Genomic DNA, 56815 nt, shown 5'->3' with positions numbered 1-56815 from the left:
CGTATCGTGGGCGACGCTTGAGCAACCGGAGCATGGCCTGCCGGCCGACCGTCTGGCGCAAACCGATGTCCTCGTGTGGTGGGGACACAAGGACCATGGCGCCGTCGCCGACGAAGTCGTCGAGCGCGTGGCGCGCCGCGTCTGGCAAGGCATGGGGCTGATCGTGCTTCATTCCGGCCATTTCTCGAAGATCTTCAAGCTGCTGATGGGCACGCCCTGCACGCTGAAATGGCGCGAGGCCGGCGAGCGCGAGCGGCTCTGGGTAACCAGCCCCAACCACCCGATCGCTGCGGGGATCGGCGAGTATTTCGAGCTTGAGAACGAGGAGATGTATGGCGAGCAGTTCGCCGTGCCGGAACCGCTGGAAACGGTGTTCATCTCCTGGTTCCAGGGCGGCGAAGTGTTCCGGTCGGGGCTGACCTGGCGCCGCGGCGCCGGCAACATCTTCTATTTCAGGCCCGGCCACGAGACCTATCCGACCTATCACGACGCGAATGTCCAAAAGGTGCTGCGCAATGCGGTGAAGTGGGCGCACAACCCGCAGGGCTCAAATCCAGCCATCCTCGATGCGCCGAACGTGCCGGTGGAAAAGGCGCTTGAGCCGGTCGTCGAGCGCGGCGGAAAGCTCCATGCCGCGGGCGAAACCGGGTTTCGCTAGACCGCTATCGCGAAGCTTCGGTTCTGAAAAATCCATGATCAAACAAGAAGATAAGGCCTCATCCTAAGGATAAGAATCATGCGTCTCCTGATACTCGGCACCGGCTGGATGGCGGAGGAACACGCCAGGCAGTTCAGCAGGATCGAAGGCGTCGAACTGGTCGGCGCCGTCGATCTCGACCGCGCGCGTGTCGAAAAGTTTTCGGACAGCTACGCAATCCCCAACAGGTTCGCGTCGCTGGAAGACGCGCTCGCATGGGACAAGTTCGACGCGGTGGCGAACGTGACGCCAGACCGCATCCACCATCCGACCACCATGATGCTGATCGCGGCGGGCAAGCCGGTGCTGTGCGAAAAACCGCTGGCCGAAAATTACCAGCGGGCCAGTGAAATGGCCGATGCCGCCGAGCAAGCCGGCATCATCAACATGGTCAACCTGACCTATCGCAACGTCGCCCCGCTGCAGCGGGCACGCGCCATGGTGCTTGCCGGCGAGATCGGCCAGGTGAGGCATGTCGAAGCATCCTATCTGCAGAGCTGGCTGGTCTCCAAGTTCTGGGGCGACTGGCGCACTGATCCGAAATGGCTATGGCGGCTGTCGCGCGGCCACGGCTCCAATGGCGTGCTGGGCGATGTCGGCATCCACATACTCGATTTCGCCAGCTATGGCGCGGCGCTCGACATCGACCATGTGTTCTGCCGCCTCAGGTCCTTCGACAAGGCGCCCGGCAACCGGATCGGCGAGTACGAGCTCGACGCCAATGACAGTTTCACCATGGCGCTGGATTTCAGCAACGGCGCCTTCGGCGTCGTCCATGCCAGCCGCTGGGCAACCGGCCATCTCAACGAATTGCGGCTGCGCATCTATGGCGACAAGGGTGGGATTGAGGTCGTGCACAATCTGACCAACTCGGAACTGAAAGCGTGCATGGGCGAGGACATCGAGAACGCAAAATGGCAGGTTCTCGATGCCGGAACGGTGCCGACCAACTACCAGCGCTTCGTCGATGCGGTGCGCAACCGCGTCCAGGCCGAGCCGTCGTTCCGCCACGCGGCCGAATTGCAGAAGGTGCTCGACCTTGCCGTCGTCTCCGACGAGAAGAGGGCTGAGCTCAGGACCCATGCCGAAACCCATTGATGTTCGCTGAAAGGGGCCAGCCATGGTCACGCGCCGCGCCCAATGTTCCTGCGGTCAGCTGTCAGCCACCTGTTCGGGCGAGCCTGTACGCGTCTCTGTCTGCCATTGCCTGGCTTGCAAGCAGCGCACCGGCAGCGCGTTCAGCTTCAATGCGCGGTTTGCGGAGAATGATGTGTCGATCCAGGGACGAGCGGCGGAGTTCACGCGCGTTGGCGACGAAGGCGGCCGTGTCATCTACAGTTTCTGCCCGGATTGCGGCACCACTGTCCATTACCGGATCGATGTCCAGCCCGGTCTGATCGCCATTCCGGTGGGGGCTTTCGCCGACCCATCGTTCCCGCCGCCCTTCCTGTCCTTCTATCACGATAGCCGGCGCTGCGAGTGGGTCGAGGTCCGCACTGAGCCTCTGGCGACGTTCGGCTGAAGCCGTCGGCCACCTTCGGCTGACGTTTTTGGACGGTTCAGCCTGCTGATCCAGGGCGAGCCAACGATCGCTTGTTCGATGAACTGGAACCGTCCACACTCTCCACGCATTCGATGGACTGTGAACACGATGACTTCCAACAATGATCCGGGCAACAATGATCCGGGTGGATCACCGGCAGGCTGGACGATCAAGCTCGGAGAGTCGCCTATAGTCGGTACAGCTATCCACAGCGGCACCGACGTTGGCAGGGCTTGTCGATCGCTCATGTGTCTCTCCGATCCCGACCGGCGTCGAGAAGAGGACCCGTTCACCGAGCGTTTCATCGCCGATTTTCCTACCCAGATCATCGTTCATCGGTCACGCTTCCAAGTGGATCTGAACCGTGCGCGAGACGCTGCGGTCTACCGGTCGCCGGACCAGTCCTGGGGCCTGAAAGTCTGGCGAGAGCAGCCGGACGAGGACATCGTTACGGAGTCTCTCTCCTTTCACGACGCCTTCTACAGTGAGCTGAACCGTGTCCTTGCCGGTATCGAGAAGCGCCATGGCAGGTTCGTTCTCATCGACGTCCATAGTTATAATCACCGGCGCGACGGACGGGAGGCTATGCCTACGTCCCGTGACGTCGCGCCCGACATCAACATCGGTACGTCTTCCATGGACCGCGAGCGCTGGGCACCGGTCGTCGACGCTTTCATCGAGACGCTTCGCGGCCAGCGTCTCAACGGCGAGCCGATCGATGTGCGCGAGAATGTGTCCTTCCAGGGCAAGGGCGAACAAACCCGTTTCGTCCATGCCAATTTTCCGGAAACCGGGTGTGCCATCGCCGTCGAGTTCAAGAAGATTTTCATGGACGAATGGAGTGGCGAACCCGACTGGGGAACAATCGAGCGGCTGCGCGCCATGCTGGCGTCTACGGTGCCCGTCCTGGAGTCGGCGCTGCGGGCCATGCGATGAAGCCCAAGCTCGTTGAGCCCGCGCCTCCATTGGCGCAAATCGAATCGGACCTGGACGCGCTTTTGCGGGACGGCAAACCAATCCGCCGCGATTTCGGCAATGGCAACCGTTTGCACATGGATCGGCCGCTGCCCTTTCTGTGTGTCCATGTTGGGTCGCATCAGGATGCGGCATTCCATGCTGTCTCCGCCAACGCGTCCTATCTGATCGCGGCCGACATCGGACTCGCCCGCGAGGCCGCGCGGCTGGTGGTGCGAAGGCTGCGCGATCACTGCGGCGCCTTCCTCATGCTGGACATCGGAGAGTTGGCCGAAGACCGGTTCCTGACCGAAGATGTTCCGTTTTTGCCGCCCTTCGAGATTGCGCTGGCCTGCGGTGACACGGCGGCGGAGAAGGCGGCACTGAAGCGCTTCGCCACCGCTGCGTCCGCACGCGAAGCAAAATACCGCACGCCCCGCGTCGACGAACTCAACCCCACGACACGCGCCGAAGCACGGCTTCTGGATGATCTCGGCGATGCGGCGTGCTTGACGGTACGTTTCGCACCGATTTACCGGGTGCCTGGCACCAAGCGCGTCTACCCCGAACTCCACGACCTTGTCGTCGCCAACATGGTCGATTCCGCGCTTCAGGCCGTCAGCGCCTTCCTGAAGGCATCAAGGCTGGAACAGCCGGCAACCCATCGTTCGCTGGGGCGGCGCGCCTACATCGACGCAGTGGTGCGCGCTGATCGGGCGATCGACAACGTCGCGTCGACATTCGATTTCCTGCTTGCCGTCACACCGATCAATGCCGAACCAGCCTGGCTGGAATTCCAGGCAGGCGCCTTCGAGCGTGTGCCCGTACTGCTCTACAGGCCGCTCGAGTTCGAGGTCGCCGGCCAGAAACGGAAGCTCTATTCGGTCTCGCTCGATCATCTGGAAGATCCGCTGCTGACCACGCTGCTCTCGCAAAAGCAGCAGGAACTCGATCTCCAGCTGTCGATGCTCGCGGCGCGCGAAACGCCTCGCTTCGTCGAACTCGGACGAGCTCTCTATGGTAGCGTCGAGCCGAGCCTGGCGGCGCGAGCACGCGCCATTCTCGAAAAGGCGCCTAGCGTTGCGTCGGCCACCCGGCAGAAGGGCCTGGGCGCCGACGCTGTCGCCGCGGCCGCGCGAGACATGATCGCCGGCTACCGGGCAGCCTATCCCGAATTCGATGCCTCCGTGGAGATCCGCGGCGACCTGCCGGCCGGCCTCCTAGTCTCTCGAAACCGGCTGCTGGTTTCACGCGATACCAACCTTCCACCGGAGCGTCTGACTGCGCTGCTCAGTCACGAGATCGGTGTCCATCTGCTGACCTATTTCAACGGCGATGCGCAGGGGCTCGCCATTTTCCGCAACGGACTCGCCGGCTATGAGGGCATGCAGGAGGGACTGGCCGTGCTGGCGGAATATCTGGTCGGCGGCATGACCGCAGCGCGGTTGAGGCTGATCGCGGCCAGGGTTATCGCCTGTCAGGCGATGCTCGACGGAGCAACATTCGAGGAGACCTTCCGCATCCTCCACAGGGATTTCGGTCTCGATGATCGCGGCGCCTTCAACGTCGTTCTGCGTGTCTATCGAGGCGGGGGCCTTGTAAAGGACGCCATCTATCTGCGGGGCATGGTGCAGATCCTCGATCATCTGAAGGACGGCGGCAGCCTCACGCCGTTCTGGATCGGCAAGATCTCCGCCGCGCATTTCGGAGCGATCCAGGAACTCAACGCGCGCGGCTTGCTGCGGGCGCCGCGCCTCGAGCCCGCGTTCCTCTCTTCCGACGCGGCGCGTCCGCGTCTCAAGAAAGCGATGGCGGGAATCGGTCCGATCGATATGGTTGAAACTTGAGCGGAGTCTCCTCGATGCGCATTGCGTTCTTTGTCAATTCCATTGAGAGCGAGACGCCCGCCTACACGACGACAGCGTTGGCGCTGGCCGCCGTCCAGCGCGGCCATTCCGTTGTCTATGTTGAACCAGGCGACTTCATACTGCGTCCGGATGACGGTCTGGCTGTCAGCGTAGCGGTTCTGCCGGATGCTTCCTACAAGACGTCCGACAGACTGCATGCTGCCCTGAAGGATGCAGCGAAGCAGAAAAAGACTTTGGCGATAAGCGATATCGACATTGTGTTTCTGCGCAACGATCCATCGCTGGACGCCACCGATCGGCCATGGGCCGCCAACGCAGGCGTTATGTTCGGGCGGCTCGCGGCGGCTCGCGGCGCGATTGTCGTCAACGATCCGGATGGCCTGGGACAGGCGCAGAGCAAGCTCTACCTTCAGTCTTTTCCCGAGGCGGTCAGGCCGGCTACCCTGATATCGCGCAGCATTACCGAGATCCGCGCATTTATCGACAAACACTCGAAGGGCTGCATCGTCAAGCCACTCCAAGGATCGGGTGGCAAGAACGTCTTCCATATTGCAACGCCCACCGATTCCAACCTCAACCAGATTTTCGAAGCGGCCAGCGGTGACGGCTATCTCATCGCGCAGGTCTACATTCCGGAGGCCAAGGCTGGTGACGTGCGTCTTTTCCTGATGAACGGTCTGCCGCTGGTGCGGGACGGCAATTACGCAGCCTTTCGCCGCCTTCCAGCCAAGGGCGACGTCCGGTCCAATATCCATGCCGCCGGAACAGCCCGCAAAGTCAAGGTAACAGGCACGATGTTGGGCATTGCCGAGATGGTGCGCCCCAAATTGATCAATGACGGCATGTTTCTGGTTGGGCTCGACATCGTCGGGGACAAGCTTCTGGAGATCAACGTCTTCACGCCAGGCGGGCTGACACGGCTCGCCGTCATGTACAAGACGGATTTTGCCACAAGCGTCATCATTGCGCTGGAGGAGAAGCGGACGCTGCGGCAAGCCTATGGAACGGCCATGACAAATTCGCGGCTGGCGACGCTCTGAGGGATGCAGGCAGGCCGGCTAGCAGGCCAACTAGGACGGCAAGTGGGTTGAGGTTCGCACTGAGCCTCTGGCGACATTCGGCTGAAGACGCCGGCCGGGTCTTTCCAGACCAGGGCAGAATCCAATCACTCTGAACGACCGAGTTCAATCCTTGTCTGCCCTTCGTTCGGAGAACTTTTAAGAAGCCGAGTCATGATTCTTGCAAGGGTGAAGCGATCAAAGCCCGACCCGCGCGCTGGCACGCTAGGTTGCCCGGTTTGCCGGAAGGAATAATCACTTGCGGCCGAGGAGTATGAAACGTGCGCTGCCCCCCGCCGCAGCGACAGCCTTCGCTATTCCTTCTTGTCGACCAGCGCCCGTAGTGCCGAGACGTCATGCAGCAATAACCTGCTGCCGCGCTTTTCGATCAGGCCTCTCTTGGCGAGGTCGCTCATTTCGCGCGAGACCGCTTCCCTGTGCGTGCTCATCGTTGCCGCCAGCTCGGAATGCGTCGGTGCCGGGCTTATGGACACCTCGCCGTCCACGAGTGCGGCTTTCTCCGCCCGATGCAGGAGCTCGACGATCAGCCGTTTTCGCACGACCAGAGTGCTGTATTCGAATACCCGCTCGGTCATGCGCCGGAGCTGGGCAGACAGATGCTCAAGCAGCATCCAGGCAAAAGTCGGGTGGGTCATCACGATATCCCGGAATGCTGTGCCGGACAGCCGTGCAGCGCGGGTTGCCTCCAGCGCGACTACGCTGGCAGAGCGTGCAATCCCGTCAATGCCTCCGAGCTCCCCGAAAATGTCACCCGGTTCGACATCGCGATACGCTATCTCCCTGCCGTCCGCTGAAACCAGTGTCACGCGAGCCCGTCCTTCCAGCAGGAAGAAAACATCGCGACCAGTGTCGCCGTGGGAAATGATCAGCTCGTTGTGTCGATAGCTGCGCTCGTGCCACCGTTTGGTCAGCGCGGCGAGGTCGGCATCGCAAAGTCTTGAGATGAAGGCCAGAGAGCTTGTCACAACGGTCTCTTGTTCAATCAAGTGTACTTCACCTTACTCCCTATCCAAGGAAATTTGATGGCCGCAGGCCCGCTTTCCGGGATGCAAACTGGGAGCGGATTTCGCCAATGTTTTCCCCGGTGTGGGAATTCCCACAGCCGAGCCTGGTTCGACTGTCATATCCTTGTTGCAACGTCAGGCCCGCCGGTTCGTGCGCAAGCCGGCGAAAGGAAAGGGAACAGTCATGAAATTCTTGGCTCCCGTCACAAAACTTGCTGCGGGGTTTCGCAAATTCGTCGCGCCGCGCTACCGCCCGGAGCTTTATTACATGCGTGGCCCGGGGCCAGCCACCGCCCGCCGTATGGGCACGCCGCGGCAAAACCAATCCATCGACCACTACGCCTAACTTGCCTCGCGGACGGCTGAAGCTCTCGCCCGGAGTGCCGTTCGCGCCGTTCCGTACCGGTCAATTCAGATCAATGAAGGTATGATCTGATCATGGTTATAATTCATGCTGCCGCCATCGGTCCATTTCGCAGGTGGTTACGCCTCCGCGCCGAGCGAAAAGCTCTCTTGTCGGCAACGGACCAGTTGAGCCGTTTACCCTATGACGTTCTTGGCGACATCGGCATCTCACGTGACGAAATCATGTGCGCTTTGCGAAGCCGCGCCATCCGTCATGCGGAGGCAGGCGCGGCCGGCACGATGATCGAGCGCACCAGGATCGCTTCGGCCTCGATCCCGAAACGGTTGGCCGCCGGCAGTAGCTACGCCTCGGCCGAGATCCCCTTTGGCTGGTCCACGAGCGCGCGATCGAGCCTTACATCGCGGCTTCGACAAGCAGCGGCGCGCGGACGGGACCTTAGAACGGCACTACACCTGCGACCCCAAGGACTGAATGTTGACCGACGGGAACTGGGGAGGATCTCAAAATGATCGTGTCAGTTGTTAAGTCCCTCGCGCTCGCTCACGCTGACATGCCAATCAATCAGCTGAAAGACGTCTATTTGGATTGCGAACGGGGAGGCGTCCCCTGCCGGTCAATTATAGCGTTGCCGGAAGGGCCGCTCAAATTCGGAGCGGCGGCCTACCGCCGCTTCATCGCAGGGGGTCACGCCGTTCCCTACATCTACCATCAGGCATGGTCCGCAGGTCGCCCCCTACCGATGAGCTAACGTCCGCTCTGGAGAAGCACCGCGAATGTCTGAACATGGCGCTAATTGCTCGTTCCCATCGACGAGACGAATGGCAGCATCCCACCCGTCTCGGCCATTGGCGACAGCCAGCTGGTTGAGTTTTGACTCTAATGCCGCAGAATCTTGCTCAGGAAGGCGCGGCTGCGGTCGGTCTTGGGGTGCGAGAAGAATTCATCCGGCGTGCCGCTCTCGACGATCGCGCCGGCATCCATGAACACCACGCGCTGGGCGACCTTGCGGGCAAAGCCCATTTCGTGGGTCACCACCATCATGGTCATGCCCTCCTCGGCGACAGCGACCATGACGTCGAGCACTTCCGAGATCATCTCTGGATCGAGCGCCGAGGTCGGCTCGTCGAACAGCATGATCTTGGGGCGCATACCGAGGCAGCGGGCGATCGCGACGCGCTGCTGCTGGCCGCCGGAGAGTTGTGCGGGATAGGCATTGACCTTGTCGGCAAGGCCGACCTTGGCAAGCAGCTCGCGCCCGGCCTTCTCGGCCTCGGCGCGCGGGATCTTGCGGACATGGATCGGCGCCAGCGTCACGTTCTCGAGCGCTGTCTTGTGCGGGTAGAGGTTGAAGGACTGGAAGACGAAGCCGATCTCGGTGCGCAGCCGCGTCATGTTGGTGGCGGGGTCGCCGAGGCGCTGGCCGTCGACCACCAGGTCGCCGTCGCGGATCGTCTCCAGCCCGTTAATGCAGCGGATCAGCGTGCTCTTGCCCGAGCCGCTCGGGCCGCAGACAACGACCACTTCGCGTGGCTCGACGCTGAGCGTGATGTCTTTCAGCACATTGAGCGTGCCGAACCATTTGTTGACGCCGCGAAACTCGATCATGCCGGTACCATTTTTGCTGAGGTTCAACGTCACAACTGCACCTCGCCATGGGCCGCACCCATGCGCTGCTCAAGCCGGCGCGCCAGCAGGATCAGCGGATAACAGACGATGAAATAGCCGAGGCCGACGAGGAAGAAGACCAGCAGGCCGTTCGGCACGCGTTGCACCACCAGCCAGCCGACGCGGGTGAGGTCGGTGAGCCCGATAGCCGAAACGACAGAGGAATCCTTGATCAGCAGCACATATTGCCCGACCAGCGGCGGCAGCACGATGCGCATCGCCTGCGGCAGCACCACCTGGCGCATGCGCTGCCAGCGCGACAGGCCGGACGCCAGCGCCGCCTCGACCTGGCCGGTCGGCACCGAGCGGATGCCGGCGACGACGATCTCGCAGATGAAGCAGGCGGCCAGATTGGTCAGCGCGATGATGCCGGCGGTGAAGGCGTCGAGCTCGATGCCGAGTTCAGGCAAGATGAAGAAGATCAGGAAGATCTGCACCAGGAACGGCGTGCCGCGGATCAGGTCGACCCAGGCGCCGATCACGCCGCTGATCAGCCGGTTGCCGCCGGTCCGCAGGATGCCGAGGCCAAAGCCGATCAGCGTGCCCAGCACCAGGCTGACCAGCGACAGCATCACGGTCATGCCGAGGCCGCGCAGGGCGAGGGGATAGCTGCCGGCGAGGCTTTGCAGCTGCTGCCAGATCATGTCCGTGCCCCCGCGAGGCCGAGCCAGCGCCCGGACAGTGCCGCCAGTCCCTTTAGCCCGTAATAGAGCAGCAGGTAGAAGGCGGCAATGGTGATGAAACCTTCCGCCGGCATGAAGCGGTCGGAGGCGAGCAATTGCCCGGCGCGCGTCAGTTCGGCGACCGCGATCAGCGACAGCAGAGCGGAATCCTTGACCAGCACGATCGCCTGGCCGAGTAGCGGCGGGATCGTCACCTTGAACGCCTGCGGCAGGATGACCAGACGCATGCGCTGGACATAGGTCATCCCCGACGCGACGCCGGCCTCGACCTGGCCGCGCGGGATCGACAGAATGCCGGCGCGGATGATCTCGGCGACATAGGCGCCGCTGTTCAGCGACAAAGCAAGGATGCCGACGACGAGCTCAGGCAGGATGATGCCGAGCCGCGGCAGGCCGAAATAGAGGAAATAAAGCTGCGCCAGCAAGGGCGTGGCGCGCACCGCGTCGATATAGGCCTTGGCCGGAATGCGGAACAGCCAGCCGCGCTGAAGGTTCATGGCGGCGAGCACGATGCCGACGGCGAGCGCCCCGGCAAAGGCGAGGACAGACAGCCACACGGTCGTGACGAGGCCCTGCCCGAACAGGGGCAGATATTCGACAATGGTGCGGAAGTTGAAATTTTCGAGCATGGGTGGGGCGGTGAATGGTGAATAGTGAATGGTGAATAGGGATTAGTGAATGGTGAATAGGGATTAGCGAATAGCGAGTAGCGATTTACTACTCACTATTCACTATTCACTATGCTCAGTGATCCTTCTTCCAGTCGTCTGAATTAACCCAGTAGTCGAGGTTCTTCTGCAGGCGGCCGTCGAGGCTGACCTGATCGAGGAACAGGTTCATCCAGGTCAGCAGGTCCTGCTCGTCATAGCGCGTGGCGAAGGCCAGCGGCTCCTTCGACAGCATGTCCGGCATGATGGTGAAGCTGCCGGCCGGGTAGGCGGTCGACTGGCCCTTGACCGCCGAGACGTCGTTGACGCCGCAATCCGCCTGGCCGTTGTTGACGGCGTCAAGCAGCAGCGGGCCGCCGCCCTTGTAGCTCTTGATGTCGGCGTCCGGGAAAGCCTTCTTGGCCTCCTTCTCGCCAGTGGCGCCGAGCAGCACGGCGATCTTGGTGCCCTTGGCCTTGCAATCCTCGGTGGATTTGAACTTGCTGTCGGCCTTGGTGAAGACGGTGCTGCCGGTATACATGTAAGGCTTGGTGAAGGCGACCTTCATCGCCCGCGCCAGCGTCGGCGTCATGTCGGCGACCAGAAGATCGGCCTTGCCCGACAAAAGGGCCGGGATCAGGCCGTCCCAATCGAAATCCAAAAAGGTGATCTTGACGCCCATTTCCTTGGCCATCAGTTCGGCAAGCTCGACCGAACTGCCGGTGCGCTCGCCGGCAGCGCCGACCAGCGAGAAGGGCGGTCCCTGCGTCTGCACGGCAACGCGCAATTCGCCGCGCTTGGTGATCTCGTCGAGCGTTCCGGCACTGGCCGCGGCAGTGAGACCGGCGAGCGCAAGGCCGGCGATGAAAAGCTTGGCAATAGTCATTGGGCATTCCTCCTTGTTGTCGTTTGTTATTTTCACTTTGTTGTTCCACCCCTTTGGGGTGCTTTTTGAGCGGCAGCGCCGTTGCCGGCGGCGACCACCGTTCGAAAATCCTTCAGTCCCAGTCGATCGTTTCGGATACCCGTATACCGCGTCTGGCCAGTTCATCGAGAAAGCGGCCGTCCGGCACATGCAACAGCGGGTTGAGCAGGCCGGGCTCGGCAATTTCGCCCCGCGCCAGCATCTGCGCCACGATGCTGGCGGGATAGCCGACGCCGAGGCTCATGCCGAACAGGCCGGAGGCGAGGTCGCGTTCGATGACCAGGTCCGACATCATCGTCTTGCGGCGGCCATCTTGGGTGCCGGTAAAGACATTACGCATCACGCAAAGGTCCTTCTCGCCGGCGCCGTATTGCAGTTGCGGGCCGAGCAGCCGGCCGAGAAATTCGCGTGGGCTGGCGCCAACGCCGGGCACCTTGTCTTCGGAAAGGAAGCCAAGCTCCTTCAGCGGCGCCCAGAACGCCGACCAACCCGGCCAGCGCAACGAATAGCGGCCGGAGCGCTGCAACCCCTTGGCGGCGGCAAGCATGCCGGCATAATGCGGCGCGTCGCCATTGGGGAAGGCTTCCAGCCTGCCGAGCCCCGCGATCTCGATCTCGTGGATAAAGCGATTTTCATGTTGCTGGCCGGCCGGCACATCGACCCGCTTGCCGTTCTCGACCAGCACGCTGTCGCGGTTCTGGCTCATCAGAACCATGTCAAAATTCCAGCTCACCTTGTAGCACAGCGGCTTGGCCATCGCCTTCGGCTCGGGGATACCGCCGCAATAGGAATCGATCGCGGTGATGGCGTCGAACTGCCTTGCGGCGCGCGCGTAGAGCACAAGGTCGATGCCGGGGTCGAGCCCGCATTCGGTCATGATCGAAACGCCGGCCGCTTCCGCTGCGGGGGCAAGGTCGGCGATCGTCTTGCCGTAATTGGTGGTGACCAGCGGCGTGCGCGTCGTGATCGCGGCCTGCACCGCCTCGCGCATCAGCGGCTGCGGCAACAGATCGATGGCGGCGTCGACACCCGCCAGCACATTCGCCAACACAGGGGCGATCGCGCCTTCGGGCACGACGAAACGCACGCGGGCAAGGTCGGTCAGGCCGCCAAGCCGGGCTGCCCCATTCGGCGCAGTATCGACGCAGACGACCTCTTCGACATCGGCGCTGGCGACGAGATCGGCGATCGCCGCCCGGCCTTGCAGGCCGAGGCCGCCGAGAACCGCGATCTTCATGGTATTTCCTTTCGCCCAGTTTCGTCGCGCCCAGTTTCGTCGCGCCCAATTTCGTCGCGCTTGCTCTCGTCCGACCAGCAGCCTTCCGGCAGGCTGACCCATTTGTTGCAGGAGGCCATGACGACGAACGTCTCGCTGCGCACGACTTCCCCCGGCTCGCCGGCGCCGGGGATCAGCTCGCTGGTGACGCGATAGAGATCGGCGACATCGCCGGCCACCGTCACGTCGACGATAATGTCGAAGCGTCCGGTGACCACGGAGGCCGAGTTCACGAAAGGCAGTTCGGCAATGCGCTGCGCCAGTTCCCGGGCGCGGCCGCGCCCCTGCGCATTGATGCCGACGATCGCCGAGATCAATTCTGGGCGCTCGGTCAGGTTGAGCAGCCCGACGATCTTGAGCAGGTTGCGGTCAAGCAGGTTGCGCAGCCGCATGCGCACCGTGGGCACCGAGACGGCCATCTTCTCGGCGAGGCGATTGACGCCAAGCTGCGCATCCTGCGACAGCAGCTTGACCAGTCGCCGGTCGGTCTGATCGAGATGTTCCCGCAAAAACTCAGGCTTTCATAAATGGAAAGAATTTATCGAATTTTCTTTCTGATATGAAAACAGCTTAGGGTGTATCTTTTTACATCGCAAGAGCGTTCGGCGCCGTCAACAAGGCCGCATCCTGGAAGACAGAAGGGTTTTGCCAGCCGCAGCCGACCGAGGGCATGCCGACTAACGCGGTTTCTCGATCCCTGGAATGCCGCCGATCCGCTCGGCGAGAAAATCGACCAGCAGCCGGACCCTGGCAATGCCGGCGCGCTCCGGGACGATCAGCATGCTCAGCGGAATGGGAGGCGGGGCGTAGTCCGGCAGGATCACTTCCAGCCGGCCGGCGGCGAGGAGATCGTCGACAAGCCAGTGATGGGCAGGTGCAATACCGCGCCCGGCGACGAGGGCTTCGCGCACGGCAAGCCCATGGTCGACCCGAAACCGGCCGCCAAAAGGCACCGCGTGGCGTTCGCCGCCCGGCCCCTCCAGGGCGAGCGTGTCGCTTCCCGCGATGTTCGACATCCGGATGCCTTCGTGGCCAGGCAGGTCCTGTGGGACGGCCGGTCTGCCCCGCGCCGCCAGATAGGCGGGCGCCGCCACCAGCAGACGCCGGGACTGGCCGAGCGCCCGCAGTTTCATCGAGCTGTCGGTGAGCGGACCGAGGCGAAGCGCGACGTCGACGCCCTCCCGCACAAGGTCGATGCGCTCGTCGGTGAGGCTGAGATCGACCCCGATGTCGGGGTAGCGGTCCTGAAAGGCGAAGATCAGCCGGCTTACGTGCAAGACCCCGAGCGCCGCCGTGCAGGATATCCGGATCGTGCCGGCCGACGCGCCGCGCGTGCCCCGTGCCTCGTCGCCGGCCTGCTCGACGAGGCGCAGGATCTGAACGCTGTCGGCATAGTAACGGCTGCCTTCATCGGTCATCGTGACACGCCGGGTGGTCCTGCTGAGCAAGGGCACCCCGACGGCGTCTTCGAGCTCGCGCAAATGCCGCGTGACCGTCGACTGCCCAACCCCGAGCTCGCGCGCCACCGCCGACAGGCTGCCGCGCTCGGCGACGCGAACGAAGGTGCGCATGCGCTCGAGGGTCACATCAGATCTATCCATTATTCGGCATAATCTTATGCATTGCTAAGATGTAGCGGATCATCTCTGGCCTAGCTACCTTCAGTGCCATCATCCTTCATCGGAGTGGCCCCATGAAAGTCCTGCTTGTTTTTGCTCATCCTGAACCGCGTTCGCTCAACGGAGCACTGCGTGACGTCGCCATCAGAGAACTCGAGGCCCAGGGCCATGAAGTGCTGATATCGGACCTCTATGCCGATGGCTGGAAATCCGAGGTGGACCGTGCCGATTTTCCGTCGTGGCCGCCCGAAGAACGCTTCCTGCCGGCTGTGGCATCCAAAAATGCTTTTGCGACCAACACGCTAACCGAAGATGTTAAAGCAGAGATCGACAAGCTGCTGTGGGCCGACACACTGATCCTCCAGTTCCCGCTGTGGTGGTATGCCATGCCGGCAATCCTCAAGGGCTGGGTCGACCGGGTCTACGCCTACGGCTTCGCCTATGGTGTCGGCGAGCATAGCGACAAGCGGTGGGGTGACCGCTTTGGCGAGGGAACGCTCGCCGGCAAGCGCGCGATGCTGATCGTGACCGCCGGCGGCTGGGAGGAGCATTACTCCGCCCGCGGCGTCAACGGCCCGATCGACGACCTGCTGTTCCCGATCAATCACGGGATCCTTTACTATCCGGGCTACGACGTGCTTCCGCCGTTCGTCGTCTACAGAGTGGATCGTTTTGGGGAGGCCGATTTCGAGCCTGTCGCGGAGCGCCTGCGCGAAAGGATGCGGACGCTCGAGACAACCCGGCCCATTCCCTACCGGCAGCAGAATGGCGGCGACTACCACATCCCGAGCATGCAGCTCCGCTCTGAGCTGGGCGACCCGGGCGCAGCAGGGTTCGCGCTTCACGAGGATCGCGCAACCGCGAAATCGGCTACGCCGCGTTCGACTTTGCGGGACGTGGCCTGACGCAGCATCCCGAGAAGATCGGCAAGGCGCCCGAAGCCTACGGGATGAATCAACGACCGGCCCGGAAGATCGCAACCGCAGCAGCCGTCAGTGCGGCATTGCCGGATGCCGTAGTGCCGTCCGGAAGCGCCTTGCCGTCTTCCAGCCCGACGCGCGTCGACCAGTTGCGTTCCGCCGCCCGGTGCACGAACGGCCACACCGTGGCGTCGGCACCGTGCAGCAGGATGGCGCGACGGAGTCCGGCGCGGTCGAGCACGGCGGCGATGCCGTCGCAGGCTTCCAGCGCCTCGTCCAGCGCCTGCTCGGAAATCTCGATCAGGATGCGCAGCACCTGGTTGCCATGGTCGAGGCGGACCAGGCGCTCGGCATCAGCGACGGAGGCGAGCCCGGCCTCGATACCGATGCCGCGCTGCCGCAGGCTTTGCATGACCTCGGGCGCGGCCTTCTCGCTCAGATTGACCGAGGCGTAGTCAGGCAGCTCGCTCCAGCCGGCGATCGCCGCAAGCGTCCGCTCGTCGTCGTTCTCGATCCAGGCGCCGGTCGACACGCCGATCAGCGTGCCCGGGCAGGCTCGGCGCAGCGTCAGGATGGTACGGTCCATTGTCGCCGGGGCAAGGTTTTCGCGGCCGTCGAGCCCGCGTGCATGGACATGCAGCTCGGCCGCACCGGCGGCCACGCAGGACGCGCCGTCACGCGCCATGGCGTCCGCGTCAAGCGGCAGCTGCGGATGGAAATCGGCGCTGCGCGCGCCATTGATGCAGGTCTGGACAATCATGGACGTGCGCCCGGTTGCGGTTGCTCAGTCTAGCGCAGGGCCGCGAATACTGTAATTGGTCGCGCGATCATCCTGACAGATGGGCGGCCAAGCCTGAACCAATGTGACAGAATGTGCCGGGCAAGCACCACGGCCCGGACTTCAATGCGCTTGCGCGCCTTGCAGGAGATGCGTCTGTCTTTCCGATCCCAAGTCTCGGCTGGGACTCATTCTTCTGTCACGGCATAACGTCCAGCGCACGTAATCTGGCGGCGGCGAGATGGCGCTCGATGTGGTCCTGAGGGCATTCGCTGGCCGCGCGCCGGTAAAGCGGCAATGCGCCTTCGGTGTGTCCCTGTAGTCGGTTGAACTCGGCGACGAAAAAATTCGCCTCACAGCGCTGTACGATTTTCGTGGCCATGCTCGCTCCGCCAGCCGCTGCGAGTACCTCGGCGGGGGTTTGTTCACCAAGAAACATATCTACCACCGGTGCCGGCCAGTTCGTCATGTCGAGCGTCTTGGCTGCTTCACGCAAATGGCCGTCATCGCGGCTGCTGCGCTCCAGGATGTGTCTCCAAATCGCGACGTAGGCATTTCCAGGCTCGAGCGCCGCAGCTTTTTCGATGTCGGCCTGTGCTTTCGCAAGCGAGCCGAAAAGCAACTCCACGAGCCCCCGGTCTCCATAGGTGTGGCCGACGTTCGGGCTGAGGCTGATTGCGTGTGAGCAATCGGCTATCGCAAGCGCCTCGTTGCCCTTGGCGGCCCAAGAGAGGCCTCGGTTAGAATATGCGAGCGTATTCTTGGGATCGAGGGCCATCGCTTGACTATAGTCGGCGATGGCCCGGTCAAAGTCCCCGTTGCCGGCCGCCGCTATGCCTCTACCGATGTAGGCACTGGCGAGCTTCGGATCGAGACGGGTCGCGTGGTCAAAATCGGCCATAGCACGGTCGAGGTCGCCCTTGCTTTTCCAGACAAGTCCTCGATTGACATAGATCGCGGCCTTTTTCGGTTCGAGCTTGATCGCAGTGTTGTAGTCTGCAATAGCGCGGTCATAGTCGCCCCTGCTGAACCAGACCCAGCCTCGACCATTGTAGCCTCTGGCCTGGTTCGGATCGAGGCTGATCGCCTGATCAAAATCGGCCATGGCGCGGTCGTGGTCACCAAGTTCCACCAGAGCGTTGCCACGCTTGCCATACGCGGTTTGTCGATCGTCGGCCGGCTCCGTCGTATCCTCGATCATGCGCGTGCAGGCGGCGATCCGCACGGTCGGCTCGACCTCGTCATCGCTGACGCAATCGCTGCTGGCTGCGAAGGCCGGGAAGGTCGAAACCGTCAGGACGATTGCGGCGGTCAGCGCCCACCCCGAAGACTTGAGCCACAGTCGAACCAATTTCACCACCCCAGCAATCGAAGCCCTGGCGCCGCAAGCGACGCGTGGCCGCATTCTAATCAACCGATTTCAGAGAGCAATCACTGGTTGCGCCCGTGAACCGGTCATCGAGTGGCGCCGAACGGGCAGGGATGATCTGGCCGCCCCCTGGGCAGCGCCCGCCTGCCGGCACCCCCTTACCTCGAAAACTCGCTGCGCACGATGCCGTGGCGCTGCAGCTTGTCATAAAAGGTCTTGCGCGGAATCCCCAGCGCTTCGATCGTGCGCCTGACGTCGCCCTCGTTGCGGTTAAGCGTCTCGCGGATGATGTCGGCCTCGTAGCGCTCCAGCCGTTCCGGCAGTTTCATGGCGGCATCCGGCTGGGCTGGGGCAGGGGATGCCACTCCTGCGTCTTCTTCCAGTCCAAGCACGAAGCGTTCGGCGAAATGCGCGAGCTCGCGTACATTGCCAGGCCAGTCATGGTCGCTCAGATGGCGGTGCACCGCGGCCGGCACCGCCGGCAGCGGACGCCGGAAGCGGGCGGCGGCGCGCTCGGCGAAGTAGAAGAACAGCAGGGCGACGTCGTCGCGGCGCTCGCGCAGCGGCGGAATGGAGATCGTCACCACGTTGAGCCGGTAATAGAGATCCTCGCGGAAAGCGCCGCGCTGGCGCGGATCGCCGAGATCGACCTTGGCGGCCGCAACGACGCGCAGGTCGACCGGCCGCATTTCGTTGGTGCCAAGCGGGGTGACCTCGCGCATTTCCAGCACGCGCAGCATCTGCACCTGTGTCGAGACCGGCATGCTTTCGATCTCATCGAGGAACAGCGTGCCGCCGCTGGCGTGCTCGATACGGCCGATCCGCTTCTTCTGCGCCCCGGTGAAGGCGCCGGCCTCGTGGCCGAACAATTCGCTCTCGATGACCGTCTCGGGCAGCGTGCCGCAATTCAGCGCGACGAAATTGCCCTTGGCGCGGCGACTCCAGCGATGCAAAAGGCTGGCCACCACTTCCTTGCCGGAACCGGTTTCGCCGGTCACCAGCACGTCGACATCGGTGTCGGCGATCTGGCGCAGCGTGCGGCGCAGCCTTTCCATCGCCGGCGTCTGGCCGATCAGCGGCAGGCCGTCCTGCGCCTCTCCGGCCGCCTCGCGCAAGGCGCGGTTCTCCATCACCAGGCGGCGCTTTTCCGCGGCGCGGCGCACGCTCTGCACCAGCCGGTCGGCGGCGAAGGGTTTTGTGATGAAGTCGTAGGCGCCGTCCTTGATCGCCTTGACGGCAACCGCGATGTCGCCATGCCCGGTGACGAGGATGACCGGGATGTTCGGGTCCAGCCGCAGGATGCGGTTGAAAAGCTGCAAGCCGTCAATCTCAGGCATGCGGATATCCGACACCACCACGCCGGCAAAACCGGTGTCGAGCCTGGCCAGCGCCTCGGCCGCCACCGAAAAAGCCGAGACCGAAAAGCCGGCAAGCTCCAGCGTCTGCGCGGTAGCCTTGAGGAGATCGCTGTCGTCATCGACCAAGATGACCGGCGCTGCGTCGTCGTTCGTCATGCTGCCTTGGCCACTATGCTGCTTTCAAGAGATGGATGGCGAAGCGGGTGCCGCTGCCGTCGCTCGAAACCTCGATGCATCCGCCGTAGTCGGCGACGATATCCTTCGAGATGACAAGGCCAAGACCGAGGCCTTTTTCCTTGGATGTATTGAACGGCGTGAACAGCGATTTGAGAATCCCTGGCGGAATGCCAGGCCCGTTATCGGACACGCCGACCATCACGCCGTCCGCGGTCTCCTCGACCGAAACCCGCACATGAGCGTCGTTGCGGCCGTCCAGCGCTTCAAGCGCGTTCTGGAAGAGGTTGATCAGCACCTGTTCGAGCCGGACCCGGTTGCCCATGACCTTGAGGCTCGGCGGTGGCAGGTCGATCGCCAGTGCGTCGAGCCGGCCGGCAAAGCGGCTTCTCAACAGCACGACGGCGCCCTCGATGACACCGCGCAATGCGACAGGCTCGGCGGCGGTGCGGCCCTTGCGGGCAAAGGCCTTCAATTCTTCGGTGATGGTGCCGATGCGCTCGGTCAATGCTGCGATGGCGCCGAGGTTTTCCTCGGCGGGCGCGGTCTGCTTCCTGTCGAGGAAGACGCGGGCGTTGTCGGCATAGGCGCGTATGGTGGCAACCGGCTGGTTGATCTCATGGGCGACGCCGGCGGCGACCTGGCCGAGGATGGCGAGGCGGTTGGCCTGGACCAGATCCTGCTGCACCACCTGCAGCTTGGCTTCCGTGCTGCGATGGTCTGATATCTCCGCCTGCAGCCGATCGCGGGCACGGCTCAGATCCTCGGTTCGTTCGACGACGCGGCGCTCGAGTTCGGTGCGCGCCGCCTGTTCGGCGGCGATCCGCATTTGTCCCGACTGCCGGCGCCACAACAGATACGCAGCAAGGCCGAGCAACGGGACCAAGACGCCGAGCGCAAGGAGCCGCATTTCACGGGCCGCGGCGGCGATCGGCGCCTCGGCCGGGACGAGATAGTCGAGGCGCCAGGGGGTCGAAGGAACCGGGGCTGAAAGTCTCAGATATTCCGCGTCGCTGCCGCCGGGCGTCACCGCGTGGACGATGGATGTGTCCGGGCTGAGCGCCTGCGGGCGCGTGATCGGCAACGGCATCAGCGGTGCATCGCCGAACTGCTGGCTGTTCTGGATCGCGGCACGATCAGGCCCGGCAAGCGGCGCCGTCGTCATGAAGCGCCAGGACCGCACGCTGGTGATCAGGACGATACCGCGCTCGTCGCTGACATAGGCCGGGCGGTTCACCTCGTGCCAGTCGGCTTCGAGCTGATCGAACTCCGCCTTGACGACGACGACGCCGAGCGGTGCGGCAGCATCGCCGACGCGTCGCGAGATGTAGAGGCCTGGGCGTTTGCTGACATTGCCGAGCGCGAAATATTCGGCGGTTCCAGATTGCATCGCCGCGGAGAAATAGTCGCGGAACCGGTAGTCGTTGCCGACAAAGCTGATCGGGTCGCGCCAGTTGCTGGAGGCGATCGCCAGTCCGTCGCTGCCGATGACATAGAGCACCGAGGCCTTGGTGCCGGAGACCAGCCCTTCAAGCTTGCGATTCAGCACATCGATTGCAGCAGCACTTTTCTGCGCCAGCGCGTCGCGCACCTGCTGGTCTTCCGACAAAAGCAGGGGCAGGGCGCGCGGGCTTTCCAGAACGGCGCGCAATAGCGCGACCTTCAGATTGGCGTCGGTGCGGCCCTGCGCCGTCAGTGTCCCGAGCTCGGTGATGCGGCCATAGAGACCGGCGCCGTAAAGTGCGGCCGTGGCCGTCGCAAGGGCGATTACCGCAAACAGCAGCCAGGCACGGCGCGCTCGCCTGCCGAGTTGCTCGGGCGTCGACGGCAAGGCAGCGGCGGGTCGTTGCAGCATCGCCCATTTGTGCATGATTTCGCACAAAGCACAATTCGACCATGCGAACATCCGCACTTTGTGTGTGTGCGAGACGAACTGCCAGTTCTGGAATACTCAATAAAATCAAAGGGAGAGGCTCTTTTCCGCGCACTTGGCACGGCAGTTGCAAACACGACTTCAGCGGTCACGAGGCTGCTGGGGGTCAAATGCAAACGCTCCGGGAGGTCGAGCTTTCGATCGGAGCACAATGGAGGACGTCATGCAGACAGCATTCGCTGCCGCCGCGCCGCGCGGCAAACTTCCGTTCTACCGGCATCTCTATGTGCAGGTGCTGGCGGCGATCGCCGCCGGCGTGCTGCTCGGCCACTTCTATCCCGAAACCGGTGAGGCGATGAAGCCGTTCGGCGACGCTTTCATCAAGCTGGTGAAGATGGTGATCGCGCCGGTGATCTTCCTGACGGTGGCGACCGGCATCGCCGGCGTTTCCGATCTGCAGAAGGTGGGCCGCGTCGCCGGCAAGGCGATGATCTACTTCCTGGCATTCTCGACGCTGGCGCTTGTCGTCGGCCTCGTAGTCTCGAACGTCGTCCAGCCGGGCGCCGGCATGCATATCGATCCGGCCACGCTCGATGCCACAAAGGTGGCGACCTACACCGAAAAAGCGCACGACACCAGCATCGTCGGTTTCCTGATGAACATCATCCCCGACACGATCACCGGAGCTTTCGCAAAGGGCGACATCCTGCAGGTGCTGTTCTTTTCGGTGCTGTTCGGGCTCGCTCTTGCCGCGGTCGGCGATCGCGGCCGCCCGGTCGTCGATTTCCTGCAGGCGTTGACCACGCCGATCTTCCGCCTCGTCGCCATCCTGATGAAGGCCGCGCCGATCGGCGCTTTCGGCGCCATGGCCTTCACCATCGGCAAATACGGCATCGGCTCGATCGCCAACCTCGCCATGCTGATCGGCACATTCTACCTGACGTCGCTGCTGTTCGTGCTGGTGGTGCTGGGCGCGGTCGCCCGCTACAACGGCTTCTCGATCCTGGCGCTGATCCGCTACGTCAAGGAAGAGCTGCTGCTGGTGCTCGGCACCTCGTCCTCGGAAGCGGCACTGCCGGGCCTGATGGCCAAGATGGAGCGCGCCGGCTGCAACCGCTCGGTGGTCGGGCTGGTCGTCCCGACTGGCTATTCCTTCAACCTCGACGGCACCAATATCTACATGACGCTGGCCGCGCTGTTCATCGCCCAGGCGACCGACACGCCGCTCACCCTCGGCGACCAGATCCTGCTGCTCGCCGTCGCCATGCTGAGCTCCAAGGGCGCCGCCGGCATCACCGGCGCCGGCTTCATCACGCTGGCCGCGACGCTCTCGGTCGTGCCGGCAGTGCCGGTCGCCGGCATGGCGCTGATCCTCGGCGTCGACCGCTTCATGTCGGAATGCCGGGCGCTGACCAACTTCATCGGCAATGCGGTGGCGACCGTGGTCGTGGCGCGCTGGGAAGGGGAACTCGACCAGACCAGGTTCGCTGCCGCGATGGCCGGCGACTTGCCGGAGGAAGCCGATCTGTCGCTGCCGGGGCTGCAGGCCGCGTGACTGATCAGGCCTGCCCCCATACGGCCCGGAGCCGGTTCGCCGGCTCCGGGAAAAGACGATTGGCCTTGTAAGCCGATGGTCGCGGCCGCGTATGATGCCTGGCACGCGGAGCGCGAAGTGGATGTCAGCGCCATTCCAACGCTGCATGCCGCCTGAGACGTAACAGGCTTGTGAGCCTTTGGTCTTGGCGTGGGGCTTGCTCCAGCCGCATTTGAAGGCCAGTATCCGCCATGCCTTCAAGGTGCCTGTCCGCTTCGGTCCCGACCTGATCGCGACCCAAGCCTTTCCGTCAGGCTTGGTTGTCGTGTCATCCGAGCCGAACCGTCGGAGCCCTTGCTGCCGTCGACCATGATCTCGGCGGCAGCTCTTGAAGGCAATGGCGGCCTCAGCATGAAGTCGCAAAGCAAGAGACGTGACCCGTCCTGACGAAAGGCGCGAGCCTTCTCCCAGGAATTCGTGGGACGCGCTTGAGGAGGAACCAGGCCCGCGCGCGGGTTTGCTGAAACCAAAGCAAGATGCGAGGTCAAATGCGATGCAGTCTGTCCCGAGGATTCCGGTATCCATCATCATTCCGAACTACAATTACGCGCGTTTCCTCAAACGCAGCATCGATAGCGCCCTCGAGCAGGACTACGCGGATGTCGAAGTCATCGTCGTCGATGATGCCTCGCAGGACAATTCCACGACAATCATGAAATCATATGGGGACAGGATCCTAGCCTGCCCGCGCGCGCAAAATGGCGGGCATGCGGCGGCGTTCAACACCGGGTTCGCGGCAAGCTCGGGCAAGATCGTCCTGTTCCTCGACGCCGACGATTTTCTTTATCCGACCGCCGTTTCCAGGATCGTCGACACCTGGGATGCGGCAACCGCCCAGGTGCAGTCAAGGCTGCATATCGTCGACGAACGACAACGCATCAAGGACGTCTTTCCGCCGCCCGAACTGCCCTTCGACAGCGGTGACGTCATGCCGAAACTCCTGCACAAGGGCCGCTATCAGACGACTGTGACCAGCGGGCTGGCCTTTGATCGCACAACCCTCGAATCGATCATGCCTATACCGGAGGCGGAGTTCCGCCAGGGCGCCGATGGCTACCTTGTAACGCTGGCGCCCATGTACGGACACGTCCGGTCCATCGACGAATGCGTCGGCGCCTACCGGATCCACGGCGCCAACCATTCGGTGTTCGGTGAAAAGCTCGCCGAGCGGGCACGCTGGCGGGTAACCCACGACTTCCGCCGCATGCAGGCGCTGTCGGACCAAGCCTCCGGGATCGGCCTGACCATCGTTCCGTCGGAGGCTGTCCGCCACGATCCGGTCCACCTGGAAGAGCGGCTGGCGTCGCTGTGCGCGGACAGGCGCCGGCACCCCGTGGCCAATGATTCCCGGCTGGCGCTTGGGGCGGCGGGCGCCGTCGCCAGCCTCGAAATGACCGCGTCGCTGCGCCGGCGCGCCGTCCTTGCCGCCTGGTTCCTGTCGGTCGGGGTGCTGCCGCGGAAACTGGCGACGGCGGTGCTGTCGTGGAAGCTCGACGCATCGTCTAGACCGGCATTCCTGAGCCGTCTGTCCAAGTCGATCCGCCACGCCATGGGGTAGAAGAAGCTTTCAAAGGTTGGCAATCCTTCGCGCCCCCCTCTGTCCTGCCGGACATCTCCCCCACTTGGGGGGAGATTGGCCGTCATCTCCGCTTTCGCCAATCACTACCGCCGAAGGAGGGAGCCGTCGCCGAAAGCTGCCGATCTCCCCCCAAGTGGGGGAGATGGCCGGCAGGCCAGAGGGGGGCGCTGTCCCGCCAACTATCGAGCGGGATATGCGCTCCGCTTCGGACGCCCTACTGCCCCGCGCGCAGCCTGACCACGGCACTGCGCGCCGCCAGCACCAGCACCGTGATGATGATCAGGATCACCGAGAGGGCGGCGATCGCCGGGTCGATGTTGTCGCGCAGGCCCATCCACATCAGCCTGGGCAGCGTGATGGCGTTTACGGAGGTGATGAACAGGGTGACGCCGATCTCTTCCCAGGACAGCACGAAGGACAGCAGGGCGGCAGTGACGATGCCGAATTTGATGTTGGGCATGATGATGCGGGTGGCGCGTTCCCACACGGTGGCGCCGAGACCGCGCGCGGCAAGGTCGATGCGCCGGTCGAGCTGGCTGAGCGACACCAGGATCAGCACCGTGGCGAAGGGCACCGTCATCACAGCATGCGCCATGGCGACACCGAGCCAGGTGTCGTAGCCGAAGAACGAAGAGACGCCGGAGATCGAGGTCAGCAGGAAATAGAGCGTGATCGCCGAAACCACCGGCGGCACCACCATCGGCAGCAGCACGAAGCCGACCAGCGCGGCGGTGAAGCGCGGCTGGAACATCCACACACCGAGGCTGAAGCACAGCGCCAGCACGGTGGAAAAGGCGCTGCTGACGACGCCGATCCTGATCGAGAGCAGGATCGAATTGATCCAGCGCGGATCCTCGATCAGCGCCCGGTAGTGGCGCAGCGACAATTCGCCGGACGGCATCGCCAGCATGCGGGTCGGCGTCAGCGACACCGGGATCACGGCAAGCAGCGGCAACAGCAGGAAGAGCGCAACCAGGGCGGCGAGGACCAGCGAGACGGGGCCGGGGCGGTAGGTCGGCATCAGATCAGCTGCTTCGGTCTGACATAGCGGAACAGCAGCGCCATCAGCGCGCCGACGAACAGCACCAGCACGACGCTGATCGCCGCCCCCAGGCCCCAGTCCGGGCTCTGGAAGATGCGGAGATAGATCAGCTCGGCGACCATAACGCTGCGGCCGCCGCCGAGGATCGCAGGCGTCACGAAGAAGCCCAGCGAAAAGACGAAGACGATGAGCGCCGAGCCGATGATGCCGGAGCGGGTCATCGGCACGAACACCGACCAGAAGGTGCGCATGCGGCTGGAGCCGAGCCCGCGCGCCGCCAGCAGCACGCGGTCGTCGAGGCTGCGCATCGAGGACGCCAGTGGAAACACGGCGAAAGGAATGAGGAAATGGGTCATGCCGACGATGACGCCGAATTCGTTGCGCACCAGCGTCAGCGGTTCCGAGATGAAGCCGATCGCCTGCAGCCAGGTGTTGAACAGGCCGCGATTGGAAAGCAGCGCCACCCAGCCGAAGGCGCGCGTCAGCACCGAGATCCAGAATGGCACCAGGATGCAGAACTCGGCGATCACCCGCTGCGCCGGCGTGCCGCGCACCCAGACCACGGTGATGGCGTAGGCGGCGGCAACCGAAACAATCGTGACGATCGCAGCGATGCGCAGCGTGCGGACAAACACCGACTGCACCAGCGGGTCGCTAAGCAGCGTGCCATATTGCCCGAGCCCCGGCTCGGGCAGGGTGAAGCTCCAATTGACGACGCCGAAGAATGGCCAGGCGTAGGCGGCGCCAAGGAACAGCAGCAGCGGCGCCATCAACAGCGCCGCGCCCATCCTGTCGGAGAGATATGCTTTCATCTCGGCTCCGGTTATCCCGGTCTATCAGGCGGAGATGATCTTCGTGTATTCGTCGAGTGCGGCCCCGTAGTTCTTGGCGTACCACTCCATGTCGAGCGGGATCTGCTTCTTCATGTTTTCGGGGTCGACCGGGTTGATGCGCTTCTTGTCGGCGGGGATCAGCGCGTCGGTGGCCGGATTGGCCGGGCCCTGGCCGAGCTTGTCGAACATGATCAGTTGCTTCTCCGGATCCTGGGCGCTGGCAATGAACTTCATCGCCGCGTCCTTGCCGCCGGGATTGCCCTTGAGCACGGCGAGCGCGCCGGGCGAGATCAGGCCCTGGTCCCAGATGAACTTGATCTTGCCGCCGGAATCCTGCTCGATCAGCGAGGCTCGCGTCGACCAGACGATGGCCATCGAAGCCTCGCCGTCGAGCAGCACGCTCTGGCTTTCGGCGCCGCCGCCCCAATAGGCCACGACATTCTCCTTGAAGGCGGCGATCTTGTCATGCGCGCGCTTGAGGTCGAGCGGATAGAGCGAGGCCGGCGCGATGCCGTCGGCGAGCAGCGCCGCTTCCCAACTCGACACGCCCCATTTGTAGAGCGAGCGCTTGCCGGGGAATTTCGTCACGTCGAAGAAGTCGGCCATGCCGGTCGGTGCCTGGCTGCCGAATTTCTCGGAATCGTAGGCAATGACATAGGAGAAGAAATAGGTCGAGGCGGCGTGCTCCCAGCCGAAGCCAGGCCGCATCTTGTTCTTGTCGACGATCGAATAGTCGATCGGCTCGAGCATGCCCTGCGCGCCGAGCGTGATCGCCGAGAACGGGTCGACGTCGACCAGGTCCCAGGTCGGGGCGCCGCTCTTGAACTGTGCGGCGATCGCACCCTCGGTCGGACCGGAGCCGTCCATCTTGACGGTGATGCCGGTCTCCTTGGTGAACGCTTGGCCATAGGCCGCGTCATAGGCGGTGATGGCGTCGCCGCCCCAGTTGACCAGCACCAGTTCCTTGGCTTGCGCGAAGGCGCCGGTCGAGCGCACCAGCATCGGCGGGCCGGCCAGCACGAGCGCAGCCAGCTGCGTGAACTGCCGGCGCGAGATCTCGCCGCGCACCGCCCTGGCGGACAGTGTCTCGATGGCGTGTTTCCTGGTTTCGCTCATCTTTGAATTGTTTGTCATGTCAGTTCCCCTTTTTTGTCGTTGTTTTTATCCCGGTAGTCGGTGCGAATTTGCATTCGTCACTCTGGTCGTCATCCTCCGTCCGGAAGGAGGAAACCTTTTTCCGCCGGCCATGTCAGCCATACGGAATTGCCCTTGCTGAGTGCCGAAGCGGCGACTTCGTTCGGCACCGAGACCGTCACCTTGGCACCTTGGCGCGTGGTGAGATCGAGCCGCGTCGCAGCGCCGAGATAGGTCGAGGCGACCGCAGTCGCGGCGATGCCGTTCTCGCCGGCTGTCGCTTCGGGGGCGATCGACATGTATTCGGGCCGGATCGCCAGGATGGCGTTGCTGCCGACGGCGCTTGCATTGCCGCGCAGGGTGATGGTGCGGTCTTCGCACAGGCCGGTGGCGCCGTTGTCGGCGTTGCGCACGCCCTTCAGCGGCAGCATGTTGATCTCGCCGAGGAACTCGGCGACGAAGCGGTTGGCCGGCCGGTCGTAGACCTCGTCAGGCGCCCCGACCTGCAGTAACTTGCCGTGGTTGAAGATGGCGACGCGCGACGACAGCGCCAGCGCCTCGCTCTGGTCATGGGTGACGAAGACGAAGGTGGTGCCGGTTTCCTGGTGCAGCCGTTTCATCTCGGCCTGCATCTGGCCGCGCAGGCCCTTGTCGAGCGCCGAGAACGGCTCGTCGAGCAAAAGCACACCCGGCTCGAACACCAGCGCGCGCGCCAGCGCCACGCGCTGCTGCTGGCCGCCGGACAATTGCGACGGCAGTTTCTTCTCGTGGCCCTTCAGCCCGACGCGCTCGACCATCTCACCGACGCGACGCTTGATCTCGGCCGCCGACTTCTTGCGCACCTTGAGCGGGAAGGCGATGTTGGCCTCGACGCTCATGTGCGGGAACAGGGCATAGCCCTGGAACACCATGCCGGCAGCGCGCTGCTCGGCCGGCCGCTCGGTGATGTCGACGCCGTCGCTGTAAAGGCGGCCGTCGGTCGGCTGCACGAAACCGGCAAGGATCATCAGGAAGGTGGTCTTGCCCGAACCCGACGGCCCGAGCAGAGTCAGGAACTCACCGCGGCCGATATCGAGCGTCAGATCGTCCAGTGCACGGAACGAGCCGAAGCTCTTGCCGATCCCGATTGCCTTGATCTCTGCGGCACGGCCGGGTTGCTGCATCCTGCCTTGTCCTCAATGTGATTGAAATCGTAGGCAGGCCCGCGGCTCACCGCAACCGAATAGTTTTCGCCTGATCGGCAAATTTGATTCATCTGTTGTTCACATGGGAGAGGCGAGCGGGACGCTCGAGCTGCCAATCTCCCCCCGTGTGGGGGAGATGTCCGGCAGGACAGAGGGGGCGCTGTCCCGCCAGCCTATCAACTATTTGGAGCGGTCCATCGCTGGTTTCAGAGTTGCTGGAAAAGCTAGCGTTCCTTCGCGCCCCCCTCTGCCCTGCCGGGCATCTCCCCCACGAGGGGGAAGATTGGCGCTTCATCGTCCCGCTCAATACGGATGGATTCTATTCTCCGACAGTTTCGACCTCAGCCACCTCCCGAACGCCTCCAGCACCGGATGCGCCGCCTTGGCATGTTCGGAAACGAGAAAATACGAGCGTGGCGAACTGATTGCGATGTCGAAGGGGCGCACCAGCCGGCCTTCGCTCAGCGCCCGGCGGCTGGTCAGTTCGTCGCCCATGGCGATGCCCTGGCCGGCGATGGCGGCCGAAAAAACCAGGTTCATGTCGGAAAAGAAGATGCCGCCCTCGGTGTCGGGATTCTCGACCTTCGACAGCGCCAGCCAGCGCGCCCAGTCCTCGGTGTCGCCGAGATGCAGGAGATTGGCGCGCAGCACGTCGGCCGGCTTGGAAAACCCGCCGATCTTGTTGAGCAGCGTCGGGCTGCACAGCGGCGTGAACGAGATCTCGCACAACAGTTCGACCGCGCGGTTCGGCCAGTTGCCGACGCCGAAGGCGATGAAGGCGTCGGCGTCGGCGTTGCTGACGTCGTCCAGCCGCCGCGGCGTCAGGATGCGCAGCGCGACATCGGGGTACATCTGCCGGAATTCGCCGATGTGCGTGCACAGGAACAGCGAGGCGAAGCCCGGCGTGCAGCTGACGCTGAACGAGCCGCCGACGCCGGTGCCGGCATGGCGCGTTACCGCATCGCCGAGCACCGTCAGCGCTTTGCGCACGTCGCTGGCGTAACGCTGGCCGCGCGGCGTCAGCGCCACGCCCTTGCCGATGCGCTCGAGCAGGTCGAAGCCGAGATCGCGTTCGAGCAGCCGCAATTGGTGGCTGACCGCGCTGCGGGTCAGATGCAGTTCGTCGGCAGCGCGCCAGACGCTGCCGTGGCGGGCGAAACTGTCGAGGGCGCGCAGCGCCTGAGTCGAGGGAATTCTCAAGAGGTGAACCGAATTTGCATGAGCCGGGAAAACATATCACTTTTTGGCGAGGCGCTTCACTGCTTTCTTTGACCGATGGAGGATCCGGTGACCACCTCGGCCCAAGCGACCGCGCTTGCCTGTCTGGACGACATCCAGCCGTCGCTGTCGGCGTGGACGCGGACGATCTTCGATTTCGGCGAGACCGCCTGGCGCGAATACCAGTCGGCCGCCTGGTATGTCGACCGTCTGAAGCACGAGGGCTTTTCGGTCGAGGAAGGCTCCGGCGGGATGCCGACCGCCTTTTGCGCCCACTGGACCAACGGCGCCGGGCCGACGATCGGCATGTATGCCGAGTATGACGCGGTGCCGGGCAATTGCCAGGACGCGGCGACCGTCAAGCGACCGCGTCCCGGTCTAGGCGCTGAGGCCGGCGGCCACACCGATCCGCATTCCGGCCTCGGCATTGCCAGCCTTGGCGGACTTTTGGCAACCAAGGCGGCGATGCAGCGCCACGGCATAACAGGCACACTGCGCTTCACCGGCGAGCCGGCGGAGAAGGTGCGGGGGTCGAAGCCGATCCATGCGGCAAAAGGCTACTATGACGGCCTCGCTGGCATGATCTCCTTCCATCCCTTTTACATGCTGCCGCTCTGCAACACGGCTCGCTGGGACACGCATTGCGGCGCGGCCTATGCGATGATCTATCGCTTTGCGTGCGACGAACCCGAAAATTGGGTTCGCGCAAGCGATGGTGCACCGATTCCGCAGGCGCATTCGGCGGTGCGGGCGCCCGGCGCCAACGACGCGCTTGTCATGATGTACATGGCGTCCAAGGCGCTGCGTGATTCCATGCTGCCGCATCAGGGCGGCTGGTCGATCAGCGAGGCGATCCTGACGGCAGGACAGGCGACCGCCGACAATCTGCCGGCGGGTCTGGCCGAAATCCAGTACATGATCCGCGTGCCGACGCTTGCCATGGCCGAGCAGGTCACCGCCGTGCTCGACCGCAACGCGGAGGCCGCCGCCAAGATGAGCGGCTGCCGCCATGAGCGGCACTGGGTGTCGAAGTCGCGGCCGGGGCTCGCCAATCATGCCATGGCTGACATTGCCTACGATGCGCTGTCGACGGTCGGGCCGCCGCGCTGGGACAAGACGGCCAAGGCGATTGCCCGTGAAATCCAGGTCAATGCCGGCGGCGCGGCGACCGACGAGCCGTTCATCGCCGAGTTGGAGCAGCTGATTGCGCCTGAGGAGGCGGAGGCGTTGCTGCGCCGCGACTTGCCGCCGTCGCAGCTGAATTCCACCTCCGACGATTACACCGACATGTCGTGGCAGACGCCGACGGCGCGGTTCTATGTCGCCCGGCCGGCGCTGCGTTCGCAAAACGGCCAGGCGTATCCGTCCTGGGCGATGAATGCGCTGGGCGCCATTTCCGCCACCATCGATCCGATGGTTGCCTGCGCGTCGAAAACGATTGCGTTGGCAGCTCTTCGCCTGCTGGAAGACAAGGCGGCCCGCGATGCGGCGATGGACGAATTCGTCGCCCGCACCGGCGGCGGCATTGGTGGCAGCACTTGGCTGGCGCCGCTTTGCGACTACGAACCGCCGATTCATTTCCGCTGGCCGGAATATGTCACCACCCCGCGCGGACGGGACTGGTGGATACCAGGCAACCCGCAAGCCGCGTGATCACTCGAAGCCAGGAGAATGCCATGACCGTTCACGACCGCATCGTAGCAGAGCCGTTTTCACTGCAGCGCCGCAATCCGGCCGGCGGTACCAAGCCATTGACCGTCTGGGGCTTTGCCAACGAGACCGATGTCCTGACCGACGTGCTGCTCGGTTCGCCGAATTTCCTGCGCCATCTCTCGACCAGCTCGCTATCGCGCAAGCATCTGCGCGAGGCGCCGTGCAACGTCCAGATCGCGCAGGCGCAGCACAAGGACCTGGTCGCCGCTTACGAGCATTTCGGCGTCAACATCCACTGGCACGAGCCGGCGCCGGAGCTGCCGATGCAGGTCTATTCGCGCGATTCCAGCGTCATGACGCCGTATGGCGCCGTCATCACCGCGATGTCCCAATGGTGGCGGCGCGGCGAGAACTATGCGGCGATCCGCACCTATGAGAAGCTTGGCATCCCGATCTACGATATGGTCACCGCGGGCACTTTCGAGGGCGGCGACTTCAACGTCATCGAGGACGGCGTGGTGCTGATCGGCTGCGGCGGCGCCCGCACCCAGGAGGAGGGCGCGCGCCAGGTCCAGGCCTGGTTCGACAAGGAGGGCTGGGAAACCCGCATCGCCTTCATCGACGAATATTATGTCCATATCGACCTGATGGTGGTGCCGATCGCCGAGAAACTGACCGCCGTCTGCCTCGCCTGCACCGAGCCGGGCATCGTCGACTGGTTGAAGGGCAAGAGCCACGAGATCATCGACGTGCCGTTCCAGGACACGATGGCGCTCGGCTGCAACTTCATGTCGCTGGGCAAGGACCGGGTGATCGCGCCGACATCCAGCCAGACGCTGATCGGCCAGCTCAAGGCGCGCGGCTTCGAAGTGGCGGCCATCGACATGAGCGAGATCTCGAAGACCGGCGGCGGCATCCACTGCATGGCGCAGGCGCTGAAGCGTGTGCCGGGCTGAGGGACCGCCCTTTAGCCCGGCCGCTTCCGCGAAAGCGCCATTGTCAGCAACGTCGATCCCAACCTGGCTCGCGGCACGCCTACAGCACGATGAGCTTTCCCTTGTGCAGACGCTTGGCGCAACGATAGGCGAGATCGGCGGCGACCATGTCTTCCATGGCAATGCCCATCGCCTTGTAGGTGGTGATCTGTTGATCCGAAACGCGGCCCGGCGCGCGGTCGAGCAGCATGGCGCCAAGCTCGGTGCCGAAATCCGGGTCGAAGCCGGCAAGCTCGCAAGAACCGACCGGGGTCGGTTCGAACGCATCCCTGGTCTCGACAAAAAGACTGGATTTGCCGATGAGCTCGATCGGCATTTCACCGCCGGGTGGTGCCACCCCGACCGACGAGACGTGCGTGCCCGGCCGAACCCAGTCTGCCTCGATCACCGGCTCGTAGGAATGCGTCGCCAGGCACACCACGTCGGAACTGCGCACTGCCGCCTCGAGGTCGGCGACCGCCACCACCGACGGATGCAGCCGGGCAAGCGCTGCCGCATCGTCGAAGCTCTTCGAAGCGACCCGGATTTCGGCAAAGTCGCGCACCAGCGGCAACAGATGCAGGTGCTGGTTGGCCTGGACGCCGGCGCCGACCACTGTCGCTATCCTGGCGTCCCGGCGCGCGAGCGCGCGCACCGACAGCACGGCGGAGCCGGAGGTTCGCACCGCGGTTATGAAGGTGCCGTCCATGATGCAGACCGGCAGGCCGGACAGCGGATCGAACAGGCTGATGGTGGCGAGGTGGCTGGGCAGGGTCTTGGCCAGGTTGCCTTCGAAGACGTTGACGATCTTGACGGTCAAGTTCATGCCCTCCATCCAGGCCGGCATGGCGAGGCTGTAGCCGGCCCCGGGGATATCGAGCTGTGGTCGGGGTGGATTGACGACCTTGCCTTGTGACAGCGCCTTGAAGCCGTCTTCCAGAACATCGAGAAGCTGGCTGAGATCGATGCACGCCATCACGTCGACTTCGCTCAGCACCAGGATCTCGGTCGCTCCCTTGCTGATTTCCGCCGCACTCCTGCCGGCTGGGCTGAACGCTTCCTTGGTCATCTTGCACTCCTTTTGTTTGTCGAAATCGGCTCACCACGTTTGCTTTGAGTGGGTGAGGAAGCGCAGGCTATTGCGAGGTTTTATGTGATGAAATACGTTGATTTTGACATCTCTGCGTGAAATCAGCACACAAATCCCTGAGATAGAGTGGATTGTGAAAATGGACGACCTCGACCAGATAGACCGCAGCCTGCTCCGGCTGCTGCAGGAGGATGGGCGCCGGACGACGCTTGATCTTGCCGGGCGTGTCGGGCTGTCGCCGACCGGAGCCAGCCAGCGGGTGAAGCGCCTGTTCCGCGACGGGTTCATCACCGCGGTCAGGGCGGTGCTCGATCCGCGCAAGGTCGGCCGGGGAACGCTGGTGTTCATCGAGGTCCGGCTTGACCACACGGCGCCGCATGTCTTTGACCGTTTCGCCGAAGCCGTGGCGAAGGCCCCGGAGGTTCTGGAGTGCCATATGGTGGTTGGCGGTTTCGATTATCTGGTGAAGGCGCGGATCGCCGATATGGCGGTGTTCAAGGATTTCCTGCAGCGGGTCATCCTGCCACTGCCCGGCGTGCGCGAAACGCACACCTTCGCCTCCATCGCCGATGTCAAGCCGAACGCCCTCTTGCCGGTGTGATCAGTGGAGGAGGGGAACGCTGTTCAGGCCGACCTGCACACATCTTCGCCATCCTGTCGCTCCCTGGCGCGCCTTCCGGTGCAGAGATGCCGGAGACCGGCTCTAGCCTTGCGCGGTCAGCAGGTTCGCATCGCGGGGCCAGCCCCCACGCACCATCAGCCTCCTTGCGCAGGAGCGTCAGCGTATATCCCGATTGACGCACCGGCTTCCCGTTCGGCGGCGTTGCGGTCATATCGATACGACCGCGCATGAAGGCCCAGTCGCCAAGAAGCTGTAGTTCAATGATCTCGTTCGTGCCGTCGACATGAACGCCGGCCATCTCCTGCGCGGCTGCCGCGAAGATCTCCTTGTCGAAGGGCTCCCGGCCGGGAACCATGAAGATCGCGTCGTCCGTCATCAAGCCGAGGACGGTCGCGGTGTCTCCACGCTTGCTCGCATCCATCCACGTCTCGACCAGCTTTCGGATTGCTCTTTCGTCGTCCGTCATCCGTTGCCTCCCTGGCTTCTCGCCGTCATCGATACCGCACGGCGCTCCATCGCCGCAACATAGGGCTCAGATCGCTCTCGTCATCGATTGCGGGGTTTTATCGACGTCACGCTGCGTGGGATGGTCCGTGAAACGGCAGGTCCGCGCGCTCTATGCCTATCTCCAACCGCCCGAGGCGGTGATGCGCTCGCCGGTCAGCCAGGATGCGTCGTCGGAGGCGAGGAACACCGCGATGCGGGCGATGTCGTCGGGCTGGCCGAAGCGGCCGAGCGGGGTCATGGCGATGACCTGCTTCTCGAACTCGCTGCCGACGATGCCGATCCGCTGCAGGCCTTCGGTGTCGACGCCGCCAGGCGCGATGGCGTTGACGCGGATGTTGCGGGCGCCGAGCTCTCTCGACATGGAGAGCGTGATCGAATCCACTGCGCCCTTGGTGGCGGCGTAGACCAGCGAGTTCGGCTGCGGGTTAAGGCTGGCGACCGAGCTTATGTTGATGACGCTGCCGCCTCCGGCGCCGAAATGGTTCACCGCTTCCCGGATGGTCAGGATGGTGCCCAGCACATTGGTGTCGAACTCACGGTGGAATTCGGCCTCGGTCACCGCTTCCAGCGGCTCGAATGCGAAGACGCCGGCATTGTTGACCAGGATGTCCACCGCGCCGAACGACGATTTGGCGGCCTCGAACAGGCGGCGCACGTCGGCCACATGCGACACGTCGCCATGGACGGCAACGGCTCGACCGCCTGCGTCCTTGATCTCGGCAACGACGCGGTCCGCACCTTCCCTCGACGAGGCATAGTTGACGACCACGGCGGCACCGGCCGCCGCAAGACCCTTGGCGATGCCGGCGCCGATACCCTTGGAGGCGCCGGTGACGATGGCGACCTTGCCGTTCAGCTTGCTCATCAAATCTCTCCTTTGTCGATGATGAGCGGTATTTAATGGTGATCGGATAGCGTATTTAGGATCACCTCGATCGGTTCTTTCGTGCCTGGAATTCTTGAATGACCACCATCCTCGAAAAGACCGCCGGTCTCGTCGCCTTCGTGCGCACGGTCGATGCCGGCTCGTTCCATGCCGCCAGCCGGCTGGTCGGCTCCAGCCCGTCGGCGGTGTCGAAGAGCGTGGCGCGGCTCGAGCGGCGGCTGGGCGTGCGGCTGATCCAGCGCTCGACGCGCCGGCTGGCACTGACCGGCGAAGGCCTCGCCTATTACGAGCGGGTCGCGCCTTTGCTCAGAGCGCTGGACGATGCCGAGGACATCGTCCAGATGGCGGATACCGCGCGCGGCCTGCTGCGCGTCACGGCATCCGTCGAACTCGGGCGCGGCCTGATTGCCTCATGGGCACAAGCATTCCTGGCGCAGCACGGCGAACTGAAACTCGAGCTCAGCGTCACCGACCGTCACGCCGACCTGATCCGCGAAGGTTATGATGTAGCGGTGCGCATGGGGACGCTGTCGGACACCGGGCTCATCGCGCGCAAAATCGCCAATCTGCCGGTCGTGCTGGTGGCCTCGCCGGCCTATGTCGAACGGCGCGGCCGGCCGGCATCGGTCGAGGCGTTGCAGAGCCACGACTCCGTCCGCTATCACATGGCCGGGCGGCCTTATCCGGTCACCTTCGCTGACGGCGCGGTGATCGTGCCGAACGGGCGGCTCGATACGGACGACGGCGGCGCCATCCGGCAAGCGGCGCTGGCCGGAGCCGGCATCGCGCATCTGATGCAGTTTGCCGTGCAGGACGATCTCGACACCGGCCGTCTGGTCCGCATTCTGCCCGAGGTGGCGATGCCGACTATGCCGGTGCACATCGTCCATGCGTACGGGCGCCAGCTACCGGTCCGCGCCCGGCTGTTCGTCGACTTCCTGGCGAACCAGATGGCGGCGCTGACACGATAGGATAGGTCGGGACAGCGTCCGCCGTCGATCCATCACCCGGTCATTAGAACGTAATCTTCACCGAGGGGACGCTGCGGTTGGCCGGCCCGTGAAAGACGGCCTCGATGTTGTTGCCGTCGGGATCGAGCAGGAAGGCGGCATAGTAGCCGGGATGGTAGTGCTGCCGCTCACCCGGCGCGCCGTTGTCCGCGCCGCCGGCGTCGAGGCCGGCTCTGTAGAAGGCGTCGACCATCGCGCGGTCCTTGGCCTGGAAGGCAAGGTGGTGGCGGCCCGTCAGTTGTCCGCTGGCCGCAGGGCTGTCGATGCTGGAGACGAACAGCTCGTCGGCCCAGAAATAATCCTCGGCGCTGCCGCCGATGGGAACATCGAGCACCTTGAAAACCGCCTCGTAGAAGCGCCGGCTTGCCTTGAGATCGCTGACCACCAACTGGACGTGGTCGATGAGACGGCCGCGATGAAGTTCCATGCCTGACAGCTCCTGATCGCCAGGTTGGAAATCTAGCTCAGGACGGTGCACGGTCAATGCAATGGAGCAATCGGGTGGCAAGGAGCAATCGAGTGGCGCGATTTCGCGACTGGATAAAAAATGCAACCGGATTGTAGGATTCGAAATGTCGGCATCGTCCTTCGGACGCAAGCGGTGTGACGAAGTTCGAACGAAGTCGCGCCGTGTCCAAACGATCTCGGGAGAAAAAGCATGAGCCTTTCCTATCGTTGGGTCATCGTCGCGGCTGGCGCCCTGATGACCTGCGTCGCCCTCGGGGCGATGTTCTCGCTGGCGATCTTCCTCGAACCGATGGCGCTCGACACGGATTGGTCGCGCGCCGGCATATCGAGCGCGATGACGCTGAACTTCCTGGTGATGGGTCTCGGCGGTTTCGCCTGGGGCGCCATTTACGATCGCTACGGCGCTCGCATCGTGGTGATGACAGGGGCGGTGCTGCTCGGGCTGGCGCTGGTGCTGGCCAGCCGCACCGGCTCGCTGCTTGTCTTCCAGATCACCTATGGCGTGCTCGTCGGCCTCGCGGCAAGCGCCTTCTTCGCGCCGATGATCGCGCTGACCGCCGCTTGGTTCGACACCAATCGCAGCTTGGCCGTTTCCTTGGTCTCGGCGGGCATGGGCGTGGCGCCGATGACGATCTCGCCCTTCGCGCAATGGCTGATCACGGCCTATGACTGGCGCACCGCCATGTTCGTCATTGGCGTCGCGGCATGGGCGCTGCTGGTGCCGGCCGCCTTGCTGGTGCGCCAGCCGCCCAAGCCTGCCGCTGAAGACGCCGCCGCCGATATTGCCGCCAACGATACCGGCATGTCGGTTCCACAGGCGCTGCGCTCGCCGCAATTCATCGTTTTGGCACTGACCTTCTTTGCCTGCTGCGCGGCGCATTCCGGACCGATCTTTCACATGGTCAGCTATGCCATGCTGTGCGGCATAGCGCCGATGGCGGCGGTCAGCATCTACAGCATCGAGGGCCTGGCGGGCTTAGGCGGCAGGCTTCTATACGGCGTGCTTGCCGACCGGCTGGGGGTCAAGCCGGTGCTGATTACCGGTCTGGCGATACAGTCCGTGGTCATTGCAGCCTATCTTGCGGTCAGCGAGCTTGGTCAATTCTACACGCTCGCCGTCATCTTCGGCGCCACCTATGGCGGCGTGATGCCGCTCTATGCGGTGCTGGCGCGCGAATATTTCGGCCAGCGCATCCTCGGCACGGTGTTTGGTGCCGTCACCATGCTGTCCAGCATCGGCATGGCCTTCGGCCCCCTCGCCGGCGGCATGGTGTTCGATGCCTATGCCAGCTATTCCTGGCTGTTCATCGGCTCGGCCCTTGTCGGGCTCGGCGCGGTGGCGGTGGCGATCGCCTTCCCGCGGCTGCCGCGCAGGGAGTTGCAACCGGCGTAGGGGTTGGGCGAAGAGTACGCAGGGGGTCGACAGTGGACATCGAGCATGTTCAGCTTTTGACCCCCAGTCTCGAGGCGTTCATCGGCGGTGATAGTAGACCCATCTCCCTTAATAACAATCGATCATGCTGCGGCGCAGCGCGTTCACGTCCAAATGCCGATTCCCGGCAAGGCGACGTTCGGACGAAACCGTCAAAACGGACGAACGAATGGTTTTTTTCGCGGTATTCTTGCGCACATCTCACGCGACTATTTCAGGTCCGTTAACATTTTGTGTTTTCGGCGCAGCATTTTTTTCCTATCCTCGCCCTGGGGCTTTGCGCATTCGATTGCGTGAAGAACTGGCGTGAGGATCCCAAACATGCAGCAGGCAAAGCGAGTCTTGGTGACAGGGGGCGCAGGTTTTTTGGGATCGTTCCTATGCGAGCGGTTGCTTGCTGAAGGCCACGAGGTTGTATGCGTCGACAATTTCTTCACAGGAAGTCGGAGAAACGTCTCGCATTTGCTCGACAACAAATCCTTTGAGATCATTCGTCACGACGTGACATTTCCGCTCTACGTAGAAGTTGATGAAATATACAACCTTGCTTGCCCGGCAAGCCCGGTTCACTATCAGTTCGATCCGGTCCAGACGACAAAGACCAATGTCCATGGGGCGATCAATATGCTGGGACTCGCGAAGCGGGTTCGCGCAAAGATCCTTCAGGCGTCCACGTCTGAAGTCTACGGAGATCCCGAGATTCACCCGCAGACCGAGGACTATTGGGGCAGGGTAAACCCGATAGGTCCCCGTTCCTGTTACGACGAAGGCAAGCGGTGTGCCGAAACCCTGTTTTTCGACTATTGGCGGCAGAACAGGCTGCGGATCAAGGTAGCGCGCATCTTCAACACTTACGGTCCGAGGATGCGTCCGGACGACGGCCGCGTCATTTCCAATTTCATCATGCAGGCACTGCAAAACAAGCCAATAACCGTGTACGGCACCGGCCAGCAGACACGCTCATTTTGCTACGTCAATGATCTCATCGACGGTTTGGTTCGCCTGATGCACACGGGCGACGATGTTACCGGTCCAATGAATCTCGGCAACCCGGTCGAATTCACGATGCTCGAACTTGCCAATCTCGTGATCGAACTTACTGGAAGCCGATCCGAGATCAGGTTTTTACCTTTGCCCGTCGATGACCCAAGGCAGCGGCAGCCCGACATCGGGTATGCCTTGCGCGAGCTCAATTGGAAGCCAGGAATCGCATTGCGCGACGGTCTCGCCACGACCATTGCCTATTTCGAAGACTTGGTCTCATCGGGATATGCTCGGTCCGCTGCAGCCGAATGAAAACAGTGTTGGTCACTGGCGGGGCGGGCTATATCGGCTCACACTGTTGCAAGGCATTCGCCGGTGCCGGTTGGTCGGTCATTGCGTATGACAACCTCTCGCGCGGCTGGCGCGACGCGGTCAAATGGGGACCGCTTGTCGAGGGCGATATTTGCGACGCTGCAGCGGTGGCAGCAGCGCTGCACCAGTATCGGCCGGATGTGGTGGCGCATTTCGCCGCTTACGCCTATGTCGGCGAGTCCGTCGAGCGCCCGGAGCTCTACTACCGAAACAACAGTTTTGGGACGCTGGTCCTGCTCGAGGAAATGCTGAAGGCCGGCGTCGACAAGCTGATCTTTTCGAGCACCTGCGCGTCTTACGGCATCCCCGTTCGTTCTCCGATTGATGAAACGCATCCGCAGTCGCCCATCAATCCCTATGGGTGGTCGAAATTCATCATAGAACGAATGGTCGACAATTTTTCGGATGCCCATGGCCTCAACGCGGTTGTGCTGCGGTATTTCAATGCGGCCGGATGTGATCCCGACGGCGAGGTCGGTGAGCGGCATGAACCGGAAACGCATGTCATTCCGCTCGCTATCGAGGCGGCGGTCAGGTCGGGCCGGGTTTTTACCATTAATGGCACCGACTTCGACACGAGGGACGGAACCGCGGTGCGGGACTATGTCCACGTCACCGATCTCGCCCGTGCGCACGTTCTGGCAGGGGAGAAGCTTCTGCGCGATCCGGGAGTCCATGTTTACAATCTCGGCACCGGAACCGGAACGACGGTGAACGAGTTGGTCGATGCGGTGAGCCGGGCGTCGGGAACGCGCCTTCCCGTGGCCTACGGTCCGCGCAGGGCAGGTGACCCGCCTGCGCTTGTCGCCGCGGCAGGCAAGGCGACCCGGGAACTCGGCTGGATGCCTGAGCAATCCGGAATCGACCGGATCGTCGAAACGGCGCTGGCCTGGTATCGCCGCCGTTTGTGACGATCTTTCTTGCGGAAGAGCCCTACCGCCTGGTCAGCAAGCAATCGAGAGCGGCGGCAACTGCGGCAAGCGAGAAATTTTCCGCTATCCGTTTTCGCGATGCCTGACCGAGGTGTTCCCGCATGCCCGGGCTGTCCTTCAGTCTTTGCAGGGCGCGCGATTGCAGCGTTGCGGCCGCGCGGTCGACGGATTGAACTACATCGAAGATTTATTCGCCAGGACGTCTCTCCACGCGCCTTCAATCCACCTTAAGCAACTGGGCAGAATGCGACAGTCGCACAATCCCGTGCTCTTTCAGATATGGCCAATAGGCGTCATTGACTGTTGCTGCAACAACGTCGAACGTTAGCAAGTTCTCGCTGGCGAGGTCCGGGTCATCCTCTCCCCACGCATAGAGAGCCGCTCCAGCGCTATAAGTGCCAGGCAACAATCCCAACGATCGCACGCTGAATACGACCTTAGCCTGCCCAACTATGTCAAATTGACCAACACCTTCCGCGAGGCTTTCGAGCACAGAGATCAAGTTGCCTTCCTGATCAAAGATCTGGATATGGACCACGCTTCGGTGAAACGAATTCCTCGCGCCCAGCTTCAGCACAAAATCGTAATCGCCGCCAAACTTGAGCTGGCTGCAGCGCTCGCGCGTACCCGGATACACAATAGCCACTTGCATCCAGAGGTCATCATCGCCAACGCGCTCGGATCCGTTGCTGCTCGAGGCGGTGTTCGACAAGTACGCATCGATGATCGATGATGCCTCGCCAAAATCCTTCAGAAGGCCGCCGTCCAGATAAATCGCTTTTGTGCAATGCTGCCGAACCATGGCCATGTTGTGGCTCACGAACAGCACGGTCCGACCTTCACCCGCGACGTTCTTCATCGTGCCGAGACATTTCCTTTGAAATTCAGCATCGCCGACAGCAAGCACCTCGTCGACGACGAGAATCTCCGGCTCCAGATGAGCAGCGATCGCGAAGGCAAGCCGAACGTACATGCCGGACGAATAACGCTTGACCGGCGTTTCGAGAAAGCTGCCGATATCGGCAAATTTGATGATCCGGTCTAGCTTACGCTTGATCTCGGCCTTACTCATGCCGAGGATCGCGCCGTTGAGGTAGATGTTCTCGATCCCGTCGAGATCCGGATGGAATCCGGCCCCTACCTCCAGCAAGCTTCCGATCCGGCCTCGCATCACTGCCTCGCCCTCATCCGGAGCCGTGATCGAGGTCAAAACCTTGAGCAGCGTGGTCTTTCCCGAGCCGTTGCGTCCGATGATACCGCACACGGTGCCAGTCGGAACGGAAAAAGTGATGTTCTTGATGGCAAAGAATTCGTTGAGGGAAGCTTTGGCTTCCCGCGAGCGCAGACGCGCGACAAGTTGTTCGACCTCCTCACGCAATGAGCTCACGCCGATCGCGCCGCGCCGGTAGCGCTTGGAAAGTCCTCGGACCTCAACGGCTGGCAATTCTGTCATCGATCTCAAGCCGTAACATTTGCGGTTCGACTGCCGGGTTGATCCGCGGTCAGCCCGTCCTTCACGACGCGCGCCGTGACAACGATAGGAAAGGCGGTATCCCGGACGTCGAGCTTCTGGTCAGAAACTTCTTCCTTGGCGAGTCCCTGGAGAAAACAGACTGCCGCAAAGACGTTGCCGTGGGTTTCGAGCGCCATGTTCGCCGTGCTGAAGGATTTCGCAAGCAACTTCGCCAACGCCGCCTGCGTCAATGACCAGAACCACGTGCTGCCCCACTCGCCGCGATCGACCGGGGTGATGCCAGGAACAGTTAGCAGCAGCACGCCCCCGGGCTTGAGCGCTTCGGCCAGTGCAGCGACCGCGGCCGACATGTCGAAGATCAGATGAAGTGTTTGCGTGAGTATGATGCAGTCGAAGGCGTTTGACGGCAGCACTCCGGCATGCGACAGGTCGCCTATGATGGTCGCGTTTGGATCATCGGGATCAACATGCAGCACGTCGCTCTTGACGACATGAGCACCGCCAAAATGCATCGTGTAGCTGTTGTCGCCGATTTCCAGCACACGGCCATGTATGTCGGCCGCATTCAATTGTAGGAAGTTCTCGATATAATACCGATCTATTGGCTTGCCGCGATCATATCCAAATGAGTGGCTGATCGGCATCGTGCGTGCGAAATCCCCAAACCGCACCGAACCGACGCGCGGAGCCCGCCAATCAGCGCCGGAAGCTCCGAGCAGCCGTTGCACATGCCTGCCGACCTTGCGTGTTATCTTAAATGCCGCCGTTTGCAGCGTGATCGGCGGCGACATCTGCAACGCCTGCCGCAGCATGCGCATCGCTTTGGCGGGTTCGGCGCGGATCGCGCGCAAGGCATCAGTAGTCACCTCTCCGGTATAATAGGTCTTCCAGAACCGCCTACCATCGCGGACTGCAAGACGCACATCGTCGTCAACCGGACCTGCCAACTGCTTGTCAAGCACCGACAATGCTGCAGCGAGCATCATCGATCGATTCTTAGACATGTTGTCGCGGTGCATGCGATACTCGGCGACGACATCGTCGTGCGTTACGATCGAACCGCGCCGGGCGATTCGCAAGAATAGCTCATAGTCTTCGCAGGACCGCATTGAAACGTCGAACCCGCCCATGGCCGCGAGCCTCTCCCGCCGATAAACCACGGTCGCATGCATCGCAATGAAGTTTCCCGTCCGCAGTAGCTGAAGATAAGGATCTTCAACAAGCGCGATGTGATGCTTGTCTGACTCGATCGCACCCCTTCCATTGATGAAGCGATGAGCTCCGTAAGCGAAAACCGCATCTGGATGCGCATCCAGCACTCGCACGCCCGTCTCCATGGCAATCGGAAGGAGACGATCATCCGCGTCCAGAAAGGTGATGTAATCGGATCTGGAAGCCGCCAGTCCAGTGTTTCGGGCGGACGCGAGCCCGCAATTGTCCTGCCTGATCAGGCGCACGCCTGGATGACGCTCGACAACCGATGCCGGATTGTCGGTGGATCCGTCGTCGACGACAATAATTTCATCCGTCGGCCGGCTTTGACGAAGACAGCTCTGAATGGCGTCCTCGAGAAAGCGAGTGTGGTTGTAAGTTGTTATGACGACTGCGATCATGAAACAGCCAAATTCTCCTTAGCTTCGCAGAGAGGCAACGGCTGGTGTTCGTTGCCAGAAATCGAACGCGACCTTAGGCCTCACAAACAGAATTTTGGCACAGAAATGCTGGAGACTCGTCAGTTTTAGCACGTCGCTCCCAGCGAGGCGATGCGACTTGTCATTCACGTAGAACGGTATCGTTAATATCAGAAGTCTCAGGCTCGGTCGCGATCCAATCCGCGCCACCGGTCCCGGCCACTACCTCCGTGCTCTCGTCAGCAGCCCGAACACCTTCGACAGGATGCGACGTGGCGTCAGCCGCCGAGCGAACCGGCGTCCGGCGTCGATGGCGAGGTCAAATCTATCGCGAAGTGTCAGGGGCCGACGCTGGGCTGGATAGCGCGCAAATGCGAAGCGGAGCGCCCGCTGCAACTTCGGCGTCATCAATCCCGAGGCCGACGCATGCATCTCAACCCATTCGAGGAAGCCAATGCGAGCCGCATGCGGGCGCAGTCGATCGTAGATGCCGGAAGCAGTCGCTTTGGCCGATGTCGAATCGAGGTGCTGCCTGTATCGGCCGGTGGGCGTGGATGTCACGAACACCGGATAGCGCAACAGCAGCTTCACTAGAAGGGTCTGGTCTTCGTAGAGCTCGAACGCCTCATCGAAGCCGCCCACCGCTACCAAAGCTTCGCGGCGAACCATGATCGAGCAGATGCACGGCACATGAGCCCGCTGGCGCACGATGACCTGGTCGAGCAGGTCGGGCGGCATGTGCAGACGGTCCGATTGGCGTGGCATCGAGTCGGTCCAGTTCCTGTGCGGCTCTTCGGGGAACCACCACAGGGTCGGTCCGTAAAGGACCTTGGCGCGAGGATGCGCATCAAAGATCGCAAGTTCCGTCTCGAATTTTTCCGGCTCAAATATATCGTCGCCATCCAGGAACGTGAAGAACATGCCCGACGCGGCCGCGATTCCGGCATTGCGCGCCGCGGCGGCGCCGCGACGCTGGCCGTTCGATCGAATGAAACGGATTCGCGGATCGCCGGTTGCTGCAGCCACCGCGATTGCAACGCTGCCGTCGAATGAACCGTCGTCAATGAGAAGCATTTCCCAGTCGGTGAAGGTTTGCGCGCGCACGCTTTCGATCGCGTCCGGAAGAAACCGCTCGACATTGAGGAAAGGCGTGATGACGGAGATCAATGGCATCGGCGTCGTGCCCATTGTGCAGAATGCGCGGCGGCCGACGAAAGGCGACCTTCTACGGGGCCGCAAGGGTTGTTATTGCTCTTCACAGCATGTCCATGGCCGTTCGTTCGACGCGTTGAAAGATCACGATGCCGATGAACAGCACAACCGAGGTCGTGACAAGCGCTGCAGCGATTTGTGGCGCACCGACTGCCGAGGTGCCGAAGAAGCACCAGCGCCCTTCATCAATTATGACAGCGAGCGGATTCAGAAATCCGGTCAGCGTTCGGTACTGCTCGGGAATAGCCGAAAAAGGAAAGATGATCGGCGTCACGAACAGCCAGATCTGAATCAAGAACGGAGTCATATGAGCTGTATCGCGGTACTTCGCGGTCGACGCCCCTAGACAAAGCCCAACAGCCAACGAGAAGGCCGCGACCTGGATGATCACCAGCGGAAAGAACGCGAGGCGCCACGACAACCCGTCCACTTTTCCTGTCAGTTGGTACCAGAGCAAGAAGGCAAATGCGACGCCAAGCTGGATCGCCAGGGCCACACCGTTCGACAGCAGCGACGACACGGGAACGACAAGTCGCGGGAAGTAGATCTTGCTGAAGAGATGACCGTTAGCAATGAAGACCTGGCTCGCGGTGGAGACGACTTGGGAAAAATACGACCACAGCACCAGTGCCGTCAGATAAAAGATTGGCGCCGGATGGCCACCGGTTGAAATGCCCGCGATACCGCTGATGGCGGTGGTCAAGGCTGCGGTAAGCGCGAGGGGCTGCAGGATCAGCCAAGCCGGACCAAGCAAGGTCTGCTTGTAGCGGACTTTGATGTCGCGCATCGCGAACAGGAGCAGCAGATCGCGATAGCGCCACAGGTGCCAGAAATCGAGGTCAAACCAACCGCGTCGAGGCGTGATAATGGTAGTCTGCTGTGCGTTCATCAGAACAGATTATCCTCGATTTTTCGCAAGAATTCGTCCCCTGACCAGTTGCCGACATACAATCGAGGTAAACGCAGCACGTCTGCCTTGGGCGCAACGCACCCGGCGCGCGTCGTGCATGCGAACTCAAATCCCGCTTCCCTGACGGCAGATACCGACAGAGCGTCATGATCTCCGAATGGATATGCAAAAGAAAGGACGCGTTTTCCGGTCATTTGCTCACAGGCCGAACGGCCGTCGACGATCTCGCGAAGCTGGGTCGCGAAGGAATGGGCCGGAAGCGTGGGATGACTGACAGTATGACCGCCGATCGTGATCAGGTCATCATTGATGTCATCAACTTCGGCGGGAGTCATAATGCAGTGCTCTGGCCTGGCGTCGAGACCAACGCCCGCCCATTTCGCAATGTCTTCGACGTGTGCGTTCTGACGCTCATACGGCAGCGTTCGGAGCACCGACCATACCTCCCGGTAGACTTTGTCACGGCCGGCCTGATCCACCATCTTTGGGATAAGCCAGTGATGCCTGCCTCCCTCGATCGTGATGTCGAGTTGTTCAGGCAGTTCAGGCGTCTCAAGACAGATGCGCGTGAGCGCATCCCACCAGAATTCCCTGCCGCTTCCGATTGCTCCGGTCGCAACAAACAGCGTCATCGGGCAGTCATGACGCTGCAGGATCGGGCGAGCGTTGCTGTAGACGTCGTGATAGCCGTCATCAAACGTGACAACCGCAAGCGGTTTGCCTGGCTTTCCCCGTGCGATGACATCAAACAGCTCATGCAAATGCACCACCCGCCGGCTCCGCGTCAGCGCTTCGATTTGTTCGTCGAACCTCGCCGGATGGACGGCCAGGCTCCACGGATCGACGGCGACGTCTGCAACGCGATGGTACATCAGTATGATGGGAGCACGGCGCAGGCTTCGACGCCGCACCAGCCGACCAAGCTGCAGGAGAACTCGCGGGATCACCATCGGTCTCCCGCCGCAGGAACGGTAAAAACCGCGCTCATGTCCGATCGCGGATGCCATCTCGATCGGCAGAAGCGCGATACATGTGGGTATTCAAGCATATAGCTGATGGCAATAAGCCCATGAGGCCACGGGCACGGATGTGAGCGAAATGAAAGGAAGCATGAAAGGCATCCACAGTTTGGGCGGATTAAAACCAGCATATTAGCACATGTCGCCGCCGTAAGTGCGAATGACCGGGCGAATTCTCAGACGTTGAAGTAGCCGTAGGGAGAGGCGGCTTGATACTCTCCCGCTCGAGCATGCTAGTATTTGGGCCGGTGGCGCTCCCGTCTTTCTTTCACCTTCATCAAAAGCAGGCTTTTTTTCGATATGCAACCCGCAGTTTCCGTCATCATTCCTGCCTACAACGCGGAAAAGACCATCCGACACACCCTTCAGTCGGCCGCCTCGCAAACTTTAAAACAGCTAGAGATCATAGTGGTCGATGACGGGTCGACCGACCGGACCGCTGAGATCGTCGAGGCATTTGCAACCAGTGATCCGCGTATTTCTCTTCTGAGACAGCAGAACCAAGGGGTTGCTGTCGCCAGAAACCTGGCAATTCATGCGGCGAAGGGTGAATTTATAGCGCCACTTGATGCGGATGATGTGTGGCACCCGACAAAGCTGGAAAAGCAGCACAGCCTCTTTCAGTCGCGGCCGTCTCTCGGCCTTGTCTACGCATGGTATCGCGTCATCGATGATGATGATTGGGTGATCGAATGCTCCCCGCCAACTCTCGCTCGCGGGGACGTCCACAACTGGCTGCTGGTTGAGAATTTTATCGGCAATGCAAGTTCACCGCTAGTCAGGCGATCAGTTCTTACGGCAACCGGGGGATACGACCCGTCGCTCAGAGCCGCAGGCGCCCAAGGAGCCGAAGACTTGCAGATGCAGCTCAACATTGCCGCGATCTGCGATTATGATGTCGTTCCCGAGTATCTGATTGGTTACCGGCGATCACTATCTTCCATGTCGACCAGGTATGTCGTCATGCTGAAATCGCACCGGATCGTCCTTGAAACAGTCCGCACGCGACATCCCAGGCTAGCGTCTTTCTTGTTTCGTTGGTCCGATGGCGTGGCCTCAGCGTATTACGGCACCGAAGCCGCCCGCACGTCGCCGGGCGCGGCCATCGGCCCGCTTGTCCATGCAACATGGACAGATCCGGCCGCGCTGTTTCATGTCTTCGCAAAGCCGTCCGCACAAGCCCTGCGACGGCGGCTGCGTCGCTTTGTGCCGAGACTGCTTGCCGTTGAACAGCGCATGGTTCCAACCTCACCGCATTCCATCTGTACCTCCGGGAGTTTTTTCGACGCCGATCCGACCTTCATCTGCCAGCCAGTTCCTCCGGAGTGGCTTCGAAGGCGAGTCGAGGCGGCCCTCAAGACGCCGACGCCGCGCCAGCTTCGCGCGTCGGGTCCGAGGAGTATTGATCCGTCCGCTCTCGTCGAAGACGGCGCTTAGGTCTTAAGCACGAGGTGCGACCTTCGAGAACCGCCGCAGCCAGACCAAGTCCGACGATGGTCGGCCCGGCCTATGCAGGCGCTGCCGCCAAGCGGATGAGGCGCCGCAAGCGCGCGAATAGAACGCGCCCACATTCACCAGCTGGTCTCTTCATAAAGCGGACGGAACTCGGCGTTCTTGTTGCGCATCCGTTTCACTCCAACCTTCATCCAGCGAGGAACCAGCCTGGCCCGGCAGTACATGTCGATCATGTTGGGCAGGCGGGAAATTGCCGTGCGCGGTTCCAGGACGAAGTATCTCTTCAGCAGGTCGCCGGCTGCGAACAGCCGTCCGCCGACCAAGGCTCTGATGGCAAGCCAATGGATCATATCGACCAGATGCGCATCGAGATCGCTGCCGAACTGCGGATATTTTTCGCGATACTCGGCAAGGACGATTTCACATGAACGAAGCATCTGCATGACATCGCTCGACATGTTGACGTTCGTCATCCGATAGCCCACCAGGTGCTGAGGCACGACACGGAATTCATAACTTTCCGCTATCCTGAGGCACATAAGAAGGTCCTCGCAGCCTTGTGCATTTCTGGCCCTCAGGGAAGGATCGAATTGTCCCGCCCGCTCGAATGCGGAGCGACGCAGCAGCATCGAACTTCCGTTGCCGACAAAATTCATTCTGCACATCCGTTGCAGAACGCGGCCATCGGCATCGGGTCGGTATAGTGAGAATACCCGGCCGACCTCGTCAATTTGGGCAAACCAGCAATATGCCAGACCCGCAGAAGAGCCGCCTTCCTGCAGGGCGCGCAGTTGCAGTGCGATCTTGGAAGGGGCCCAGAGATCATCCGCGTCGACAAACGCCAGAAACTCGGCATCGGTAGAGGCCGCACCGCTGTTGCGGGCGTGCGCAACACCGGCGTTCGGCTGCCGCATCAGGCGTATGCGCCGGTCTTTCTCAGCACAAGAGGCGACGATCGAGGCGGACTTGTCAGTCGACCCGTCATCCACCACGACAATGTCCAGCGCCTGATGGTCCTGCTGGCAGATGCTGGTCAAAGTAGCGCGAATCGTGCGCTCGGCATTGAACATCGGCACCACGACGCCGACCGTGGCATTGTCCTGGATCATTGGAGCTTTCGTTTTCTCTGCAAGAGCCAGTAAACAACGCATGGCGCCAGCATTGCAATCACTACCGCTCTTCGATGATCGGGGCGAATTCGAGGCAAATGGGGTCGGTCATTCAGCCTGGCTTATCCGAGCTGGCGGGTTCGGAGGGTGACGAAGCAACGCCAATCCGAAAAACAGACACCAGGGTCAGTCGCCTAACGCTGCCTTGCCAGCCTTTGCTAAACAAGCGATGACGCGGATTGGCGGCCGCCCTTGTGCGCCGGCCTGGCGTGCGAGAGGCCGTGCTGGTCCTTGTTGAATGATCATTGCCTGGGCGGCCATCTCGCTGACTGGCAGCGACACTATGCCACTGGGGAACCGGTCACCCGCGGCGGCGGCCTCGAGATCGGCGATGCATCACTCGGCCCGGCGCGAAAAATTTGCAGCCGCAGCCTTGCCTCGTCTTATCGGTCGCTTCCCCGATTGCGGTTCGGATGCCGCCGTGCGATCCGGTGCCGCGGCGTTTCCGACGAGCGATGCGAGCCCGGCCTCGCTGAGCGTCTCGATCTCGAGCAGCTTGCGCGCCGTCTTTTCCAGCAGGTCCCGTCGCTCGGTGAGGAGCCCGACGGTTCGCGAAAAAGCTGTGTCGACGATGCTGCGAACCTCCTCGTCGATGGCCTCGGCGGTGGCGTCGCCGTAATCGTGCTCGCGCGGACCGCCGGCAAGTGGGTTGGGGCTCAGGAAGGAGCGCTGGTCCTTTTCCAGCGCCACGTGGCCGAGCTTTTCCGACATGCCGTAACGCGTCACCATGGCGCGGGCGATATCGGTCACTTTGGCCAGGTCGTCGGCGGCCCCCGTGGACAGATGCCCGAACACGATCCACTCGGCCGCCCTGCCGCCGAGCAGCACCGCCATCTTGTTCTCCAGTTCCTCGCGGGTCATGAGGAAGCGGTCCTCGGTCGGCCGCTGGATCGTGTAGCCCAAGGCGCCGACGCCGCGCGGGATGATCGATACCTTGTGCACGGGGTCGACGCCGGGCAGCGCCATGGCTACCAGTGCATGGCCCATTTCGTGATAGGCGACGACCTCGCGTTCCCTCGGGTTCAACAGCCGGTTGCGCTTCTCGAGCCCGGCCACGATGCGCTCGACCGCATTGTTGAAATCGTCCATCGTGACGACATCCGCTCTCCGGCGCGTGGCGAGCAGGGTTGCCTCATTGACCAAATTGGCGAGATCGGCGCCGGTAAAACCCGGCGTCAGCGCGGCGACTTTTTCGGCATCGACATCCGCCGCCAGCTTGGCCTTCTTCATGTGGACTTTAAGGATCTGGACGCGACCTTGCTTGTCCGGGCGATCGACCAGCACCTGCCGATCGAAACGGCCGGCGCGAAGAAGTGCCGGGTCAAGGATTTCCGGGCGGTTCGTCGCGGCGAGCAGCACGACGCCGATTTTCGGATCGAAACCGTCGAGCTCGACCAGGAGTTGATTGAGCGTCTGCTCCTTCTCGTCGTGGCCGCCCATCGTCGGGCCCGCACCGCGGGCGCGGCCCAGCGCGTCGAGTTCGTCGATGAAGATGATCGCCGGGGCCTTGGCGCGTGCCTGCTCGAACAGGTCGCGCACTCGGGCGGCGCCGACGCCCACGAACATCTCGACGAATTCCGAGCCCGAGATCGAGAAGAACGGAACTTTTGCCTCGCCGGCAACGGCTTTCGCGAGCAGTGTCTTGCCGGTGCCGGGCGGTCCGACCAGCAGCACGCCCTTGGGCATGCGCCCTCCAAGACGGCCGTATTCCTGCGGGCTTTTCAAGAAATCCACGATTTCCTGCAACTCGGCCTTGGCCTCATCGACGCCCGCCACGTCGTCGAAGCCGACGCCGGTATTGGCCTCGACATAGACCCTAGCCTTGCTCCTGCCGATTTGCATCAAACCGCCCATGCCACCCGCCATTCGTCTCATCAGCAGCATCCACAAGCCAAAGAAGACGAGGATCGGGACGACCCAGGAGAGCAGGTCGCTCAGGAAGGTGCTTTCGATCTGGCCAGTGACGGTGACGCCGTGTTCCTGCAGCTGCCGCGCGAGGTTAGGCTCGACGCGCGTGGTAATGAACAGCGGCTTGCCGTCCTGCGGCTGCTTGAAGCGGCCCTGGATGAAGCGATCGGAAACCTGCACGTCGGCGATCTTGCCGTCGCGCAGCAGGGTTTCAAACTGGCTGTAGGGAATCTGCGCGACGTGCTGGGTGGCGGTATAGACATATTGGAAGATCATCAGCCCGACGAAGGCGACGATCCAGTACCAGATATTGAACTGCGTCTTCCTGTTGCCCATGTCCATGGCGTGTCCTCCAGCGTCACATTGATGCAGATCGCCGAACCGCCGCGGCTTCGAAGCGTGCCTTGGGAGAACGTCGGGGAGCGCAAAGTGTTGCAAAGGAATGCTGCAGGGAAACCTGGGATCGCAGTCCCCTGCGGCAGCTATCCACCCGCTCGCGACCGTCTTCTATGGAAATCGATCACCGATGGAGAGGGCCTGACGCAGGCAGGCCTATAGAAGCTCGGGCCGACCGCCGCACGGTCTTCTAGTCGATGCGCGGTCGCTGCTTGCCACGGCGGGCCAGAACATTGGCGACGATGAGCAGGATGATCGACAGTCCCATCATCAGCGTCGCGGCGGCGGTGATTGCCGGGCTCAGCTTCTCGCGCAGGCCGATGAACATCTCGAGCGGCATGGTGCGCTGATTGGCGCTGGCCAGGAACTGCGCCACGACGACCTCGTCGAACGAGGTGACGAACGCAAAGGCCGCCCCTGACAGCACGCCGGGCAGGATCAGCGGCAGCATCACTCTGAAGAACGATGTGATCGGCCTTGCTCCGGAGATGGCGGCGGCGCGCATCAGATTGCGGTCGAAGCCGGAGAGGCTCGCCCCCACCGTGACGACGACGAACGGGCTGGCGAGCGCGGTATGCGCCAGGATGATCCCGGCATAGGTGCTGGCGAGGCCGACGCGCGCGTAGAACAGATACGAGCCGACGGCGGTGATCACCACCGGCACGATCAGCGGCGACAACAGCAGCGGCATGACGATGCGGCGGCCGGGAAATTTTTCGTCGGAAAGTGCGATCGCCGTCAATGTGCCTAATATCGTTGCGATCAGTGTCGTCCCGAACGCAACGATCAGGCTGTTGCCGATGGCTGCTTGCCAGCGATGGGTTCCAAGCACGACCTCATACCAGCGCGTCGAAATTCCCTCCAGCGGAAAGATGAAGAAGGCGCCGCTGTTGAACGACAAGGGAACGGGAATGAGGATCGGGACGAGGAGGAACAGAATCACCATGCCGCACCACAGCCAGAGCAGGGTGATGCGGATTCTTTCGCCTGTCGTGGGATAGGGAGACAACAGCATGGCTACACCAGCTTGAGACGGTCGAGGCCGAGGATGCGGGCGAAGATGCCGAACAACGCCAGGGTGAAGACGAGCAGGATGAAGCTGAGCGCCGCCGCCATCTCCCAGTTCAGTTCGACATTGACGTAGTTGGCGATAAAATTGCTAATCAGCTGGTCGCTGGCGCCGCCGATCAGTGCCGGCGTTATGTAGTAGCCGAGGCAGAGGATGAAGGTGAGCAGGCAGCCGGCCATGACGCCCGGAAAGACCTGTGGAAGGTAGACGCGGCGGAACGCGGTGAACGGTTTTGCGCCGAGCGAATAGGCAGCCTTCATTTGCGAGGGCTGGATGGTGCGCATGACGCTGTAGATCGGCAGCAGGGTGAATGGCAGCTGGATGTGGGTCATGGCGATGATCAGGCCGATGCGGCTGTACATCAAATCGAGCCGGTCGTCGGCAACGCCGAGCCACAGCAGCAGGTCGTTGACCAGGCCGAATTTCTGCAGGAGCACCGTCCAGGCCGCGGTTCGCACCAGGATCGACGTCCAGAACGGCAGCAGCACCGCAACGATGAGAATGGCGGCCAGGCCCTTGGGCACGGAGGCGATGAGATAGGCGAGGGGGAAGCCCAGGACCAGCGTGGCCAGCGTCACGGCTGCGGCGACCAAAAATGTGCGCATGAACACCTGCACGAAGATCGCCTGTTCGGGTGGCACTCTTTCGATGCCGCCATCTGCATTCCAGCGCAGGTCAAGCGCGCTCAGCAGATAGAACGACGTCACGCTATGGGTGCCGCTCTCGATGACCGGCCATGTGCCCGGCGCCGACCAGAACGGCACCGCTTTCATCACCTCCAGCGGCGGCCGGTCGGCAGAATCCAGTTGACGCACCGTCTTGAGCACCTGGCTGCGCGCGCCGGGCAGGCGAGCGTTGAGGCTCTTGGCGAGTTCGTAGGCGGTGCCCTTGGCCTGATTGCTGCGGAGATCGACGGCAAGGGCCAGGAACGCAGCATCGTCGGGCAGTCCGGTGCCGTTCCAGCCGCGCAATGCCTGGCTGGTCTGCGGCAGTGCGTTGGCAATCGTCGGATCATAGACGGCGCGCGACAGCAACAGGACGATCGGGATGCCGAAGCTCAGAGCCAGCAGCACGAGCAAAGGTGCTGCCAAGGTCAGCGATCGCAGGCGGTCGCCGAGATCGGCGCGGCGAAGTGCTGCCGCAACCGACTTTGCTGCGCCGGAATCGGCGGCCGACCAGTCGCGGCTTGCCCGCGGCCGGTCCAGTTTCGTGGGCTCGAGCGCCGACATTTTCCCTACTGCGCGAGCCAGGCGTTGAAGCGCTTGACCAGATCCTCGCCATAGTCGCCCCAGAATTCGGTATCGGCGACCAGGTAAGCGCTCATGTGGTCGGGTGCGTTCGGCAATTTCGGCAGGGCGTCCGGCGCGACGAAGGAGGCCGCATCGATGCGCACCGGCCCGTAGGTGATGTAGCTGGCGAGCTTGGCGTTGATTTCCGGCTGGCTGATATAGGCAAGGTATTTGTAGGCCAGATCCGGGTTCTTGGCGCCTTTCGGAATGGCGATCATATCATATTCAAGGATCTGGTTGTTCCAGACGATCTTGAACGGCGCCCCGTCCTTGTCGATGGCGTTCTGGATACGGCCGTTCCAGGCGGTGGTCATCACTACTTCCTTGGATGCGAGGAGCTGCGGCGGCTGTGCGCCGGCATCCCACCAGACGATGTCCTGCTTGATGGTGTCGAGCTTCTTGAAAGCGCGGTTGACGCCTTCGGGGGTTGCCAGCACCTCGTAGACATCGGCCGCCGCGACCCCGTCGGCCATCAGTGCCCATTCGAGGTTCTGTGCCGGAAACTTGCGCATCGCGCGCTTGCCCGGAAACTTCGTCGTGTCGAAGATGTCGAGGACCGAGGTTGGCGCCTCCTTCAGCACGTTGGGGTCATAGGCAAGGACATCGCCATAGGCGTCGAGACCGACGCCGCAGTCGAGCGCCGAACCTTCGATGAACTTTTCACGGGGGGCGATCCTGGAATAGTCGAGTCGCTCGAGAATGCCGGCGTCGCAACCCTGCAGCACGGTCGCGGTCTCGACCGTCACCAGATCGATCGGCACGTTGCCGGTATCGACCATCGCTTTGACCTTGCCAAGATCGCCAAGATATTCCTGCTCGACGATCTTGATCCCGGTTTCCTTGCTGAACGGCTCGAACCATGCCTTGCGCTGGGCATCCTGCCAGGCGCCGCCGCTGGCCATGATCGAAAGCTCTTCCGCGAAAGCGGCATTTCCCATGGTGATGAATGCTGTGGCTGCCGCGAAGGCGAACAGCCGGGCTTTTGTGATTTTCATTGTTCTTATTCCCCTGTTTTCGAGATGGAACCGCCCGTTCCGGCATCGGCCGGAAAGGCGCGGCAGTCGGTGGACGCGCAGGAAACCGTGACCGGCTCCCCGTTGCCCATGGTCGCTTCGGGGCCGACCTTGACGGTCAGCACCTGGCCGCTTTCCAGCTTGGCCAGAAGACGCTGGTGGTCCCCGAGATAGATGCGGCCTTCGACCGTGGCGGCTAACGCATTTGCTCCGTTCGAAGCGGGCGCAAGCTTCAACCGTTCCGGGCGGATGGCGACATGGCAGGCTGCGCCTTCGGCGACGCCGATGGCCAGCGCGGCGACCGAACCGCCGCCGTACAGCGCGACGCGGCACTCCTTGCCGGAGACGCGCTCGACCTTGCCTTCCAGCGTGTTGTTCTCGCCGATGAAGCTGGCGACGAACGAGCTCTCCGGCGTGTTGTAGAGATCGTCAGGCGAACCGAGCTGGGCAATCCCGCCATTGTTGAACACGGCAACGCGGTCCGACATGGTCAGCGCCTCGCTCTGGTCGTGCGTGACATAGACGATGGTGACGCCGAGCATGGTGTGCAGCTGCTTGATCTCGATCTGCATGTGCTCGCGCAGCTTCTTGTCGAGCGCGCCGAGCGGCTCGTCCATCAGCACCAGGCTTGGCTCGAACACCAGCGCGCGGGCGAGCGCGACGCGCTGCTGCTGGCCGCCGGAAAGCTGCGCCGGCCGCCGGTCGCCGAACTGCCGCAGCCGCACCATGTCGAGCGCGCGGCCGACGCGGGAGGCCACGTCCGCCCTGGTGGTCTTGCGGACCGAGAGCGGGAAGGCGACGTTCTCCTCGACGCTCATGTGCGGAAACAGCGCGTAGTTCTGGAACACCATGCCGATGTTGCGTTCGTACGGCGGCAGCCTGTCGACCGACCGGCCCTCAAGCGTGATGACGCCGCTGGTCGGCCGTTCGAAGCCGGCAAGCATGTTGAGCGTCGTCGTCTTGCCCGAACCAGAGGGGCCGAGAAGGGTGAGGAACTCGCCGCGCGCCACGCTGAGGTTCAGCCGTGTCACCGCGAACGTGCGGCCGTCATAGGATTTCTCGACATCGGCAAACTCGACAAATCCCTGGCCACCATTGGGGTCGTCGGCTTTGAGGCGGCCGCCGGCATTGGCCTTCGGCGGACCGGCGCTGTCGCGTGACATGCCTGTCGCTTCGGCCTTCACGGGCGGAAATCCGTTGAACGCCGGCAATGGCCGCTTGTCGGAACGAGGTGGTGCTTGCCGTCCATGTGCCGGTCTCGCATGACGCTGGCCGCGCAAGGCGGCAAACCAAACTTGTATGCTCACACAATCAATCGCTAAAGAACCATAGATGCAGACAAGTTTGCCCGTCAAGCGGCTTTCTTCGAAGTTGTGTGAGATTTTTCAGCCGGAGTTTTGGAATCGGGCACCCGGACAAGCGCTATTGTCCGGAGCATTGTCTTATGCTAGATGCGCCGGTAGCCAGAGCCTCAACACATCGAAACCGCCAATCCGCATGCTTCAGGACCTGCAACTCGCCTCGGAGGAAGGCCCAGTCTACCGGCGCCTTGCCGACGCTATTGCCGAACGGATTACCGCCGGCACGCTTGCGGTTGGAGACCGACTGCCGCCGCAGCGCGAGATTGCCCGCGCGCTTGGCATCAACGTCACCACGGTGACGCGGGCGCTGTCGACGCTGCAGCAGCGCGGCCTGCTCGAAGCGCGGCCCGGACGCGGCACCACGGTGGCTGCCCGCAATGGCGGCGAAGGACCCGGTTTCGTGTCGGCGCCAAGCGACGACAGCGGCGTCATCGACCTTTCCGTCAACCGGCCGGCAACCTCGGCCTATCTCGATGCCCTGGCCCTGCTGCTGCCGCGCCTGGCCAAGGACCGGCACTACGCTACGCTTCAGGACTATCACCCGCCCGAGGGGCCGCTGTGGGCGAGGGCGGCGATCGCCGAGTGGATGCAGCCGG

The 56815-nt window shown here is 62.6% G+C and carries 51 protein-coding genes (1 of these 51 cut by a window edge); 19 read left to right on the top strand and 32 right to left on the bottom strand.

Annotation, left to right across the window (positions count from 1 at the left end; translation table 11 throughout):
- From AC0L2V_RS18830 to AC0L2V_RS18805, 6 genes are all read left to right on the top strand, one after another.
- A protein-coding gene (locus AC0L2V_RS18830; RefSeq protein WP_473520874.1) for a ThuA domain-containing protein crosses the window boundary here: on the top strand, positions 1-658 show its 3' portion. Its footprint begins 128 nt before the window's first position; only the last 658 of its 786 coding nucleotides appear in the window; its start codon lies beyond the left edge, outside the window; it ends in the stop codon at positions 656-658.
- Positions 659-736: 78 nt separating this feature from the next.
- Positions 737-1795, top strand: coding sequence for a Gfo/Idh/MocA family protein (locus tag AC0L2V_RS18825; RefSeq protein ID WP_473520873.1), 1059 nt, complete (start codon positions 737-739; stop codon positions 1793-1795).
- A 22-nt stretch (positions 1796-1817) separates the two neighbouring features.
- On the top strand, positions 1818-2219 hold the full coding sequence (locus AC0L2V_RS18820; protein WP_473520872.1) for a GFA family protein: 402 nt from the start codon (positions 1818-1820) through the stop codon (positions 2217-2219).
- Between the two features lie 129 nt (positions 2220-2348).
- A complete protein-coding gene (locus tag AC0L2V_RS18815) occupies positions 2349-3176 on the top strand; it encodes an N-formylglutamate amidohydrolase (RefSeq protein ID WP_436798455.1) in 828 nt (275 codons plus the stop codon).
- A complete protein-coding gene (locus tag AC0L2V_RS18810; RefSeq protein ID WP_473520871.1) occupies positions 3173-5041 on the top strand; it encodes a flavohemoglobin expression-modulating QEGLA motif protein in 1869 nt (622 codons plus the stop codon). Before AC0L2V_RS18815 ends, AC0L2V_RS18810 begins: the two co-directional genes overlap by 4 nt.
- A 14-nt stretch (positions 5042-5055) precedes the next feature.
- Positions 5056-6102 carry a glutathione synthetase gene (locus AC0L2V_RS18805; protein WP_287174071.1) on the top strand — a complete coding sequence of 349 codons (1047 nt, stop codon included), beginning with the start codon at positions 5056-5058 and terminating at the stop codon, positions 6100-6102.
- 332 nt (positions 6103-6434) lie between these two features.
- Here AC0L2V_RS18805 and AC0L2V_RS18800 read toward each other — a convergent pair whose 3' ends face one another.
- Complete coding sequence (locus AC0L2V_RS18800; RefSeq protein ID WP_473510451.1) at positions 6435-7106, bottom strand: Crp/Fnr family transcriptional regulator; 672 nt, start codon at positions 7104-7106, stop codon at positions 6435-6437.
- Positions 7107-7329: 223 nt separating this feature from the next.
- Between AC0L2V_RS18800 and AC0L2V_RS18795 the strand changes: the two genes are divergently transcribed.
- Positions 7330-7491, top strand: coding sequence for a hypothetical protein (locus AC0L2V_RS18795; RefSeq protein WP_167522729.1), 162 nt, complete (start codon positions 7330-7332; stop codon positions 7489-7491).
- A gap of 897 nt (positions 7492-8388) precedes the next feature.
- Here AC0L2V_RS18795 and AC0L2V_RS18790 read toward each other — a convergent pair.
- The 7 genes from AC0L2V_RS18790 to AC0L2V_RS18760 all read right to left on the bottom strand — a co-directional run bounded on the left by AC0L2V_RS18790 (position 8389) and on the right by AC0L2V_RS18760 (position 14309).
- Entirely contained in the window at positions 8389-9117 is a 729-nt protein-coding gene (locus AC0L2V_RS18790) for an amino acid ABC transporter ATP-binding protein (RefSeq protein WP_287203663.1), read from the bottom strand.
- A gap of 29 nt (positions 9118-9146) precedes the next feature.
- On the bottom strand, positions 9147-9821 hold the full coding sequence (locus AC0L2V_RS18785; protein ID WP_287054546.1) for an amino acid ABC transporter permease: 675 nt from the start codon (positions 9819-9821) through the stop codon (positions 9147-9149).
- Positions 9818-10489: an amino acid ABC transporter permease gene (locus AC0L2V_RS18780; RefSeq protein WP_473494879.1), complete on the bottom strand. Its 672-nt coding sequence runs from the start codon at positions 10487-10489 to the stop codon at positions 9818-9820. Before AC0L2V_RS18780 ends, AC0L2V_RS18785 begins: the two co-directional genes overlap by 4 nt.
- 115 nt (positions 10490-10604) lie before the next feature.
- Positions 10605-11393, bottom strand: coding sequence for an ABC transporter substrate-binding protein (locus AC0L2V_RS18775; RefSeq protein ID WP_473494880.1), 789 nt, complete (start codon positions 11391-11393; stop codon positions 10605-10607).
- Positions 11394-11505: 112 nt separating this feature from the next.
- The gene (locus AC0L2V_RS18770) at positions 11506-12669 is read right to left on the bottom strand and encodes a saccharopine dehydrogenase family protein (RefSeq protein WP_473510454.1); all 1164 of its coding nucleotides are present in this window, start codon (positions 12667-12669) and stop codon (positions 11506-11508) included.
- Complete coding sequence (locus AC0L2V_RS18765) at positions 12666-13217, bottom strand: Lrp/AsnC family transcriptional regulator (protein ID WP_473510456.1); 552 nt, start codon at positions 13215-13217, stop codon at positions 12666-12668. The genes AC0L2V_RS18770 and AC0L2V_RS18765 overlap by 4 nt, the downstream gene beginning before the upstream one ends.
- Positions 13218-13385: 168 nt before the next feature.
- Complete coding sequence (locus AC0L2V_RS18760) at positions 13386-14309, bottom strand: LysR family transcriptional regulator (RefSeq protein ID WP_473510458.1); 924 nt, start codon at positions 14307-14309, stop codon at positions 13386-13388.
- Between the two features lie 92 nt (positions 14310-14401).
- Here AC0L2V_RS18760 and AC0L2V_RS18755 point away from each other — a divergent pair, with 92 nt between their 5' ends.
- The gene (locus AC0L2V_RS18755) at positions 14402-15232 is read left to right on the top strand and encodes an NAD(P)H-dependent oxidoreductase (RefSeq protein ID WP_473520870.1); all 831 of its coding nucleotides are present in this window, start codon (positions 14402-14404) and stop codon (positions 15230-15232) included.
- Positions 15233-15281: 49 nt separating this feature from the next.
- Here the strand turns inward: AC0L2V_RS18755 and AC0L2V_RS18750 are convergent, their stop codons facing one another.
- The 4 genes from AC0L2V_RS18750 to AC0L2V_RS18735 all read right to left on the bottom strand — a co-directional run bounded on the left by AC0L2V_RS18750 (position 15282) and on the right by AC0L2V_RS18735 (position 20781).
- Positions 15282-16007: a 3-keto-5-aminohexanoate cleavage protein gene (locus AC0L2V_RS18750; protein WP_473520869.1), complete on the bottom strand. Its 726-nt coding sequence runs from the start codon at positions 16005-16007 to the stop codon at positions 15282-15284.
- A gap of 217 nt (positions 16008-16224) precedes the next feature.
- Positions 16225-17376 carry a tetratricopeptide repeat protein gene (locus AC0L2V_RS18745; protein ID WP_473520868.1) on the bottom strand — a complete coding sequence of 384 codons (1152 nt, stop codon included), beginning with the start codon at positions 17374-17376 and terminating at the stop codon, positions 16225-16227.
- Positions 17377-17552: 176 nt separating this feature from the next.
- Positions 17553-18908 carry a sigma-54-dependent transcriptional regulator gene (locus AC0L2V_RS18740; RefSeq protein WP_473520867.1) on the bottom strand — a complete coding sequence of 452 codons (1356 nt, stop codon included), beginning with the start codon at positions 18906-18908 and terminating at the stop codon, positions 17553-17555.
- Between the two features lie 13 nt (positions 18909-18921).
- The gene (locus AC0L2V_RS18735; RefSeq protein WP_473520866.1) at positions 18922-20781 is read right to left on the bottom strand and encodes a sensor histidine kinase; all 1860 of its coding nucleotides are present in this window, start codon (positions 20779-20781) and stop codon (positions 18922-18924) included.
- Positions 20782-21022: 241 nt separating this feature from the next.
- On the opposite strand from AC0L2V_RS18735, the gene AC0L2V_RS18730 reads away from it, so the two are divergent.
- A complete protein-coding gene (locus tag AC0L2V_RS18730; RefSeq protein ID WP_027155097.1) occupies positions 21023-22354 on the top strand; it encodes a dicarboxylate/amino acid:cation symporter in 1332 nt (443 codons plus the stop codon).
- Between the two features lie 532 nt (positions 22355-22886).
- A complete protein-coding gene (locus AC0L2V_RS18725) occupies positions 22887-23951 on the top strand; it encodes a glycosyltransferase family 2 protein (RefSeq protein WP_473510469.1) in 1065 nt (354 codons plus the stop codon).
- 235 nt (positions 23952-24186) lie between these two features.
- Here the strand turns inward: AC0L2V_RS18725 and AC0L2V_RS18720 are convergent, their stop codons facing one another.
- The 5 genes from AC0L2V_RS18720 to AC0L2V_RS18700 all read right to left on the bottom strand — a co-directional run bounded on the left by AC0L2V_RS18720 (position 24187) and on the right by AC0L2V_RS18700 (position 29365).
- On the bottom strand, positions 24187-24993 hold the full coding sequence (locus AC0L2V_RS18720) for an ABC transporter permease (protein ID WP_091599363.1): 807 nt from the start codon (positions 24991-24993) through the stop codon (positions 24187-24189).
- Positions 24993-25826 (bottom strand): ABC transporter permease, encoded by an 834-nt coding sequence (locus AC0L2V_RS18715; RefSeq protein WP_128187506.1) that lies wholly within the window; start codon positions 25824-25826, stop codon positions 24993-24995. Before AC0L2V_RS18715 ends, AC0L2V_RS18720 begins: the two co-directional genes overlap by 1 nt.
- Positions 25827-25850: 24 nt before the next feature.
- Complete coding sequence (locus tag AC0L2V_RS18710) at positions 25851-26963, bottom strand: ABC transporter substrate-binding protein (protein WP_473510680.1); 1113 nt, start codon at positions 26961-26963, stop codon at positions 25851-25853.
- A gap of 89 nt (positions 26964-27052) precedes the next feature.
- On the bottom strand, positions 27053-28144 hold the full coding sequence (locus AC0L2V_RS18705) for an ABC transporter ATP-binding protein (protein ID WP_287070095.1): 1092 nt from the start codon (positions 28142-28144) through the stop codon (positions 27053-27055).
- Between the two features lie 324 nt (positions 28145-28468).
- Entirely contained in the window at positions 28469-29365 is an 897-nt protein-coding gene (locus tag AC0L2V_RS18700; protein ID WP_473510472.1) for a LysR substrate-binding domain-containing protein, read from the bottom strand.
- Between the two features lie 75 nt (positions 29366-29440).
- On the opposite strand from AC0L2V_RS18700, the gene AC0L2V_RS18695 reads away from it, so the two are divergent.
- Positions 29441-31036 carry a zinc-binding metallopeptidase family protein gene (locus tag AC0L2V_RS18695; RefSeq protein WP_473510474.1) on the top strand — a complete coding sequence of 532 codons (1596 nt, stop codon included), beginning with the start codon at positions 29441-29443 and terminating at the stop codon, positions 31034-31036.
- Positions 31037-31059: 23 nt separating this feature from the next.
- Positions 31060-31992, top strand: coding sequence for a dimethylarginine dimethylaminohydrolase family protein (locus AC0L2V_RS18690; RefSeq protein ID WP_473510476.1), 933 nt, complete (start codon positions 31060-31062; stop codon positions 31990-31992).
- Between the two features lie 79 nt (positions 31993-32071).
- Here the strand turns inward: AC0L2V_RS18690 and AC0L2V_RS18685 are convergent, their stop codons facing one another.
- A complete protein-coding gene (locus AC0L2V_RS18685) occupies positions 32072-33079 on the bottom strand; it encodes an ornithine cyclodeaminase family protein (protein ID WP_128170485.1) in 1008 nt (335 codons plus the stop codon).
- A gap of 160 nt (positions 33080-33239) precedes the next feature.
- Between AC0L2V_RS18685 and AC0L2V_RS18680 the strand changes: the two genes are divergently transcribed.
- Positions 33240-33701 carry an Lrp/AsnC family transcriptional regulator gene (locus tag AC0L2V_RS18680; RefSeq protein ID WP_128187514.1) on the top strand — a complete coding sequence of 154 codons (462 nt, stop codon included), beginning with the start codon at positions 33240-33242 and terminating at the stop codon, positions 33699-33701.
- Here the strand turns inward: AC0L2V_RS18680 and AC0L2V_RS18675 are convergent.
- On the bottom strand, positions 33673-34188 hold the full coding sequence (locus AC0L2V_RS18675) for a YybH family protein (protein ID WP_473510478.1): 516 nt from the start codon (positions 34186-34188) through the stop codon (positions 33673-33675). The two genes, AC0L2V_RS18680 and AC0L2V_RS18675, sit on opposite strands and share 29 nt — an antisense overlap.
- A 156-nt stretch (positions 34189-34344) precedes the next feature.
- Positions 34345-35094, bottom strand: coding sequence for an SDR family NAD(P)-dependent oxidoreductase (locus tag AC0L2V_RS18670; RefSeq protein ID WP_287207963.1), 750 nt, complete (start codon positions 35092-35094; stop codon positions 34345-34347).
- A 98-nt stretch (positions 35095-35192) separates the two neighbouring features.
- Between AC0L2V_RS18670 and AC0L2V_RS18665 the strand changes: the two genes are divergently transcribed.
- Positions 35193-36086: a LysR family transcriptional regulator gene (locus tag AC0L2V_RS18665; RefSeq protein ID WP_473510480.1), complete on the top strand. Its 894-nt coding sequence runs from the start codon at positions 35193-35195 to the stop codon at positions 36084-36086.
- Between the two features lie 43 nt (positions 36087-36129).
- Here AC0L2V_RS18665 and AC0L2V_RS18660 read toward each other — a convergent pair whose 3' ends face one another.
- Positions 36130-36561 (bottom strand): VOC family protein, encoded by a 432-nt coding sequence (locus AC0L2V_RS18660; protein WP_473510682.1) that lies wholly within the window; start codon positions 36559-36561, stop codon positions 36130-36132.
- 222 nt (positions 36562-36783) lie between these two features.
- On the opposite strand from AC0L2V_RS18660, the gene AC0L2V_RS18655 reads away from it, so the two are divergent.
- The 3 genes from AC0L2V_RS18655 to galE all read left to right on the top strand — a co-directional run bounded on the left by AC0L2V_RS18655 (position 36784) and on the right by galE (position 40292).
- Positions 36784-37986 (top strand): MFS transporter, encoded by a 1203-nt coding sequence (locus tag AC0L2V_RS18655; RefSeq protein ID WP_473520865.1) that lies wholly within the window; start codon positions 36784-36786, stop codon positions 37984-37986.
- Positions 37987-38346: 360 nt separating this feature from the next.
- A complete protein-coding gene (locus AC0L2V_RS18650) occupies positions 38347-39321 on the top strand; it encodes a UDP-glucuronic acid decarboxylase family protein (protein ID WP_473510483.1) in 975 nt (324 codons plus the stop codon).
- Entirely contained in the window at positions 39318-40292 is a 975-nt protein-coding gene (galE, locus tag AC0L2V_RS18645) for a UDP-glucose 4-epimerase GalE (protein WP_473510485.1), read from the top strand. The genes AC0L2V_RS18650 and galE overlap by 4 nt, the downstream gene beginning before the upstream one ends.
- Before the next feature lie 238 nt (positions 40293-40530).
- Here the strand turns inward: galE and AC0L2V_RS18640 are convergent, their stop codons facing one another.
- The 5 genes from AC0L2V_RS18640 to AC0L2V_RS18620 form a co-directional block, all read right to left on the bottom strand.
- Positions 40531-41766 (bottom strand): ABC transporter ATP-binding protein, encoded by a 1236-nt coding sequence (locus tag AC0L2V_RS18640; protein WP_473510487.1) that lies wholly within the window; start codon positions 41764-41766, stop codon positions 40531-40533.
- A gap of 5 nt (positions 41767-41771) precedes the next feature.
- A complete protein-coding gene (locus AC0L2V_RS18635; protein ID WP_473510489.1) occupies positions 41772-43400 on the bottom strand; it encodes a glycosyltransferase family 2 protein in 1629 nt (542 codons plus the stop codon).
- A 240-nt stretch (positions 43401-43640) separates the two neighbouring features.
- Positions 43641-44591 (bottom strand): glycosyltransferase family 2 protein, encoded by a 951-nt coding sequence (locus tag AC0L2V_RS18630; protein ID WP_473510490.1) that lies wholly within the window; start codon positions 44589-44591, stop codon positions 43641-43643.
- An 82-nt stretch (positions 44592-44673) separates the two neighbouring features.
- Positions 44674-45519: an ABC transporter permease gene (locus AC0L2V_RS18625; protein ID WP_473510491.1), complete on the bottom strand. Its 846-nt coding sequence runs from the start codon at positions 45517-45519 to the stop codon at positions 44674-44676.
- Positions 45519-46490 carry a polysaccharide deacetylase family protein gene (locus AC0L2V_RS18620; RefSeq protein WP_473510493.1) on the bottom strand — a complete coding sequence of 324 codons (972 nt, stop codon included), beginning with the start codon at positions 46488-46490 and terminating at the stop codon, positions 45519-45521. The genes AC0L2V_RS18625 and AC0L2V_RS18620 overlap by 1 nt, the downstream gene beginning before the upstream one ends.
- Before the next feature lie 369 nt (positions 46491-46859).
- On the opposite strand from AC0L2V_RS18620, the gene AC0L2V_RS18615 reads away from it, so the two are divergent.
- Entirely contained in the window at positions 46860-47996 is a 1137-nt protein-coding gene (locus tag AC0L2V_RS18615) for a glycosyltransferase family 2 protein (protein ID WP_473520864.1), read from the top strand.
- A gap of 134 nt (positions 47997-48130) precedes the next feature.
- Here the strand turns inward: AC0L2V_RS18615 and AC0L2V_RS18610 are convergent, their stop codons facing one another.
- From AC0L2V_RS18610 to AC0L2V_RS18585, 6 genes are all read right to left on the bottom strand, one after another.
- Positions 48131-49123: a glycosyltransferase family 2 protein gene (locus AC0L2V_RS18610; protein WP_473520863.1), complete on the bottom strand. Its 993-nt coding sequence runs from the start codon at positions 49121-49123 to the stop codon at positions 48131-48133.
- A 396-nt stretch (positions 49124-49519) separates the two neighbouring features.
- Complete coding sequence (ftsH, locus tag AC0L2V_RS18605) at positions 49520-51433, bottom strand: ATP-dependent zinc metalloprotease FtsH (protein WP_473520862.1); 1914 nt, start codon at positions 51431-51433, stop codon at positions 49520-49522.
- Between the two features lie 244 nt (positions 51434-51677).
- Positions 51678-52502, bottom strand: a complete 825-nt coding sequence (locus AC0L2V_RS18600; protein ID WP_473520861.1) for an ABC transporter permease — start codon at positions 52500-52502, stop codon at positions 51678-51680.
- A gap of 2 nt (positions 52503-52504) precedes the next feature.
- Complete coding sequence (locus AC0L2V_RS18595; RefSeq protein ID WP_473520860.1) at positions 52505-53785, bottom strand: ABC transporter permease; 1281 nt, start codon at positions 53783-53785, stop codon at positions 52505-52507.
- Between the two features lie 5 nt (positions 53786-53790).
- The gene (locus tag AC0L2V_RS18590) at positions 53791-54840 is read right to left on the bottom strand and encodes an ABC transporter substrate-binding protein (protein ID WP_287223577.1); all 1050 of its coding nucleotides are present in this window, start codon (positions 54838-54840) and stop codon (positions 53791-53793) included.
- A 5-nt stretch (positions 54841-54845) separates the two neighbouring features.
- The gene (locus AC0L2V_RS18585) at positions 54846-56021 is read right to left on the bottom strand and encodes an ABC transporter ATP-binding protein (RefSeq protein ID WP_473510506.1); all 1176 of its coding nucleotides are present in this window, start codon (positions 56019-56021) and stop codon (positions 54846-54848) included.
- Between the two features lie 334 nt (positions 56022-56355).
- Here AC0L2V_RS18585 and AC0L2V_RS18580 point away from each other — a divergent pair.
- Positions 56356-56815, top strand: a 460-nt coding sequence (locus AC0L2V_RS18580; protein WP_473520859.1) for a GntR family transcriptional regulator, incomplete at its 3' end; no start/stop codon positions are given.

The organism is Mesorhizobium sp. WSM4814, from assembly GCF_055811595.1.
The sequence above is the reverse complement of the archived record's forward strand: the minus strand, read 5'-3'. Positions and strand labels throughout refer to the sequence as shown.

Coding starts and splice junctions, on each gene's coding strand:
- AC0L2V_RS18760 (WP_473510458.1), bottom strand. CDS start 14,309: ATGGATAGATCTGATGTGACCCTCGAGCGCATGCGCACCTTCGTTCGC.
- AC0L2V_RS18610 (WP_473520863.1), bottom strand. CDS start 49,123: ATGATCCAGGACAATGCCACGGTCGGCGTCGTGGTGCCGATGTTCAAT.
- AC0L2V_RS18780 (WP_473494879.1), bottom strand. CDS start 10,489: ATGCTCGAAAATTTCAACTTCCGCACCATTGTCGAATATCTGCCCCTG.
- galE (WP_473510485.1), top strand. CDS start 39,318: ATGAAAACAGTGTTGGTCACTGGCGGGGCGGGCTATATCGGCTCACAC.
- AC0L2V_RS18635 (WP_473510489.1), bottom strand. CDS start 43,400: ATGATCGCAGTCGTCATAACAACTTACAACCACACTCGCTTTCTCGAG.
- AC0L2V_RS18680 (WP_128187514.1), top strand. CDS start 33,240: ATGGACGACCTCGACCAGATAGACCGCAGCCTGCTCCGGCTGCTGCAG.
- AC0L2V_RS18670 (WP_287207963.1), bottom strand. CDS start 35,094: ATGAGCAAGCTGAACGGCAAGGTCGCCATCGTCACCGGCGCCTCCAAG.
- AC0L2V_RS18625 (WP_473510491.1), bottom strand. CDS start 45,519: ATGAACGCACAGCAGACTACCATTATCACGCCTCGACGCGGTTGGTTT.
- AC0L2V_RS18630 (WP_473510490.1), bottom strand. CDS start 44,591: ATGCCATTGATCTCCGTCATCACGCCTTTCCTCAATGTCGAGCGGTTT.
- AC0L2V_RS18775 (WP_473494880.1), bottom strand. CDS start 11,393: ATGACTATTGCCAAGCTTTTCATCGCCGGCCTTGCGCTCGCCGGTCTC.
- AC0L2V_RS18585 (WP_473510506.1), bottom strand. CDS start 56,021: ATGTCACGCGACAGCGCCGGTCCGCCGAAGGCCAATGCCGGCGGCCGC.
- AC0L2V_RS18750 (WP_473520869.1), bottom strand. CDS start 16,007: ATGATTGTCCAGACCTGCATCAATGGCGCGCGCAGCGCCGATTTCCAT.
- AC0L2V_RS18695 (WP_473510474.1), top strand. CDS start 29,441: ATGGAGGATCCGGTGACCACCTCGGCCCAAGCGACCGCGCTTGCCTGT.
- AC0L2V_RS18725 (WP_473510469.1), top strand. CDS start 22,887: ATGCAGTCTGTCCCGAGGATTCCGGTATCCATCATCATTCCGAACTAC.
- AC0L2V_RS18820 (WP_473520872.1), top strand. CDS start 1,818: ATGGTCACGCGCCGCGCCCAATGTTCCTGCGGTCAGCTGTCAGCCACC.
- AC0L2V_RS18615 (WP_473520864.1), top strand. CDS start 46,860: ATGCAACCCGCAGTTTCCGTCATCATTCCTGCCTACAACGCGGAAAAG.
- AC0L2V_RS18740 (WP_473520867.1), bottom strand. CDS start 18,908: ATGACGAACGACGACGCAGCGCCGGTCATCTTGGTCGATGACGACAGC.
- AC0L2V_RS18810 (WP_473520871.1), top strand. CDS start 3,173: ATGAAGCCCAAGCTCGTTGAGCCCGCGCCTCCATTGGCGCAAATCGAA.
- AC0L2V_RS18675 (WP_473510478.1), bottom strand. CDS start 34,188: ATGACGGACGACGAAAGAGCAATCCGAAAGCTGGTCGAGACGTGGATG.
- AC0L2V_RS18770 (WP_473510454.1), bottom strand. CDS start 12,669: ATGAAGATCGCGGTTCTCGGCGGCCTCGGCCTGCAAGGCCGGGCGGCG.
- AC0L2V_RS18825 (WP_473520873.1), top strand. CDS start 737: ATGCGTCTCCTGATACTCGGCACCGGCTGGATGGCGGAGGAACACGCC.
- AC0L2V_RS18795 (WP_167522729.1), top strand. CDS start 7,330: ATGAAATTCTTGGCTCCCGTCACAAAACTTGCTGCGGGGTTTCGCAAA.
- AC0L2V_RS18665 (WP_473510480.1), top strand. CDS start 35,193: ATGACCACCATCCTCGAAAAGACCGCCGGTCTCGTCGCCTTCGTGCGC.
- AC0L2V_RS18715 (WP_128187506.1), bottom strand. CDS start 25,826: ATGAAAGCATATCTCTCCGACAGGATGGGCGCGGCGCTGTTGATGGCG.
- ftsH (WP_473520862.1), bottom strand. CDS start 51,433: ATGGACATGGGCAACAGGAAGACGCAGTTCAATATCTGGTACTGGATC.
- AC0L2V_RS18690 (WP_473510476.1), top strand. CDS start 31,060: ATGACCGTTCACGACCGCATCGTAGCAGAGCCGTTTTCACTGCAGCGC.
- AC0L2V_RS18650 (WP_473510483.1), top strand. CDS start 38,347: ATGCAGCAGGCAAAGCGAGTCTTGGTGACAGGGGGCGCAGGTTTTTTG.
- AC0L2V_RS18590 (WP_287223577.1), bottom strand. CDS start 54,840: ATGAAAATCACAAAAGCCCGGCTGTTCGCCTTCGCGGCAGCCACAGCA.
- AC0L2V_RS18730 (WP_027155097.1), top strand. CDS start 21,023: ATGCAGACAGCATTCGCTGCCGCCGCGCCGCGCGGCAAACTTCCGTTC.
- AC0L2V_RS18735 (WP_473520866.1), bottom strand. CDS start 20,781: ATGCTGCAACGACCCGCCGCTGCCTTGCCGTCGACGCCCGAGCAACTC.
- AC0L2V_RS18685 (WP_128170485.1), bottom strand. CDS start 33,079: ATGACCAAGGAAGCGTTCAGCCCAGCCGGCAGGAGTGCGGCGGAAATC.
- AC0L2V_RS18655 (WP_473520865.1), top strand. CDS start 36,784: ATGAGCCTTTCCTATCGTTGGGTCATCGTCGCGGCTGGCGCCCTGATG.
- AC0L2V_RS18790 (WP_287203663.1), bottom strand. CDS start 9,117: ATGATCGAGTTTCGCGGCGTCAACAAATGGTTCGGCACGCTCAATGTG.
- AC0L2V_RS18805 (WP_287174071.1), top strand. CDS start 5,056: ATGCGCATTGCGTTCTTTGTCAATTCCATTGAGAGCGAGACGCCCGCC.
- AC0L2V_RS18620 (WP_473510493.1), bottom strand. CDS start 46,490: ATGGTGATCCCGCGAGTTCTCCTGCAGCTTGGTCGGCTGGTGCGGCGT.
- AC0L2V_RS18785 (WP_287054546.1), bottom strand. CDS start 9,821: ATGATCTGGCAGCAGCTGCAAAGCCTCGCCGGCAGCTATCCCCTCGCC.
- AC0L2V_RS18815 (WP_436798455.1), top strand. CDS start 2,349: ATGACTTCCAACAATGATCCGGGCAACAATGATCCGGGTGGATCACCG.
- AC0L2V_RS18640 (WP_473510487.1), bottom strand. CDS start 41,766: ATGACAGAATTGCCAGCCGTTGAGGTCCGAGGACTTTCCAAGCGCTAC.
- AC0L2V_RS18705 (WP_287070095.1), bottom strand. CDS start 28,144: ATGCAGCAACCCGGCCGTGCCGCAGAGATCAAGGCAATCGGGATCGGC.
- AC0L2V_RS18710 (WP_473510680.1), bottom strand. CDS start 26,963: ATGAGCGAAACCAGGAAACACGCCATCGAGACACTGTCCGCCAGGGCG.
- AC0L2V_RS18755 (WP_473520870.1), top strand. CDS start 14,402: ATGAAAGTCCTGCTTGTTTTTGCTCATCCTGAACCGCGTTCGCTCAAC.
- AC0L2V_RS18600 (WP_473520861.1), bottom strand. CDS start 52,502: ATGCTGTTGTCTCCCTATCCCACGACAGGCGAAAGAATCCGCATCACC.
- AC0L2V_RS18595 (WP_473520860.1), bottom strand. CDS start 53,785: ATGTCGGCGCTCGAGCCCACGAAACTGGACCGGCCGCGGGCAAGCCGC.
- AC0L2V_RS18720 (WP_091599363.1), bottom strand. CDS start 24,993: ATGCCGACCTACCGCCCCGGCCCCGTCTCGCTGGTCCTCGCCGCCCTG.